The 54,101-nt window shown below is 64.2% G+C and carries 57 protein-coding genes (1 of these 57 only partly in view); 40 read left to right on the top strand and 17 right to left on the bottom strand.

Features of this window, described 5'->3' with window-relative positions; all coding sequences use genetic code 11:
• From BRA1253DRAFT_RS19780 to BRA1253DRAFT_RS19750, 7 genes are all read left to right on the top strand, one after another.
• Nucleotides 1–736, top strand: the 3' portion of a protein-coding gene (locus BRA1253DRAFT_RS19780) for an SDR family NAD(P)-dependent oxidoreductase (RefSeq protein WP_007597254.1). 23 nt of this gene lie to the left of the window's left edge; the window shows 736 of its 759 coding nt (coding positions 24–759); the start codon falls outside the window, past its left edge; its stop codon occupies nt 734–736.
• A gap of 187 nt (nt 737–923) precedes the next feature.
• Nucleotides 924–1,730: an enoyl-CoA hydratase/isomerase family protein gene (locus BRA1253DRAFT_RS19775; RefSeq protein WP_007597253.1), complete on the top strand. Its 807-nt coding sequence runs from the start codon at nt 924–926 to the stop codon at nt 1,728–1,730.
• Nucleotides 1,731–1,773: 43 nt separating this feature from the next.
• Nucleotides 1,774–3,645 carry an AMP-binding protein gene (locus BRA1253DRAFT_RS19770; RefSeq protein WP_007597252.1) on the top strand — a complete coding sequence of 624 codons (1,872 nt, stop codon included), beginning with the start codon at nt 1,774–1,776 and terminating at the stop codon, nt 3,643–3,645.
• A gap of 27 nt (nt 3,646–3,672) precedes the next feature.
• Nucleotides 3,673–4,800 carry an acyl-CoA dehydrogenase family protein gene (locus BRA1253DRAFT_RS19765; RefSeq protein ID WP_007597244.1) on the top strand — a complete coding sequence of 376 codons (1,128 nt, stop codon included), beginning with the start codon at nt 3,673–3,675 and terminating at the stop codon, nt 4,798–4,800.
• Nucleotides 4,801–4,940: 140 nt separating this feature from the next.
• Complete coding sequence (locus tag BRA1253DRAFT_RS19760) at nt 4,941–6,188, top strand: acyl-CoA dehydrogenase (protein WP_007597243.1); 1,248 nt, start codon at nt 4,941–4,943, stop codon at nt 6,186–6,188.
• Nucleotides 6,189–6,305: 117 nt separating this feature from the next.
• On the top strand, nt 6,306–7,550 hold the full coding sequence (locus BRA1253DRAFT_RS19755; RefSeq protein ID WP_007597242.1) for an acyl-CoA dehydrogenase: 1,245 nt from the start codon (nt 6,306–6,308) through the stop codon (nt 7,548–7,550).
• A 139-nt stretch (nt 7,551–7,689) separates the two neighbouring features.
• Nucleotides 7,690–8,388, top strand: a complete 699-nt coding sequence (locus tag BRA1253DRAFT_RS19750) for a nitroreductase (RefSeq protein ID WP_007597241.1) — start codon at nt 7,690–7,692, stop codon at nt 8,386–8,388.
• A 131-nt stretch (nt 8,389–8,519) separates the two neighbouring features.
• Here the strand turns inward: BRA1253DRAFT_RS19750 and BRA1253DRAFT_RS19745 are convergent, their stop codons facing one another.
• Both BRA1253DRAFT_RS19745 and BRA1253DRAFT_RS19740 read right to left on the bottom strand, forming a co-directional pair.
• Entirely contained in the window at nt 8,520–9,068 is a 549-nt protein-coding gene (locus BRA1253DRAFT_RS19745; RefSeq protein ID WP_007597240.1) for a sigma-70 family RNA polymerase sigma factor, read from the bottom strand.
• The gene (locus tag BRA1253DRAFT_RS19740; protein WP_007597239.1) at nt 9,068–9,301 is read right to left on the bottom strand and encodes a NepR family anti-sigma factor; all 234 of its coding nucleotides are present in this window, start codon (nt 9,299–9,301) and stop codon (nt 9,068–9,070) included. Before BRA1253DRAFT_RS19740 ends, BRA1253DRAFT_RS19745 begins: the two co-directional genes overlap by 1 nt.
• A 221-nt stretch (nt 9,302–9,522) precedes the next feature.
• On the opposite strand from BRA1253DRAFT_RS19740, the gene BRA1253DRAFT_RS19735 reads away from it, so the two are divergent.
• From BRA1253DRAFT_RS19735 to htpG, 4 genes are all read left to right on the top strand, one after another.
• The gene (locus BRA1253DRAFT_RS19735) at nt 9,523–10,329 is read left to right on the top strand and encodes a response regulator (protein ID WP_007597237.1); all 807 of its coding nucleotides are present in this window, start codon (nt 9,523–9,525) and stop codon (nt 10,327–10,329) included.
• 163 nt (nt 10,330–10,492) lie between these two features.
• On the top strand, nt 10,493–11,092 hold the full coding sequence (locus BRA1253DRAFT_RS19730) for a nuclear transport factor 2 family protein (RefSeq protein WP_007597236.1): 600 nt from the start codon (nt 10,493–10,495) through the stop codon (nt 11,090–11,092).
• Between the two features lie 250 nt (nt 11,093–11,342).
• Entirely contained in the window at nt 11,343–11,756 is a 414-nt protein-coding gene (locus tag BRA1253DRAFT_RS19725) for a hypothetical protein (protein WP_007597234.1), read from the top strand.
• Nucleotides 11,757–11,878: 122 nt separating this feature from the next.
• On the top strand, nt 11,879–13,756 hold the full coding sequence (gene htpG, locus BRA1253DRAFT_RS19720) for a molecular chaperone HtpG (protein ID WP_007597233.1): 1,878 nt from the start codon (nt 11,879–11,881) through the stop codon (nt 13,754–13,756).
• Between the two features lie 28 nt (nt 13,757–13,784).
• Here htpG and BRA1253DRAFT_RS19715 read toward each other — a convergent pair whose 3' ends face one another.
• Entirely contained in the window at nt 13,785–16,922 is a 3,138-nt protein-coding gene (locus BRA1253DRAFT_RS19715) for an efflux RND transporter permease subunit (RefSeq protein ID WP_051058438.1), read from the bottom strand.
• Between the two features lie 405 nt (nt 16,923–17,327).
• On the opposite strand from BRA1253DRAFT_RS19715, the gene BRA1253DRAFT_RS19710 reads away from it, so the two are divergent.
• Nucleotides 17,328–17,609, top strand: coding sequence for a DUF3551 domain-containing protein (locus BRA1253DRAFT_RS19710; RefSeq protein ID WP_007597231.1), 282 nt, complete (start codon nt 17,328–17,330; stop codon nt 17,607–17,609).
• Nucleotides 17,610–17,642: 33 nt separating this feature from the next.
• Nucleotides 17,643–17,912, top strand: a complete 270-nt coding sequence (locus BRA1253DRAFT_RS19705; protein ID WP_007597230.1) for a DUF3551 domain-containing protein — start codon at nt 17,643–17,645, stop codon at nt 17,910–17,912.
• A gap of 60 nt (nt 17,913–17,972) precedes the next feature.
• Here BRA1253DRAFT_RS19705 and BRA1253DRAFT_RS19700 read toward each other — a convergent pair whose 3' ends face one another.
• Both BRA1253DRAFT_RS19700 and BRA1253DRAFT_RS19695 read right to left on the bottom strand, forming a co-directional pair.
• The gene (locus tag BRA1253DRAFT_RS19700) at nt 17,973–18,674 is read right to left on the bottom strand and encodes an SGNH/GDSL hydrolase family protein (protein WP_007597229.1); all 702 of its coding nucleotides are present in this window, start codon (nt 18,672–18,674) and stop codon (nt 17,973–17,975) included.
• Between the two features lie 88 nt (nt 18,675–18,762).
• Nucleotides 18,763–19,743 (bottom strand): tripartite tricarboxylate transporter substrate binding protein, encoded by a 981-nt coding sequence (locus tag BRA1253DRAFT_RS19695; protein WP_035995287.1) that lies wholly within the window; start codon nt 19,741–19,743, stop codon nt 18,763–18,765.
• Nucleotides 19,744–20,076: 333 nt separating this feature from the next.
• Here BRA1253DRAFT_RS19695 and BRA1253DRAFT_RS19690 point away from each other — a divergent pair, with 333 nt between their 5' ends.
• The 5 genes from BRA1253DRAFT_RS19690 to BRA1253DRAFT_RS19670 all read left to right on the top strand — a co-directional run bounded on the left by BRA1253DRAFT_RS19690 (nt 20,077) and on the right by BRA1253DRAFT_RS19670 (nt 24,703).
• Entirely contained in the window at nt 20,077–21,891 is a 1,815-nt protein-coding gene (locus BRA1253DRAFT_RS19690; protein ID WP_007597227.1) for a long-chain-acyl-CoA synthetase, read from the top strand.
• A 141-nt stretch (nt 21,892–22,032) separates the two neighbouring features.
• Nucleotides 22,033–22,278 (top strand): acyl carrier protein, encoded by a 246-nt coding sequence (locus tag BRA1253DRAFT_RS19685; protein WP_007597226.1) that lies wholly within the window; start codon nt 22,033–22,035, stop codon nt 22,276–22,278.
• Nucleotides 22,265–23,647 (top strand): class I adenylate-forming enzyme family protein, encoded by a 1,383-nt coding sequence (locus tag BRA1253DRAFT_RS19680; protein WP_007597225.1) that lies wholly within the window; start codon nt 22,265–22,267, stop codon nt 23,645–23,647. Before BRA1253DRAFT_RS19685 ends, BRA1253DRAFT_RS19680 begins: the two co-directional genes overlap by 14 nt.
• On the top strand, nt 23,640–24,362 hold the full coding sequence (locus tag BRA1253DRAFT_RS19675; RefSeq protein ID WP_007597224.1) for an SDR family NAD(P)-dependent oxidoreductase: 723 nt from the start codon (nt 23,640–23,642) through the stop codon (nt 24,360–24,362). The genes BRA1253DRAFT_RS19680 and BRA1253DRAFT_RS19675 overlap by 8 nt, the downstream gene beginning before the upstream one ends.
• A gap of 125 nt (nt 24,363–24,487) precedes the next feature.
• A complete protein-coding gene (locus tag BRA1253DRAFT_RS19670; protein ID WP_007597217.1) occupies nt 24,488–24,703 on the top strand; it encodes a hypothetical protein in 216 nt (71 codons plus the stop codon).
• Between the two features lie 4 nt (nt 24,704–24,707).
• Here the strand turns inward: BRA1253DRAFT_RS19670 and BRA1253DRAFT_RS19665 are convergent, their stop codons facing one another.
• Nucleotides 24,708–25,133, bottom strand: coding sequence for a ribbon-helix-helix domain-containing protein (locus BRA1253DRAFT_RS19665; RefSeq protein WP_007597215.1), 426 nt, complete (start codon nt 25,131–25,133; stop codon nt 24,708–24,710).
• A 181-nt stretch (nt 25,134–25,314) separates the two neighbouring features.
• Between BRA1253DRAFT_RS19665 and BRA1253DRAFT_RS19660 the strand changes: the two genes are divergently transcribed.
• Nucleotides 25,315–26,454, top strand: a complete 1,140-nt coding sequence (locus tag BRA1253DRAFT_RS19660) for a DUF3095 domain-containing protein (RefSeq protein ID WP_007597213.1) — start codon at nt 25,315–25,317, stop codon at nt 26,452–26,454.
• 4 nt (nt 26,455–26,458) lie between these two features.
• Here the strand turns inward: BRA1253DRAFT_RS19660 and BRA1253DRAFT_RS19655 are convergent, their stop codons facing one another.
• The 3 genes from BRA1253DRAFT_RS19655 to BRA1253DRAFT_RS19645 form a co-directional block, all read right to left on the bottom strand.
• Nucleotides 26,459–26,893 carry a DUF2147 domain-containing protein gene (locus BRA1253DRAFT_RS19655; protein ID WP_088941344.1) on the bottom strand — a complete coding sequence of 145 codons (435 nt, stop codon included), beginning with the start codon at nt 26,891–26,893 and terminating at the stop codon, nt 26,459–26,461.
• A 107-nt stretch (nt 26,894–27,000) separates the two neighbouring features.
• Nucleotides 27,001–28,386: an MATE family efflux transporter gene (locus BRA1253DRAFT_RS19650; RefSeq protein WP_007597208.1), complete on the bottom strand. Its 1,386-nt coding sequence runs from the start codon at nt 28,384–28,386 to the stop codon at nt 27,001–27,003.
• An 82-nt stretch (nt 28,387–28,468) separates the two neighbouring features.
• Complete coding sequence (locus tag BRA1253DRAFT_RS19645) at nt 28,469–28,996, bottom strand: GNAT family N-acetyltransferase (RefSeq protein WP_007597206.1); 528 nt, start codon at nt 28,994–28,996, stop codon at nt 28,469–28,471.
• A gap of 238 nt (nt 28,997–29,234) precedes the next feature.
• On the opposite strand from BRA1253DRAFT_RS19645, the gene BRA1253DRAFT_RS19640 reads away from it, so the two are divergent.
• The 11 genes from BRA1253DRAFT_RS19640 to BRA1253DRAFT_RS44545 all read left to right on the top strand — a co-directional run bounded on the left by BRA1253DRAFT_RS19640 (nt 29,235) and on the right by BRA1253DRAFT_RS44545 (nt 37,285).
• Nucleotides 29,235–29,831: a superoxide dismutase gene (locus BRA1253DRAFT_RS19640; protein ID WP_007597204.1), complete on the top strand. Its 597-nt coding sequence runs from the start codon at nt 29,235–29,237 to the stop codon at nt 29,829–29,831.
• Nucleotides 29,832–30,086: 255 nt separating this feature from the next.
• Nucleotides 30,087–30,698 (top strand): permease, encoded by a 612-nt coding sequence (locus BRA1253DRAFT_RS19635; RefSeq protein WP_007597202.1) that lies wholly within the window; start codon nt 30,087–30,089, stop codon nt 30,696–30,698.
• Complete coding sequence (locus BRA1253DRAFT_RS19630; RefSeq protein ID WP_007597199.1) at nt 30,695–31,195, top strand: hypothetical protein; 501 nt, start codon at nt 30,695–30,697, stop codon at nt 31,193–31,195. The genes BRA1253DRAFT_RS19635 and BRA1253DRAFT_RS19630 overlap by 4 nt, the downstream gene beginning before the upstream one ends.
• Before the next feature lie 44 nt (nt 31,196–31,239).
• The gene (locus BRA1253DRAFT_RS45305; RefSeq protein WP_035993672.1) at nt 31,240–31,488 is read left to right on the top strand and encodes a hypothetical protein; all 249 of its coding nucleotides are present in this window, start codon (nt 31,240–31,242) and stop codon (nt 31,486–31,488) included.
• Between the two features lie 2 nt (nt 31,489–31,490).
• On the top strand, nt 31,491–32,246 hold the full coding sequence (locus BRA1253DRAFT_RS19620) for a metal ABC transporter ATP-binding protein (protein WP_007597191.1): 756 nt from the start codon (nt 31,491–31,493) through the stop codon (nt 32,244–32,246).
• Nucleotides 32,247–32,252: 6 nt separating this feature from the next.
• Entirely contained in the window at nt 32,253–33,122 is an 870-nt protein-coding gene (locus BRA1253DRAFT_RS19615; protein ID WP_007597190.1) for a metal ABC transporter permease, read from the top strand.
• A gap of 5 nt (nt 33,123–33,127) precedes the next feature.
• A complete protein-coding gene (locus tag BRA1253DRAFT_RS19610; protein ID WP_007597189.1) occupies nt 33,128–33,991 on the top strand; it encodes a metal ABC transporter solute-binding protein, Zn/Mn family in 864 nt (287 codons plus the stop codon).
• A gap of 54 nt (nt 33,992–34,045) precedes the next feature.
• Entirely contained in the window at nt 34,046–35,095 is a 1,050-nt protein-coding gene (locus BRA1253DRAFT_RS19605) for a GTP-binding protein (protein WP_007597188.1), read from the top strand.
• Nucleotides 35,095–36,114 (top strand): WD40 repeat domain-containing protein, encoded by a 1,020-nt coding sequence (locus tag BRA1253DRAFT_RS19600; RefSeq protein ID WP_007597177.1) that lies wholly within the window; start codon nt 35,095–35,097, stop codon nt 36,112–36,114. The genes BRA1253DRAFT_RS19605 and BRA1253DRAFT_RS19600 overlap by 1 nt, the downstream gene beginning before the upstream one ends.
• Before the next feature lie 30 nt (nt 36,115–36,144).
• Nucleotides 36,145–36,861, top strand: a complete 717-nt coding sequence (locus BRA1253DRAFT_RS19595) for an MgtC/SapB family protein (RefSeq protein WP_007597176.1) — start codon at nt 36,145–36,147, stop codon at nt 36,859–36,861.
• Between the two features lie 88 nt (nt 36,862–36,949).
• Nucleotides 36,950–37,285, top strand: a complete 336-nt coding sequence (locus tag BRA1253DRAFT_RS44545) for a hypothetical protein (RefSeq protein WP_007597175.1) — start codon at nt 36,950–36,952, stop codon at nt 37,283–37,285.
• A gap of 73 nt (nt 37,286–37,358) precedes the next feature.
• On the opposite strand, the gene BRA1253DRAFT_RS19585 is transcribed toward BRA1253DRAFT_RS44545, so the two are convergent.
• The 5 genes from BRA1253DRAFT_RS19585 to BRA1253DRAFT_RS19565 form a co-directional block, all read right to left on the bottom strand.
• Nucleotides 37,359–38,801: a homospermidine synthase gene (locus BRA1253DRAFT_RS19585; protein WP_007597173.1), complete on the bottom strand. Its 1,443-nt coding sequence runs from the start codon at nt 38,799–38,801 to the stop codon at nt 37,359–37,361.
• Between the two features lie 45 nt (nt 38,802–38,846).
• Nucleotides 38,847–39,236 (bottom strand): RidA family protein, encoded by a 390-nt coding sequence (locus tag BRA1253DRAFT_RS19580; RefSeq protein WP_007597171.1) that lies wholly within the window; start codon nt 39,234–39,236, stop codon nt 38,847–38,849.
• Between the two features lie 134 nt (nt 39,237–39,370).
• A complete protein-coding gene (locus BRA1253DRAFT_RS19575; protein ID WP_007597169.1) occupies nt 39,371–39,958 on the bottom strand; it encodes a GNAT family N-acetyltransferase in 588 nt (195 codons plus the stop codon).
• A gap of 132 nt (nt 39,959–40,090) precedes the next feature.
• Entirely contained in the window at nt 40,091–41,233 is a 1,143-nt protein-coding gene (locus tag BRA1253DRAFT_RS19570) for a type III PLP-dependent enzyme (protein ID WP_007597167.1), read from the bottom strand.
• 672 nt (nt 41,234–41,905) lie between these two features.
• Nucleotides 41,906–42,160: a hypothetical protein gene (locus tag BRA1253DRAFT_RS19565; RefSeq protein ID WP_007597166.1), complete on the bottom strand. Its 255-nt coding sequence runs from the start codon at nt 42,158–42,160 to the stop codon at nt 41,906–41,908.
• A gap of 136 nt (nt 42,161–42,296) precedes the next feature.
• Between BRA1253DRAFT_RS19565 and BRA1253DRAFT_RS19560 the strand changes: the two genes are divergently transcribed.
• The 3 genes from BRA1253DRAFT_RS19560 to BRA1253DRAFT_RS19550 are packed head-to-tail and all read left to right on the top strand — an operon-like array spanning nt 42,297 to nt 46,077.
• A complete protein-coding gene (locus BRA1253DRAFT_RS19560; RefSeq protein WP_007597164.1) occupies nt 42,297–44,378 on the top strand; it encodes a M3 family metallopeptidase in 2,082 nt (693 codons plus the stop codon).
• Nucleotides 44,378–45,016 carry a DUF1007 family protein gene (locus BRA1253DRAFT_RS19555; protein WP_007597162.1) on the top strand — a complete coding sequence of 213 codons (639 nt, stop codon included), beginning with the start codon at nt 44,378–44,380 and terminating at the stop codon, nt 45,014–45,016. Before BRA1253DRAFT_RS19560 ends, BRA1253DRAFT_RS19555 begins: the two co-directional genes overlap by 1 nt.
• Nucleotides 45,013–46,077 (top strand): nickel/cobalt transporter, encoded by a 1,065-nt coding sequence (locus BRA1253DRAFT_RS19550; protein WP_007597160.1) that lies wholly within the window; start codon nt 45,013–45,015, stop codon nt 46,075–46,077. Before BRA1253DRAFT_RS19555 ends, BRA1253DRAFT_RS19550 begins: the two co-directional genes overlap by 4 nt.
• Nucleotides 46,078–46,185: 108 nt before the next feature.
• On the opposite strand, the gene BRA1253DRAFT_RS19545 is transcribed toward BRA1253DRAFT_RS19550, so the two are convergent.
• Nucleotides 46,186–46,584: an MAPEG family protein gene (locus BRA1253DRAFT_RS19545; protein ID WP_007597158.1), complete on the bottom strand. Its 399-nt coding sequence runs from the start codon at nt 46,582–46,584 to the stop codon at nt 46,186–46,188.
• 82 nt (nt 46,585–46,666) lie between these two features.
• Between BRA1253DRAFT_RS19545 and hemH the strand changes: the two genes are divergently transcribed.
• From hemH to BRA1253DRAFT_RS19525, 4 genes are all read left to right on the top strand, one after another.
• Entirely contained in the window at nt 46,667–47,707 is a 1,041-nt protein-coding gene (gene hemH / locus BRA1253DRAFT_RS19540) for a ferrochelatase (RefSeq protein WP_007597157.1), read from the top strand.
• Between the two features lie 22 nt (nt 47,708–47,729).
• Nucleotides 47,730–48,701, top strand: coding sequence for an ABC transporter substrate-binding protein (locus BRA1253DRAFT_RS19535; RefSeq protein ID WP_007597155.1), 972 nt, complete (start codon nt 47,730–47,732; stop codon nt 48,699–48,701).
• A 273-nt stretch (nt 48,702–48,974) separates the two neighbouring features.
• Nucleotides 48,975–49,976 carry an SPFH domain-containing protein gene (locus tag BRA1253DRAFT_RS19530; protein ID WP_007597153.1) on the top strand — a complete coding sequence of 334 codons (1,002 nt, stop codon included), beginning with the start codon at nt 48,975–48,977 and terminating at the stop codon, nt 49,974–49,976.
• A 70-nt stretch (nt 49,977–50,046) separates the two neighbouring features.
• Entirely contained in the window at nt 50,047–50,493 is a 447-nt protein-coding gene (locus BRA1253DRAFT_RS19525) for an NfeD family protein (RefSeq protein ID WP_007597152.1), read from the top strand.
• Nucleotides 50,494–50,611: 118 nt separating this feature from the next.
• On the opposite strand, the gene BRA1253DRAFT_RS19520 is transcribed toward BRA1253DRAFT_RS19525, so the two are convergent.
• Nucleotides 50,612–50,950 (bottom strand): helix-turn-helix domain-containing protein, encoded by a 339-nt coding sequence (locus tag BRA1253DRAFT_RS19520; RefSeq protein WP_007597149.1) that lies wholly within the window; start codon nt 50,948–50,950, stop codon nt 50,612–50,614.
• A 72-nt stretch (nt 50,951–51,022) separates the two neighbouring features.
• Between BRA1253DRAFT_RS19520 and BRA1253DRAFT_RS19515 the strand changes: the two genes are divergently transcribed.
• From BRA1253DRAFT_RS19515 to BRA1253DRAFT_RS41650, 3 genes are all read left to right on the top strand, one after another.
• Entirely contained in the window at nt 51,023–51,574 is a 552-nt protein-coding gene (locus BRA1253DRAFT_RS19515) for a carboxymuconolactone decarboxylase family protein (protein WP_007597148.1), read from the top strand.
• Nucleotides 51,575–51,671: 97 nt separating this feature from the next.
• Nucleotides 51,672–51,989 (top strand): transposase, encoded by a 318-nt coding sequence (locus BRA1253DRAFT_RS41655; RefSeq protein WP_007593706.1) that lies wholly within the window; start codon nt 51,672–51,674, stop codon nt 51,987–51,989.
• Nucleotides 51,986–52,690, top strand: coding sequence for an IS3 family transposase (locus tag BRA1253DRAFT_RS41650; protein WP_157158736.1), 705 nt, complete (start codon nt 51,986–51,988; stop codon nt 52,688–52,690). Before BRA1253DRAFT_RS41655 ends, BRA1253DRAFT_RS41650 begins: the two co-directional genes overlap by 4 nt.
• Here the strand turns inward: BRA1253DRAFT_RS41650 and BRA1253DRAFT_RS19505 are convergent.
• The gene (locus BRA1253DRAFT_RS19505) at nt 52,620–53,993 is read right to left on the bottom strand and encodes an IS30 family transposase (protein ID WP_007597145.1); all 1,374 of its coding nucleotides are present in this window, start codon (nt 53,991–53,993) and stop codon (nt 52,620–52,622) included. The two genes, BRA1253DRAFT_RS41650 and BRA1253DRAFT_RS19505, sit on opposite strands and share 71 nt — an antisense overlap.
• Between the last annotated feature and the right edge of the window lie 108 nt (nt 53,994–54,101).

The following is a 54,101-nucleotide window of genomic DNA, read 5'->3' as shown; positions in this document are numbered from 1 at the left end:
TCTCATCACCGGCGGTGGGTCGGGCCTCGGTGCCGCGACCGCCCGCGCCATGGCCGCCAAGGGCGCCAGGATCGGCGTGATCGATCAGAGCAAGGAAAACGCTGAGAAGGTTGCCGCCGAAGTGAAGGGCATCGCGCTTCACGCCGATGTCACCAGCGAGGAGCAGATCAAGGCGGCGATCGCCAAGGCGGAAGCCGCGCACGGCGTCGCGCGCGTGCTGATGAACTGCGCCGGCATCGGCGGATCGCAGCGCATCGTCGGCCGCGACGGCGTCTACCCGCTGGAAAAATTCGCGCGCATCATCAACGTCAATTTGATCGGCACCTTCAACTGCCTGCGTCTGTTCGCCGAGCGCCTCGTCACGATCGAGCCGGTCGGTGAAGAGCGCGGCGTCATCGTCAACACGGCGTCGGTCGCGGCTTACGAAGGCCAGATCGGCCAGATCGCTTATGCGGCGTCGAAAGGCGGTGTCGTTGGCCTTACCCTGCCGGCGGCGCGCGATCTAGCGAGCCAGAAGATCCGCGTCAACACCATCGCGCCCGGCCTGTTCCTGACGCCGCTGCTGATGGGCTTGAACGAAGAGGCCCGCAAGAGCCTCGGTGCCCAGGTGCCGCATCCCGCGCGACTCGGCGACGCCAATGAATACGGCTCGCTCGCCGTGCACATCGTCGAGAACCCGATGCTCAATGGCGAGACAATTCGCCTCGACGGCGCGATCCGCATGGCGCCGCGTTAGGGCTCTTTTTCCCTCTCCCCTTGTGGGAGAAGGTGGCGCGCGTAGCGCGCCGGATGAGGGGTCTCTATCCACGGAGACAGACCCCTCACCCAGGCGAATTCCGAGCTCACAGCGTACATGCCCTCTCCCACAAGGGGAGAGGGCGCAGCAATCGGCACCGCGAATGGCGGCAAGCACGAGGCGCCTCATGTCCCAACCGCTGCTGATCGAGCACAACGACGGCGTCGACACCGTGACGCTCAATCGTCCCGAACACCTCAACGCGCTCGATCCTGCGCTGATCGACGCGCTCAATGTCTACTTCCAGGGCCTTCAGCGCAACCGCGACACGCGCGTCGTGGTGCTGAAGGGCGCCGGCAAGAATTTTTGCGCAGGGCTCGATCTCAAGGCGGCGATGGCGCGTCGTGCCGGCCAGCAGGAGCCGCCCGGTGTCACGGAGTCGCTGGACTCGCAGCGGCGCATCGCCGACATCGTGATGCTGATGCGGCGCTGTCCGCAGCCGATCCTCGCGCTGGTACAGGGCGCGGCGGCCGGCGGCGGCTTTGCGCTGGCGCTCGCCTCCGACATTCGCATCGCGACGAGATCGGCGCGGATGAACTGCGCTTTCATCAAGCTCGGCCTTGGCGGCTGCGATATCGGGACCAGCTATTTCCTGCCACGCCTTGTCGGTGTCTCCGTTGCCTCGGAGCTGATCCTCACGGGACGCTTCATCGGCGCCGAGCGCGCACTCGCGGTCGGGCTGGTCTCCGAGGTCGTCGACGAGGACCAGCTCGATGAGGCCGCCGAACCCTATGTCGACGCGATGATCACGGCCTCGCCCGTGGGTCTGCGCCTGTCCAAGGAATGTCTCAACATGAGCGTCGATGCCGGATCGCTGGAAGCCGTCATCGCGATGGAGGATCGCAACCAGGTCCTGTGCAGCCGCTCCGAGGAGTTTTCGGAAGGCATCAGGGCCTTCCTTGAGAAGCGAAAGCCTGTCTATATCAGGCGCTGAACGATGAAGATCCGCCAAGGACAGTAATTCCGGGAGACGCAAAATGAGTGGAAGCGCGGCGACGGTGATGACGAAGCCCGCCTTTCGCAAGGTCAAGTGGCTTGCGCGCGACATCGATGTCGAGCGCCGCGACGACGGCACGGTGGTGCTGAAGTCGCGCATCCCGCTGCAGACCTACGAGAAGCATATCCCGGCTTCGCTGGCAAAATGGGCGAAGGAAGCGCCCGAGCGGATCTGGCTTGCCCAGCGCGGCGGCCCGAACCGCGAATGGCGTAAGGTGTCCTATGGGGAGGCCAAGCGCACCGTCGATGCGCTGACGCAAGGCCTGCTCAATCTCGCGCTCGACGGCCGCCCGGTCACGATCCTCTCCGGCAATTCGATCGAGCACGCGCTGATGACGCAGGCCGCGATGCAGGCTCGCGTACCCGCCGCGCCGGTCTCGCCGGCCTACTCCTTGATGAGCCATGATCACGTCAAGCTGAAATATTTGTTCGACCTGATCAAGCCCGGCGTGCTGATGGTGCAGGACGGCCAGACCTTCGAGAAGGCGCTGAAAGCGCTCGATCTCACCGGCGTCACCGTCGTTCACGTCTTGCGGCCCTGCGAGGGTATCGCGAGCGTCAGCTTTGCCGCGCTCGCGGCGACGGCCGTGACTGCCGATGTCGAAACGTCGATTGCAAAGATCACGCCTGAGACCGTCGGCAAACTGCTGTTCACGTCAGGCTCGACCGGCATGCCCAAGGCCGTCATCAACACGCAAGCGATGATGTGCGCCAATGCGGCGATGATGATACAGGTGCGGCCGCGCGATCCCGGCGGTCCGATCTCGACCATGCTGGACTGGATGCCCTGGAACCACACGATGGGCGGCAATGCGGCGTTCCACCCGATCCTGGTCGACGGCGGCACACTCTATATCGACGACGGCCGGCCGATGCCGGGCCAGTTCGATGAGACGCTGCGCAATCTGCGCGAGATCTCGCCGACTTATTACGCCAACGTGCCCGCCGGCTATGCCGCGCTCGCCGCGGCCATGGAGAAGGACGAGGCGCTGTGCCGGTCCTTCTTCAAGAACCTCTCGATCATGGCCTATGGCGGCGCACGACTGCCGGATGATCTCTACGACCGCATGCAGGCTTTGGCCGTGAAGACCACTGGCGAGCGCATCGTGTTCTACACCGGCTGGGGCTCGACCGAGACCGCGCCGACCTCGACCGGCACCTATTGGGACACCGAGCGCGTCGGCCTGATCGGCCTGCCGTTCCCCGGCGTCGAGTTGAAGATGGTGCCTTGCGGCTCGAAATACGAGCTGCGTCTGCGCGGCGTCAACGTGACGCCGGGATATTTCGGCCAGCCTGACCTGACGAAGAAAATGTTCGACGAGGAAGGTTTTTATTGCATCGGTGACGCCGGCGTCTTCGTCGACGAAACCGATCCGGTGAAAGGCATCATCTTTGCTGGGCGCGTGGTCGAGGATTTCAAGCTGACCACCGGCACCTTCGTCCATGTCGGCTCGCTGCGTACAGATGCGATCGCCGCCGCGACGCCGGTCGTGCATGATGCGCTGGTCGCGGGGCAGGATCGCGCCTTCATCGGCCTGCTGGCCTGGCCGAACCTGCATGCCTGCCGCCAACTCGTCGGCAAGCCCGACCTCAGCTTCGAGGATGCCGTGAAGCATCCCGAGGTGATCGCTTGCTTCAGGCGCGGGCTGGAGGCTCACAACAACGAGTGCGAAGGCGCCAGCAGCCGCATCATCGCCCGCGCCATGCTGATGGCGGAGCCGCCCTCGATCGATGGCAACGAGCTCACCGACAAGGGCTACATCAACCAGCGCGCCGGCCTGGAGCGCCGCGCGGGGCTGGTGGAGCGGCTTTATGCCGAGAAGCCTGACCAGGACGTCATCATTCTCAAGTAATCGACATCATCAACACGGATACGCGCCATGAACTTCGATTTCTCCGACGACCAAAAGCAGCTCCGCGATCAGGCGCGCAAATTCCTCACCGAGAAGTGCCCACCCAAAGCTGTGCGCATGGTTCTCGACGGCAAGGCGCCATACGACAAGGAGCTGTGGAAGAGCCTCGCCGAGATGGGTTTTCTCGGTGTCGCCATTCCCGAGGATTTTGGCGGCGCGGGCGCCGGTCATCTCGAACTTTGCGTGATCGCTGAAGAGATGGGCCGGGCGAACGCACCGGTGCCGTTTTCCTCCACCGTCTATCTCGCAGCCGAAGCGCTGCTGATCGCCGGCAGCGACGCGCAGAAGAAGAAATGGTTGCCGGCAATTGCCTCGGGCGAGGCGATCGGAACGCTGGCGCTGTTCGAGGGCAAGGGCAATCCGTCGCCGAAGAACGTCAAGCTGACGGCTGCGAACGGCGTGCTCAACGGTGTCAAGAAGCCGGTCCCCGATGGCGCGATCGCCGACTTCGCGGTGGTCGCGGCACGCACGGGATCGAGCGGGCGCGACGGCGACATCTCCTTATTCATCGTCGATCTCAAGGACGGCGGCGTCGAGGTGAAAAGCCTGACCAACCTCGATCCGACCCGCGGACAGGCCGAGATCACTTTCAGGGATTGCAAGGCAGAGCCGCTAGGCGCGGCCGGCGAAGGCTGGAGCATCTTGACTCAAGTGCTCGATCGCGCCGCGGTGCTCTGCGCGTTCGAGCAGGTGGGCGGCTCCGACCGCGCGCTGGAGATGGGCCGCGACTACGCGCTCGACCGCATCGCCTTCGGCCGACAGATCGGCTCGTTCCAGGCCGTCAAGCACATGCTGGCAGACATGTACGTGTCGGCGACGCTGGCACGTTCCAACAGCTATTACGGCGCTTGGGCGCTCTCGACCAATGCATCCGAATTGCCGGAAGCGGCTGCAGCCGCGCGCATCAGCGCGACGCAGGCGTTCCAGCACTGCGCCAAGAACAACATCCAGGTTCACGGCGGCATGGGTTTCACCTGGGAGTTCGACTGCCACATGTACTACCGCCGTGCCAACGCCATGGCGCTCGGGCTCGGCAGCCTGTCCTATTGGGAAGACCAGTTGATCGACCGTATGCGCAAGAAGAACGCGGCGTGACGTTATCGTCATTCAGGGGCGCCGCAGAGCGGCGAACTATGATGTGCAATTGCACATCCGAGAATCCAGAGATGAGTGAATAACGTCGAGATTCCGGGTTCGCGCTTCGCGCGCCCCGGAATGACAGAGAGAATAGAACCATGAACTTCGACGATACCCCGCAGGAAGCTGAATTTCGCGCCACTGCTCGCGCCTGGATCGCGGCCAATGCACCGAAGCAGTATGAGGAAGAGCTTCGCAAGTCCTCGCTCGGCCGCACGCAATTGAAGAACGCCAACATCCTCGACGTCGCAAAGGCCTGGCAGAAGAAGAAGGCCGATGCCGGCTGGGCCTGTCTGCACTGGCCGAAGGAGTATGGTGGCCGCGGCTCGTCGCCGATCGAGCGTGTGATCTGGCAGCAGGAAGAGGGGCCGTTCGGCCAGCTATCCCGCATGTTCATCATCGGCCACGGCATGTGCGGGCCGACCATGATGGCGTTCGCGCGCGAGGAGCACAAGCGCGCCTATCTGCCGCCGCTCGCCTCCGGCGAAAAGGTCTGGTGCCAGCTGTTCTCCGAGCCCGCGGGCGGCTCCGACGTTGCGGGCCTGCGCACGCGCGCGGAGAAAGACGGCGACGAGTGGGTCATCAACGGCCAGAAGATCTGGACGTCGGGCGCGCACTATTCCGATTACGGCATTTTGCTCACCCGCACCGATCCGACCGTGCCCAAGCACAAGGGCCTGACCATGTTCTTCCTGGACATGAAGAGCCCCGGCGTCGAGGTGCGGCCGATCAAGCAGGCGAGCGGCGCGTCCGACTTCAACGAGGTCTATTTCACCAATGTGCGCATTCCGGATCATCAACGCCTCGGCGAGGTCGGTGACGGCTGGAACGTCTCGCTGACCACGCTGATGAACGAGCGCAGCGCGATCGGCGCGGCCGTCTCGACCGGCTTCCCCGAGCTGTTCGAATATTGCACGAGCCTGATGCTCGATGACGGCCCGGCGATCGAGGATCGCGCGGTGCGCGCGAAGCTGGCGAACTGGGCTGTGAAGGCGAGCGGGCTGAAATATACCAGCATGCGCGCGATCTCGGCGCTGTCGAAGGGCGAGCGCCCGGGACCGGAAAACTCCATCGGCAAGCTGGTCGCGGGCTCGATGATCCAGGATGTCGCGACCTGCGCGCTGGATTTGCAAGGCGCCGCCGGTGTGCTTAGCGGTGCTGAAGATTCCGAACTCGCCGGCCGCTTCCAGGCGATGCTGCTGCGTGCGCCTGGTACCCGCGTCGAAGGCGGCACCGACGAGATCATGCGCAACATCATCGCCGAGCGGGTGCTGGGCCTGCCCGGCGACATCCGGGTCGACAAGGACGTGCCGTTCAACAAGATCCCGACGAAGGGAAGGAATTAGCCGTCATTCCGGGGCGGCTCGAAGAACCGAACCCGGAATCTCGAGATGTGTAGGTAAAGCTCTGGATTCCGGGTTCGCGCGTTGCGCGCCCCGGAATGACAATAAAAAGGAAGCGCCATGAATTTCGACGACACCCCGCAGGAAGCCGCATTCCGCGAGACCGCGCGCAAATGGGTCGAGGCCAACGCGCCGAAGGAGTTTTTGGCCGAGCTGTCAAAATCCTCGCTCGGCCGTATCCGGCTCGCCAACCACGACATCGTCGATGTCGGCAAGGCCTGGCAGAAGAAGAAGGCCGAAGGCAATTGGGCCTGCCTGCATTGGCCCAAGGAATATGGCGGCCGGGGTGCAACGCCGATCGAGCGGGTGATCTGGCAGCAGGAGGAAGGCGTCTATGGCAAGCTGACGCAGCCGTTCCAGATCGGCGAGGGCATGTGCGGCCCAACCGTGATGGCTTTTGGCAGCGAGGACGCCAAGCGGCGCCATTTGCCGAAGCTGGCCGCAGGCGAGGAGATCTGGTGCCAGCTGTTCTCCGAGCCGTCGGCGGGCTCTGACGTCGCGGGCTTGCGCACGCGCGCGGAGAAGAAGGGCGACAATTGGGTCGTCAACGGCCAGAAGATATGGACCTCCGGCGCGCACTATTCCGACTACGGCCTTTTGATCGCGCGCACGGATCCGAATATCCCCAAGCACAAGGGGCTCACCATGTTCTTCCTGGACATGAAGAGCCCCGGCGTCGAGGTGCGTCCGATCAAGCAGGCCAACGGCATGCAGGAGTTCAACGAGGTCTATTTCACCGACGTCGTCATTCCCGACAGCCAGCGCCTCGGTGCCGTCGGCGAGGGCTGGAGCGTGTCGCTGACCACGTTGATGAACGAGCGGATGTCGATCGGCTCGCGGCTTGCGACCGGCGTGCCCGAGATGTTCGAGTTCTGCTCCAATCTGATGATGGAGGATGGCCTCGCCATCGACGATCCCGCCGTGCGCTCAAAACTTGCGAGCTGGGCCGTGAAGTCGAGCGGGTTGAAATACACCAGCTACCGAGCGATCTCGGCGCTGTCCAAGGGTGAACGGCCGGGGCCGGAGAATTCGATCGGCAAGCTCGTGTCCGGCATGATGCTGCAGGACATCGCGACCTATGCCATGGACCTCCAGGGCGCGGCCGGCGTTCTTACAGGCAGCGACGAGGAAACCGTGCAGAGCCAGTTTCAGCAGATGCTGCTGTCCTCGCCCTCGATGCGTATCGCGGGCGGCACAGACGAGATCTTGCGCAACATCATCGCCGAGCGCGTGCTGGGATTGCCGGGCGACATCCGCGTCGACAAGGACGTGCCGTATAACAAGATTCCGACCAAGGGACGGTGATCTAGCCTCTCGCTGTATCTTGTAGGGTGGGCAAAGCGAAGCGTGCCCACCATATGCAGATGCGCCGAGGTAAGTCTGTCGGTGGGCACGGCGCTATGCGCCTTTGCCCACCTTACGTAGAGAAGGCGCGAGTTGATCCATGGACGCACAAGTAAAGCAAGACGACCGCATCGGCGTGCTCGAAGAGCTGCTCAACGAGCGCTACTCGGTCCGTGCCTTCCTGGCCAAGGAGGTCGATCGCGCGACGATCGAACATTTGCTGACCACCGCGCAGCGCACGGCGTCCTGGTGCAACAGCCAGCCCTGGCAGATCGTCATCGCCAGCGGCGAGGCCAAGGAGCGTTTCCGCAATCTGATTTATAAGGAGGCTTCGGGCGGTCTCGGGGACGACTATGATTTCCCGCCGCCACGCGAATATCTCGGCGCGTACCTCGAACGCCGCCGCGAGAGCGGTTTTCAGCTCTACAACACCCTCGGCATCGCGCGCGGAGACAAGACGGCGTACGCGAAGCAGGCGCTAGAGAACTACAATTTCTTCGGCGCGCCGCATGTGGCCATCATCCACACCGACGAGCCGCTCGGCATCTACGGTGCGATCGATTGCGGCGCCTATGTGTCGAACTTCATGCTGGCCGCGCAGGCGCTCGGGCTCGGTACGATTCCGCAGGCGGCGCTCGCGCGCCACTCCGGCCTGATCCGCCGCCATTTCAATCTGCCTGATGATCGCCGCATCGTTTGCGGCATTTCGTTCGGCTATGCCGACAACGCCCATAAGGTCAACAGCTACCGCACGTCGCGTGCGAGTGTGGCCGAGACCGTGACCTTCGTGGACAAGTAATCAGGCGTGGATCGGTGATCGAGGCGGCGCACGCCCCGCATCACGTTTCAGACGCGATCACGTCAGACATACGAAGACGGCCGCGGAAGCGGCCGCCTTCATCGCGGTCTCAATCCGAATAACGCCCGCCGTCAGCCGCCGCTGCCGCCGATCACGGCGCGAATGGTCTCGTCGGGCCCGAAATCCTCCGCGCCGTCGACATAGAGCAGCGCCGCGAGCTTGGAGCGCGCGCGGTTGACGCGGCTCTTGATCGTGCCCACCGCGCAGCCGCAGATCGAGGCCGCATCCTCATAGGAGAAGCCGGAGGCGCCGACGAGGATCAGCGCTTCACGCTGGTCCTGCGGCAGCTTGTCGAGCGCCGTGCGGAATTCCTCGAACTCGAGATGGGCGTTCTGCGAGGGCTGCGTCTTCAGCGTCTTGGCATAGTTGCCTTCGGCATCCTCGACTTCCCGCCGCCGCTTGCGATAGTCGGAGCGGAACAGGTTGCGCAGGATCGTGAACAGCCACGCCGGCAGATTGGAGCCGGGCTGGAACGAGTCGATGTTGGCGAGCGCGCGCAACAGCGTCTCCTGGACAAGATCGTCGGCGCGATCGGCATTGCCGCTGAGCGAGATGGCGAACGCGCGCAGACTGGGCACGGCCGCCAGGATGTCGTTACGCAGGGAGTCCGTGAGAGGCATCAATCCCTCCCATTGTTGTTGTCGTTGGAGCCGCCACCATTTTCCACTTGGGGTGTCGCTCCCGGCGCATCAAGTTTCTTGATCAGTTCCGCGAACCGGTCCGGAACCCCCTGCCGCACCACGTCGTCGTACATGGCGCGCAGCTGGTGCCCGATCCGGGACTGAATCTCCGGAGTGAGCCCTCCCTTGCCGGGGGTCGTGCTTTTGCTGGCTTGAGACTTGAGATCTTTCATGACCTGTTCCACGTTTCCCCGAGTTAAGTAGCTGTAAAATCGAGAAGTTCTCTCAACCGGGAGCCGTTCCCTGGATAGGCTCAATGCGAGTTGCGAGAAAAAGTTCCACCCCCATGCGGAACTTTTCTCAGTCTGAGGCGTAATCAGCCCAGCAGGGGAACCCGGGCCCCCCGCCTAACGCCTGCACGTCAAGGTCGGCCCGAAGATGATATGGAGTGGGGATGTCCCGTTCACAGCTCGTTGCTGAACACTTGCCGTTGTTGCGCCGGTACGCACGCGCCCTGACGGGCAGCCAATCCTCCGGTGACGCCTATGTCGCAGCCATGTTGGAAGCCATGCTGGGAGATCCGTCGGTGCTCGACGAGAGCCACGGGCCGCGCGCCGGCCTGTTCCGGCTGTTCACCCAAATCTGGAATTCCGTTTCCGTCAACGACGATTCCGAGGTGACGAACCTGCCGATGCCGCCCGAGCGGCGGCTGTCGAACATCACGCCGTTGCCGCGGCAAGCCTTCCTGCTGCTCTCGCTCGAGGGATTTTCAGAAGAAGAGGTCGGCTACATTCTCGGCACCGACGTCGGCGAGACGCGCCGGCTTGCGGACGCCGCAGGCCGTGAGATGGCCGCCGAGATCGCCACCGACGTGCTGATCATCGAGGATGAGACCTTCATCGCCATGGACCTCGAAAGCCTGGTGAAGAACCTCGGCCACAATGTCGTCGGCGTCGCCCGCACCCACGCCGATGCGGTCGCGCTGGCAAAGAACAAGCGACCCGGCCTGATCCTCGCCGACATCCAGCTCGCCGATGGTTCGTCGGGCCTCGACGCCGTCAACGAGCTGCTCCGCACCTTCGAGGTGCCGGTAGTGTTCATCACGGCATACCCTGAGCGCTTCCTCACCGGCGAGCGTCCCGAGCCGGCGTTCCTGATCTCAAAGCCATTCCAGCCGGCTATGGTGTCGGCGGTGGCGAGCCAGGCCCTGTTCTTCCAGCGCAACTCGCGCAACCGCGCGCCGAAAGTGCCGGCGGCGTAAGGAAGCGCCTGCGCCAGGCATTTGACGAAATCCCGATCCGGCGTGCCGCAAGGTGCGCCGGATTTTCGTTGATCCGGTTGCCGCGCTTGACGGCCATCGAATTCGCCGCTCATACCTCGTGTAGCGGCCGCGTTGCAGCCGCGGTGCCATCGGAGACGTGTTCATGGACCAGCAACTCCTCGATCGCCTCGCCATCCGCGACCTCGTCGAGAACTGGGCGGTGTGGCGCGATGCCGGCGACTGGGAGCGCTTTGCCACGGTCTGGCACGAGGAAGGCTGGATGTCCGCCACCTGGTTTCAGGGGCCGGCGCGGGATTTCATGCGGGTCAGCCAGGAGGGGTTCGCCAAGGGCGTGCGCATCCTGCATTTCCTCGGCGGCACCAGTATCGACCTCGAGGGGGCGCGCGCCATCGCGCAGACCAAGATGACCATCTCGCAGCGCGCGCCGGTGCACGACGTGCCCTGCGACGTGGTCTGCACCGGGCGCTTCTACGATTTCCTGGAGAAGCGGCAGGGAAAATGGGGCATCGTCCGCCGCCAGCCGATCTACGAGAAGGACCGGATCGACCCGGTCGATCCCGCCGCGACACTTCAGCTCGACCAGAAAGCCCTTGCCGCGCTCCCGGAAGGCTACCGCCACCTCGCCTACATGCAGGAGCTGATCGGCTACAAGGTCAAGCGCGACATGCCGGGCCTGACCGGGCCTGAGGTCGAGAAGCTCTATGCCCAGGGTCGGGATTGGCTGGCGGGGAAGGCGAACTGAACTCCAGACAAAAGTAAGGCGCGACTGGCATCACCACAGTCGCGCCCTACGTCACCGGCTTATGGGGCAGGGGGGAATAGCCGGCTGTTGAGACGACTCCCGTCCGCGAAAGTCGTTCCAGGCGGTTGCGAAATTTTTTCGCGGGGACCGTGCCTTTTCGCACACGGTTAAGTGATCTTAACGACTGAGAACTCTGGGTCCTCTCCTTGCGTTGTTCCCGCGATCGCCATGGGGCGAGGGACCGACAGCCATGTCACAGATTCAAAAGGTATTTTTAGGCGCGGTCGCGATCGCCGCGACGCTTGGCGCTGTCCAGGTGGGCGCCGTGCAGCTGGCCTCCGGCCATGATCTGGCCGACCGCTGGCAGGCGGTCGCTGACAAGCCGGGCCATAACGTCAATCGCGCCAGCAAAGCCGACCGGCTGGCCGACATCAAGCAGGCTGAGGTTCCGACCCGCACCGTGTCGATGCGGCTGAACGATCTGGCCGACACGTCGGTGCTGTTGCGGGTCCCCGCAGTGATCGAGGCCGGTAACGCCAAGCCGCCGGTGTTGCTCCCGGACCAGAAGCAGAGCCGCAAAAAGCCGACGATCGCCTGCGAGCCGATGGTCAGCTCCCTGACCGAGGTCGCAAAACTGCTCCAGCCCGGCCGCTGTGTGACTTGATCGGCATTTGCCACGGACAAGTCGCCCTCCGTCCGGAGGGCGATTGCTGACGTCTACTTGATCCCGTGCCCCCTCGCGTTATATCCCGGGTTTCTTCCCCTTTCGATTGACCGGGTAAACGCATGACGACGTCAGACACGGCTGTGCATACGCAGCCCTTCCAGGCCGAGGTTTCCGAGCTTCTGCACCTGATGGTGCACTCCGTCTATTCCGAGACCGACATCTTCCTGCGCGAGCTCGTCTCGAACGCATCGGACGCCTGCGACAAGCTGCGCTATGAGGCTATCGCTACTCCGGCGCTGCTGGGTGACGGCGACGCGCTCAAGATCCGGATCATTCCGAACAAGACGGCGGGAACGCTTGCGATCGCCGACAATGGCATCGGCATGGAGCGGCAGGAGCTGATCGACCACCTCGGCACCATCGCCCGCTCCGGCACCAAGGCCTTCGTGTCGAAGCTCAAGGAGGCCAAGGATGGTCTGGGCCTGATCGGCCAGTTCGGCGTCGGCTTCTATTCCGCCTTCATGGTCGCCGACAAGATCGTCGTGGTGAGCCGCCGCGCCGGCGAGAGCGACGTCTGGACCTGGACGTCCTCGGGCGGCTCGGGCTTCGAGATCGCGCGTGCCAGCGAGGAGGATGCGGCCCGCGTGCAGCGCGGCACCGAGATCGTCCTGCATCTCAAGGACGAAGCGAAGAAATATCTCGAAGCCTACGAGATCGAGCGTATCGTCGGCGCTTATTCCGACAACATTCTCTTCCCCATCGAGCTCGTGCCCGAAGAGGGTGAGCCGCGTCAGATCAATTCTGCGAGCGCGCTATGGCAGCGCTCGAAATCCGAGCTCACGCCGGAAGACTACAAGAAGGCCTATCAGCAGATCGCCTCCGCCTTCGACGATCCCGCGATGACGCTGCATTATCGTGCGGAGGGGCGTTACTCCTACGCCGTGCTGCTGTTCGCGCCCTCGACCAAGCCGTTCGACCTGTTCGAGCCGAACCGCAAGGGGCGCGTCAAGCTGTATGTCCGCCGCGTGTTCATCACTGACGATGCCGATCTGCTGCCGGGCTACCTCCGCTTCATCCGCGGCGTGGTCGACAGCGAGGATCTCCCGCTCAACATCTCCCGCGAGATGCTTCAGAACAATCCGCAACTCGCGCAGATCCGCAAGGCCGTAGCGACCCGCGTACTGTCCGAGCTCGAAAGCCTTGCGGAGAAGGATCCGGAGAACTTCGCGAAAATCTGGGAGGCCTTCGGCGCGGTGCTGAAAGAAGGCATCTACGAGGATTTCGAGCGCCGCGAAAAGCTGCTCGCGCTGTCGCGTTTCACCACGACCTCGGGCGAGAAGCGCTCGCTCAAGGACGTCATCGCCGATTTCAAGCCGAACCAGACCGAGATCTATTACCTCGTCGGCGACAGTATCGAGCGGCTGAAGTCGAACCCCCGGCTCGAGGCGGCGACTGCGCGCGGCATCGAAGTGCTGCTGCTGTCCGATCCCGTCGACGCCTTCTGGACCTCGATGCCCTCGGAGTTTGACGGCAAGCCGCTGAAGTCGCTGAGCCAGGGCGATCTCAATCTCGACCTGATCCCGCGCGTCGACGAGGCCGACGAGGCGAACAAGGACGAGCCGGCCGCCGACGAGGCCGCCACCATCGCGGTGATCAAGGCCGCGCTCGGCGAGCGCGTCAGCGACGTCAAGGCCTCGACGCGTCTGACCAGCTCCGCTTCCTGCCTCGTCGCCGACAGCCAGGGCCCGAGCCGCGAGCTCGAGCGCATCCTGGCCCAGCAGAACCGTGGCATGCGCACCAAGCCGATCCTCGAGATCAACCTGCGCCATCCGCTGGTCACGGCGATCACGAAGGCTCAGGCCGGCTCGAAGGCGGTCGACGATCTCAGCCTGCTCCTGCTCGAACAGGCGCAGATCCTGGACGGCGAGCTGCCGGAGGACCCTGCGGCGTTTGCGGCAAGGCTGAACCGGCTGGTGTTGCAGGGGCTCGGCGGGTAGCCGGCGCAGGCCATATGTGCCGCCGCGCTCATTCCGCCGCGTGATCCTTCCGCTCATCGCACGCGACGGTAGCTTGCGGCTTCTTCTCCATCCAGCGCGAGAGCAGGTCGGAGAAGCGGTCGAGGTAGAGGTAGACGACCGGGGTCGTGAACAGCGTCAGCGCCTGGCTCACGAGAAGGCCGCCAACCATCGCATAACCGAGCGGTTGGCGGATTTCGGAGCCGGTGCCGCTTCCGAGCATCAGCGGCACGCCGCCTAGCAGGGCGGCCATCGTTGTCATCATGATCGGGCGAAAGCGCAGCAGCGCCGCCTGGCGGATCGATTGCTCCGGGGTGAGATGCTGCTCGCGTTCGGCCGCGATGGCGAAATCCACCATCATGATGCCGTTCTTCTTGACGATGCCGATCAGGAGAATGACCCCGATCAGGGCAATGAGACTGAAGTCGAAGCCGAAGATCATCAGGATCGCGACGGCGCCGACGCCAGCCGAGGGCAACGTGGACAGGATGGTCAGAGGATGGATGTAGCTCTCGTAGAGCACGCCCAGAATCAAATAGACCACGACCAGTGCGGCGAGGATCAGCAACGGCACGGTGCCGAGCGATTGCTGGAATGCCTGCGCGGTACCCTGAAAACTTGTTGCCAGCGCCGGCGGCGCGCGCATCTCGCGGACCGCGTGCAGCACCGCGTCGGTCGCCTGTCCCAGCGCCACGCCCTCGGCAAGATTAAAGCTGATCGTCACCGACGGAAATTGGCCTTGATGCGAGATCGCAAGCGGTCGCACGGGCACATTGGTCCAGTTGCAGAACACCGAGAGCGGCACCTCGTCGCCGGTAAGCGGTGATTTGAGATAGATCTTGTCGAGCGTACCGAGCTGGCCTTGCAGGTCCGGTGTGATCTCCAGGACGATGTGATAGCTGTTGGTCTGGGTAAAATATTGCGCGACCTGACGCTGGCCGAACGCGTCATAGAGGGTGTCGTCGATCAGCTGCGGCTGAATGCCGTAGCGTGCGGCGGTGTCGCGATTGATCCTGAGTTGAACCGTCGTGCCTTCGGTTTGCTGGTCGGTCGCGACGTCGCGCAGTTGCGGCAGCGTCTTCATCGCATCGAGGATTTTCGGCGCCCATTCGTTCAGTTCGGCGAGGTTAGCGTCCTGGAGCGTGAATTCGAACTGAGTGCGGGTGGCGCGGCCGCCGAGACGAACGTCCTGCGAGGCCTGCATATAGAGCTTGGCGCCCTCCACCTTGGCGATCTTGGGCCGCAGCCGCGCGATGATCTGCTGTGCGCCGGCATCGCGCTCCTCCAGCGGTTTCAAGGTGATGTACATGCGCCCCGAGTTCAGTGCCGTACCGCCGCCGCCGATGAACATCGCGATCGAAGCGACGGCGGGGTCGGCCTGCACGATGGTGTTGAGCTCCACCTGGCGCCGTTTCATCTCGGCAAAGGAGATGTCCTGGGGCATCTCGGACACGGCTGTGAGGAAGCCGTTGTCCTGCTGCGGGAAGAAACCCTTCGGGATCAGGATGAAGAGGTAGATCGAGAGTGCTACGGTCGCGAAGAAGATGCAAAGGGTGACGAAACTGTGGCGCAGCGCGACGTCGAGCCCGCGTTCGTAGGCGCCGAGCACCCTTCCGAACATCCGCTCGCTCCACTGGTAAAAGCGGCCGTGCCGAGCCTCGTGGTTGGCGCGCAGGAAGCGCGAAGCCATCATCGGCGTCAGGGTCAGCGACACCACCAGAGAAACAAGGATCGCCATCGCCAGCGTGACCGCGAATTCGCGGAACAGCCGGCCGATGATGCCGCCCATCAGGAGCAACGGGATCAGCACCGCGATCAGAGAGATGCTGATCGAGACGATCGTAAAGCCGATTTCGGCCGCGCCCTTGTAGGCCGCAGCAAGCGGCCTCTCGCCCTGCTCGACGTAACGGGTGATGTTCTCCAGCATCACGATGGCGTCGTCCACCACGAAGCCGACCGCGATCGTCAGCGCCATCAAGGAGAGGTTATCCAGCGAATAGCCGCAGACCCACATCAGCGAGCAGGCTCCCAGTAGCGCTAGCGGCACAGTGATGCTCGGGATGATCGTCGCCCAGAAGCTGCGGAGGAAGATGAAGATCACCATCACAACGAGCGCGATAGTGGTCATGAGCGTGATCTGTACGTCCTCGACGGCGGCGCGGATGGTGATGGTGCGGTCGCTGATGATCTTGATCGAGATCGCGGGCGGGATGGCCGCGATCAGCCGCGGCAGCTGCGCCTTGATGCGATCGACGGTCTCGATGACGTTGGCGCCGGGTTGCTTGAAGATGACGAGGAACACGCCGCGCTTGCCGTCGGCCCAGGCCGCCGTCTTCATGTCCTCCGGCCCTGCCACGGCCTCACCGATGTCGCGGATCCGCAATGGAGCGCCGTTGCGATAGGCGACGATGACGTCCTGCCAATGCTGGGCCTGGGTGAGCTGGTCGTTGGCGTAGATCGTGTAGGCGCGCTTGGCCCCGTCGATGCTGCCCTTCGGGCTGTCGGTGGTCGCAGCCGCGATCTGGGCGCGCACGTCTTCCAGCGACAGGCCCTTGGCGACGAGCTTGGCCGGATCGATCTGTATGCGTACCGAGGGTTTCTGCTGTCCGCCGACGAACACTTGGGCGACGCCGGATAACTGGCTGATCTGTTGCGCGAGCTGCGCATCGGTGCGGTCGCTGACGACGGTCAGCGGCAGCGTGTCGGACGTCGCGGACAGGATCATCACCGGCGAATCCGCCGGGTTGACCTTGCGATAGGTGGGAGGCGAGGGCAGGTTCTTCGGCAATTGGCCGCTCGCTCCATTGATCGCTGCCTGCACATCGTTGGCGGCGGCGTCGATCTTCCGGTTGAGGTCGAACTGGATCGTGATCGACGCCGAACCCAGCGAGCTGGTCGACGTCATCTGCGTGATGCCGGGGATCTGTGCGAGCTGGCGTTCGAGCGGCTGCGCCACGGAAGAGGCCATGGTCTCGGGGCTGCCGCCGGGGAGCGAGGCCGAGAGCTGAATGGTCGGAAAGTCGACCTGGGGCAGCGGTGCAACCGGCAGCAGAGGATAGGCCACGAGGCCAACGAACAGGATACCCGCCATCAGCAGTGAGGTGCCGATCGGATAGCGGATGAACGGAGACGAGAAGCTCTCTTGCATGCCCTGACACCACAGCCCTGGCCAGCGCATCTTCTCCCCGCGCACAGCGGAGTCGCGCCCGAGAGCGCAAGCCCATTTGCTTGTTCATTGCCCTGGAACGTCGTCGGTCCGGGCCGGCGTTGTGATCGAAAGACTAGTACGTTCGCTTCGGCCAGCGAACGGATTCCTGCGCTGGATGCTTTGCGACCTTTGTCGAAGGGGAGCTGCAGCGAGTTATGCGTTCCGCGCAGGCCGGAAAACTGGGTGCTTTCCGCTTCCGCATCTTTGCGGCGCTGTGTCTCACTCATTTCGTCGCGTGTCACAAGCCGAAGAGGTATGAAATAGGAACAATCGCTTCTGCCGCTCAGTTGTGCCATATCGAAATGACATAACGCGTGCCGTTGCCACCGATTCGAGGAATGTCCGATGCGCCTGCCGATCCTGACCCTCACCGCAATTGTTACGCTGTTCGCGGCGGCAGATGCCAGCGCCCAGACCTACGATCCGCGTTACCCGGTGTGCATGCACGTCTATATGCCCGGCGGCTTCGGCGGTGGCGGCGGCGATTATTTCGACTGCTCCTTCACCTCGCTGCCGCAGTGCCGCGCCACGGCCTCGGGCCGGTCAGCAAGCTGCGACGTCAATCCCTACTATGCGTTCGACCAACCCCCGCCGGCGCCGCGCCGGCGCCACAAGAACGTGCACTAGCGATCTGCAATGCGGATTTCAGGGGGAATTTTCATGCATCGCTTATTCGGCCTGATCATGACCGTCGGTGCCCTGCTCACGGCGGCGCCGTCGCATGCGCAGACCTTCGATCCGCGCTATCCCGTCTGCATGCACGTCTATTCCGGTGCGAACGGGGGTGGCGGGGAGTGGTACGATTGCTCCTTCACCTCCGTGCCTCAGTGCCGAGCTACCGCTTCAGGCCGCTCCGCCAGCTGCGATCTCAATCCGTATTATCCGTTCAACGCACCACCGCAGCGCTTGCGCCATCAGCGCGGCGGCTAGCGCGGGGCAATTACGTCCCGGCGGTCCGTGGGGCATCGCGGATGAGCCGCCGCGTGCCTTTTAGGAGGGCGGCGCCATGTTGACAGCGTCGACGATTGCGTTGGTCAATTGCCACGTCATCTTGTCCGTGGTCCAGTCGCTTGCGTGCAGCCTGTCGTCGTCGCCTGGGTCGACCATGCGGTCGAACGAAATCCCGGCGACATCATGCCAGCCCTTCATCAGCGCGAAACGGCCGAAGACGTTGACGCGCTTCTCCTGCGCGATCTGGCTGATCGCCTTGACCATGGCGCTTGCCTTCCTGGCCTTGGCCGGTGTCAGCAGCGCCGGCACATATTGAAGGTCCATCAGGATCACATCGATCTGCTTGGCGTCGAGCAGCCGGTCAACACCCTCGCGGATCGCTTGCGTGGTGTCCTCGAACGAGGGACCGGCGGATTGCCACACTGAATTGGTACCGACCTGCCAGATCACCAGATCGGGCTTCAGATCGAAGACGTCATGCTCGAACCGATTCAACTCCAAACGAGCATCTTCGCCGCCGACGCCGCGGTTGATCACCTCGATTGCGACGTTTGGAAATTTTATCCGAAGGTCCGACAGCAGCCGCTGCGGATAGGGCGCAATACCCCCTTCGCCCGCCGTGGTCGACGAGCCGATCGCGACCAGCCTGGCCTGTCCGCCCTTCACTCGGTGAGCAAAATTTGTCAGCGGCTGCTCGAAAGGCGCGGCCCGGACGGGAAACTCTAAGGGATCGAGAGCCACGGGTCGCTTTCCTTTCGCAGCCAGAACAACGCCGGCAGAAAGAATAGCCCGTTTCCCCGAGGTCACCTAGCGTCGCGAGGCCCGCTTGCTATTGCTTCCGGATGCCTGACAGCTCCACCACCTTGCGCCAACGGTCGGTCTCCGCCGTCAGCATGCCGCCGAATTCGCTGGCATTGCCGTGCAGCGGGATCGCGCCGAGCCCGGCGATGCGGGACTTGATCTCCGCGTCGGACAGCGCGGCGTCGATTTCGCGATTGAGCAGGTCGATGATCTCGCGCGGCGTGTCGTGTGGAGCGCCGACACCGTAGAATGAACTCGTCTCGTAGCCGCTGAGCGTGTCCGCGATCGGCGGCGCGTCCGGCAAAATCTCCGAACGCTCGCGCGTGGTGACGCCGAGTGCGCGCAATTTGCCGGCGCGCACGAGCTCGAAGGATGAAGTGACGTTGTCGAACATTCCCTGGATCTGGCCGCTCATCACGTCGGTCAATCCGGGTGCCGAGCCGCGATAGGGCACGTGGGTGAACTGCACACCGGCCAGCGACTTGAACAGCTCGCCAGAGAGATGCAGCGAGGTGCCGATGCCGGAAGAGGCAATCGACATCTTGCCGGGATTGGTCTTGGCGTAGGCGATGAAGTCGGCGACGCTGTTCACCGGCAGGTCGTTGTTGACGACCAGCACCAGCGGAATTCGCGCGACGCCGGCGACCGGCGCGATGCCCTTGGCGAAATCATACGGCAGCGCCGGGTCGAACGAGGCGTTGATGGCGTTGGCGGTCGAGGTCAACAGCAGGGTGTGACCATCGGGGGCGGACGTGATCACCGCCTGTGTCCCGATATTGCTGCCGGCGCCGGGCTTGTTCTCGACGACGAAGGTCTGGCCGAGCCAGTCGGAGAGGCGCTGGCAGAGCAGCCGCGACAGCACGTCGGTGGCCCCACCCGGCGCATAGGGTACCACCCATTTCACGCTGCGCGAGGGATAGGAGGGATTGCCGATCGCAAAGGCGCGTGGCGTGGCGAGCACGGTTGCGGCAGAGGCTGCAGCCTGAAGGAAATGTCGCTTGGTGATCAATGCATGCATCCCGCTCTTCTTCCTTCTCCCTTGTGGGAGAAGGTGGCGCGAAGCGCCGGATGAGGGGTCACTCTCCGCACGTGAACTCGCGGAGAGTGCCCCCTCACCCGTCTCGCCGCTATGCGGCGAGCCACCCTCTCCAACAAGGCGAGAGGGGAAGCTTCCACGCACGATGAGATACTGCAAAGGCTGTGGCTGCGCACGCCCATCCCACCGGTTTGGTAAAGGATGACTAGAGTTAATCGCGCACTAACCCGGTTTTACCTTGTCTCTTAACACCTGGGCAGGGCGTGCGAGCTAAGCTCTCGGAACCAGCAGACACGTTCCGAAAGAATGAACGGCATGACAACCGGCGTCATCGAGCAACCGAAAGCCGCGCGCGCACCTTCGGCTTCGAAAATCTGGCTGAAGGCGATCGAGCTCACCGCACGGATCGAGACGTTGCCGGGCCGGCTGTTCGCCGACGTCGTCGATGATTGGGCGCAGCGCCAGCCCGATCGCATTGCGCTGGCCACCGATGACGCGAGCCTCGACTATGAGGGGCTTTCGAAACGCATCAATCGCTATGCGCGGTGGGCGCGCTCGGCCGGTGTGGCCAAGGGCGACAGTGTCGCGCTGATCATGCCGAACGGCATCGACTATGTCGCGGCCTGGCTCGGCATCAGCCGGGTCGGTGGCGTGGTCGCGCTGATCAACACCAAGCTCGTCGGCCGGTCGCTCGCGCATTGCATCGGTGTCGCAAGGCCCGCTCACATCATTGTCGCGCACGAGCTCAAGGATGCGCTGGACGGCGCGTCGCCACCCCTGAACACGGAAGCAAAGGTCTGGACTCATGGCGATGCCCGCAGCGAACGTGCGATCGATGTCGCGCTTGCCGCCCTCGACGACGGGCCGCTTTCGCCGGACGAGCGTGGCGACGTCACCATCGACGACCGGGCCCTGCTGATCTACACGTCCGGGACGACCGGCCTGCCGAAAGCCGCCAGCATCAGCCACCGCCGCATCCTCAATTGGGGCTTTTGGTTCGCCGGCCTCACCGGCGCGACGCCGCAGGATCGGCTCTACGATTGCCTGCCGCTGTTCCACTCGGTCGGCGGCATCGTCGCGCCATGCAGCATGCTCGCTGCCGGCGGTGCGGTGGTGATCGCGGAAAAATTCTCGGCCTCGAATTTCTGGCCCGACATTGTGCGCCACGACTGTACGCTGTTTCAGTATATCGGCGAGCTCTGTCGCTACCTGCTCAAGGCGCCGCCGTCGGAATACGAGAACCGGCATCGCCTGCGGCTCGTCTGCGGCAACGGCCTGCGCGGTGATATCTGGGACGATTTTCAGGCGCGTTTCGCCATTCCGCGCATCCTCGAATTCTACGCGGCGACGGAAGGCAATTTCTCGCTGTTCAACGTCGAGGGCCAGCCCGGCGCGATCGGCCGCGTTCCGCCGCTGCTCGCGCATCGTTTCCCTGCCGGTCTCGTCAAGCTCGATCCCGATAACGGCGCGCCGCTGCGCAATGCAGAGGGGTTTTGTATTCCCTGCGCGCGCGGCGAGCCCGGCGAAGCCATAGGCCGCATCGGCACGGCGGATGAGGGCGGCGGCCGCTTCGAGGGCTACACCGAGGCGAGCGAGACCGAGAAGAAGATCCTGCGCGATGTCTTTGCCAAGGGCGATTCCTGGTTCCGCACCGGCGACCTGATGCGGCTCGACGAGAAGGGATTCTTCCACTTCGTCGACCGCATCGGCGACACCTTTCGCTGGAAGGGCGAGAACGTCGCGACTTCGGAGGTCAACGACGCAGTGCGCGATTTCAGCGGCGTGATCGACGCCACCACCTACGGCGTCAGCATCCCCGGCACTGATGGCCGCGCCGGCATGAGCGCGATCGTGGTGAACGAGGGCTTCGTGCTCGAGGCGCTGCCCGCCCATCTCGCACAGCGCCTGCCGGCCTATGCTCATCCCGTCTTCATACGCATCTCGCGCGAGCTCGATGCGACCGAGACGTTCAAGCAAAAAAAGGGCGAGCTCGCGCGCGAGGGGTTTGATCCGGGCGCGGTCTCCGATCCGCTGTTCATGCTGGACCCGAAAACCGGCGCCTATGTCGCGCTGGACGCAGAGACATATGCGCAAATCAACGAGGGTACGATCCGGCTCTAGCCGCGCGAAAATCCGCCAGATAGGTCCAATTTTATCCGAATTGTCCAAGAAGCCATTTACTTATGTCGGGTAAACAAGCGGCCAAGGGAGGCGGTCATCAAGAGCCGCCGGAACACGAACGACAACAGAAGCGAGCCAGCCATGTCGGTACGGTCTAAGGTCATCGAAGCGATCCAGCAGATCGCCAAGGAGCAGCACGTCGCGCTTCCCGCACTCTCTGACGATCTGTCCCTGCACGAGACGGGATTCGACTCGCTCGCCTTCGCCATCCTGGTGGCACGCCTCGAGGACGAGACCGGCGTCGACCCTTTCACCATTTCCGAGGACGCAGCGTTCCCTGCCACCGTGGGCGATTTCGTGCGGGCCTACGAAAATGTCCCCGCGTGAGATCTTTGCGCTCCGCGACCATCTTGGCGCGGAGCTGACCGGACGCACGCTGTCGGACGCGCAGGATGTCGTGTCGCTGACGGATATCCTGTCGCAGACGGTCCTGGCTGGCCGCCTGGGCGAGCTGTCCGGCCGCGCCGTGCTGCTGAAATTGTCCGACCAGCTCCGATCGGGTCTTGCCATGATCGAGCTCGACGGTATTGCCCGCCGCATGCTGCTATGCCCGCCCGATCTCAACCCCGCGCATCTCGATGCGCTGATGGCGGATGCCGGGATCGATGCCGTCGTCACCGACGAGCCCGATCGCTGGGCCGAGACCGGCGTGCCGCTGGTCGTCACCGCACAACTGCCGCTTCAAGCCACTGCGCCGGCCAGGACCGAATGTGCCACGGAGTGGCTGATGCTCACTTCGGGCACGTCGGGCGTGCCGAAAATCGTCGGCCATACGCTGGAAGCACTCACCGGCGCCATCGTCGCCGAAGGCCCGGCGCGCGGACCCGCGCCAATATGGGCGACGTTCTACGACATCCGCCGCTATGGCGGCCTGCAGATATTCCTCCGCGCCGTCCTCTCGGGCGGCTCGATGGTGCTGTCCGATCCGCATGAGGCGCTCGGCGATCACGTCACGCGGCTGAACGCGCGCGGCGTCTCCCATATCTCCGGCACGCCCTCGCACTGGCGCAAATTGTTGATGAGCGGCTCGGCCGCGCAGTTCGCGCCGCGCTATGTCCGCCTCTCCGGCGAGATCGCCGACCAGGCGGTGCTGGACGGCCTGAAGGCGGCGTTCCCGAATTCCTCCGTCGGCCATGCCTATGCATCAACCGAGGCCGGCGTCGGCTTTGCCGTCAATGACGGGCTGGAAGGCTTTCCGGCGGACTATCTCGGCAACCGCAACGGCATCGAAATGAAGGTCGTCGACGGCTCGCTACGCATCCGTTCGACCCGCACAGCGCACGCCTATATCGGCCGCGACGCGGCCGCGCTCACCGATGCGGACGGGTATGTCGATAGCGGCGATATCGTCGAATTGCGCGGCGACCGCTACTATTTCGTCGGCCGCCGCGGCGGCATCATCAATATCGGTGGGCTGAAGGTTCACCCCGAAGAGATCGAGGCGGTGATCAACCGTCATCCCGACGTACGGATGTCGCGGGCGAAGTCACGCAAGAGCCCGATCACCGGCGGCATCGTCGTCGCCGACGCGATCCTCGCCGACGGTACCGATACGGCGCGCGCGAAAGAGATCCGCGACCAGATCCTGGATCAGTGCCGCGCGCAGCTCGCGTCCCACAAGGTGCCGGCGGTGATCCGCTTCGTCGAGGCGCTCGACGTCACCCCGGCCGGCAAACTGGCGCGCACCGATGCATAATGTTCTCGTCACGGGTGGTAGCCGCGGCATCGGCCTTGCAATCGGCCAGCGGCTTGTTGATGCCGGCTACAACGTGATCGCGGCGGCGCGGCGCGAGAGCGACGCGCTCAAGGCGGCGATTGCCGGGTCGGAGGGGCGCCTGCATTTCCGCGCCTGCGACCTCGCCGTGATCGACGCGATTCCCGCTTTCGCAAAACTCGTGCGCGATGAATTCGGCCCGATCTACGGCCTCGTCAACAATGCCGGCCTCGGCACCGAAGGCCTGCTCGCGACCATGCACAATTCCGAGATCGAGGCGCTGGTGCAGCTCAACGTGCTGTCACCGATCATTCTCACCAAATATGTCGCACGGCAGATGATGGCCGACGGTGCCGGCCGCATCATCAACATCTCGTCGATCATCGCGACCACCGGCTATAACGGCCTCTCCGTTTACGGTGCGACCAAGGCCGCCGCTACCGGCTTCACCCGTTCGCTTGCGCGCGAGGTCGGCAAGCTCGGCATCACCGTGAACGCGATCGCGCCTGGTTTCATCGACACCGAGCTGACGCACAATCTCTCCGACGACAGCCGAAAGCGCATCGCCGGCCGCAGCGCGCTGCGGCGCCTGCCGGAGACCGACGACGTCGCGCGCATGGTGGAATATCTGCTGGGAGAGGGCGGGCGCAACGTGACGGGTAGCGTGTTCACGGTCGACGCGGGCAACACGGCGTAGGCGGAACTCTACTGCCACAATTGCATTGATCCGGCGCAATGACATCATCCGGATTTGGTCGTAAGCTGCCGCGCGATCGATTGGCTTACGTCAATCGATCTGCCCTAATCGATAGGGAGCAGTCAATGACCGCTGCGAGCCCGGACAAGGCGTCGGTAAAGCCATCTTCCGCACAGCAAAGCGACGTCCACTGCCAGACCGTTCACTGCCAACCGATGTCTCATCAAAATTCAGGTGATCACGGTTACGAAATGTATCCGCAGAAATTCGTGCGTCTGGTCGGTTGCCATGACGTACCCTCATCCGCGCTGCGCAAGCGCGAGGGCGAGAAGCTGCACTAGACGTTCAGGTCCGGTGCTTCGGCAGGTCAATCCGTTCGTGTGAGAACTCCGGCGGGCCGTCGGTCAGGCGGCGAATCCGGCGCTCGCGTTCGTCTTCAGACAGGGCGGGATCGAGCAGCCCCTCGAGTTCATGCACCGCAAGCTCTTCGATCCTGGTGGCATCCGAAGCGAGCGAGTGCCCTGGCGGGAGTGTCGGGGGCGCGACCTTTAGGCCCAGCTCGACCAGCGTACGAATGGCATCGGAGCGCGACAGGTGATGGGTTTCCGCCCAGCTATCGACGGCCGCGGTCAGGCTTTCCGGCATCTTCACCGCGCTGATCGGATCACGGCCAGTGCGCCGGCTTACCGGAGCGATGGAGTCCTTCCTGTCGAAGTCGGACACGTCGATGTTCCCGCGCAACCATGTGAGATCATCGAGACTAGACGCCATTTACGGCCAACTGTTTGATGCCGATCAATGACCTTCTGTGGCATTGCAGCGCGCCCTCATCTTGTTGTCCGGGTCCATTTCGTCCAATGGTTGCAAGGGCGCGCCCCCCCCCCGGCGAACCCGAATCGATCCTGCTACGTATGTCTTTTGGACACGCGTCCCAACCATCCGGCATCATTCGATGACATCAGCGTTCTATAGCGGCATTCCGGTCTTTCGCGGCTTCACCAGCCTGATGGACCCCGCTTTGTATTCGCCGCTGCCGGACGACTGGAGCGTCGGCGTTGCCGACATCGTGGATTCCACCAAGGCCATCGCCGCGCAGCGCTACAAGGCGGTGAACATGGCCGGTGCCGCCGTGATCGCGGCGGTGACGAACGCATTGGAGGGACGCGAATTTCCCTTCGTGTTCGGCGGAGACGGCGCGAGTTTTGCGGTCGCGCCTAATGATCTCGAACTGGCCCGCGAGGCTTTGGCTGCGACCGCGACCTGGGTCCGGGAAGATCTCGACTTGCGGATGCGCGTCGCGCTGGTGCCAGTCAGGGCCATCCGCGGTCACGGCCTAGACGTACGCGTCGCGCGCTTCGGTCCGTCGGCCAATTTGTCGTATGCGATGTTTTCTGGCGGCGGGCTCGCCTGGGCGGACGCTGCGATGAAGCGCGGCGAGTTTGCGATCGCCGAAGCGCCCGCGGGCACGCAGCCCGATCTCTCCGGCCTGTCCTGCCGCTTCGAGGTGATTCCGGCCGCGCGCGGCCTGATCCTGTCGGTGCTGGTGATGCCGGCCCCGAGCGCCGACCCGCGGGCCTTCCGCAACGTGATCGAGGATGTCATCCATCTCGTCGAGCGCAGTCCGGATGCCGGTCGGCCCGTGCCGCCGCAGGGGCCGCCGCTGACATGGCCGCCGCAGGGGCTGGACTATGAGGCGCGCACCAAGCGCGGAGGTCCGCTGCTCGCACGCCGCGCCAGCGTGCTGGCCTACACGCTGTTCGTCTATCTGATCATGCGCTTCGACCTCAAGCTCGGCGGCTTCGTGCCGAAGCTTTATAAGCGGCAGGTCGTGGAGAACTCCGACTTCCGCAAATACGACGACGGCCTGCGCATGATCCTCGACTGTACGCCGGAGCTCGAACGCGCGCTCAGCGATCGCCTCGCGACTGCCGCGCGCGACGGCATCGTGCGTTACGGGCTCCACCAGCAGGACGCCGCGATGATGACCTGCTTCACCCCGTCGGCGCTCCGCAGCGACCACGTCCATTTCATCGACGGTGCGCGGGGCGGCTACGCCTCGGCGGCGACGGCGCTGAAGGCAATGATGGCGTGAAGCGCTAGCGCCCGGCGCGGGTCCAGGTTTCGCCGCCGCAGAGCGCGCCGACGCAGCCTTCGACCCGCAGTGAATCCGCAGATGTCACGGTCACGCTGCTCGCATAGGTGCTGCCGTCGTCGGCATTGTAGATCTGGCCCGACCATTTGTTCGGTCCTGAAGGCTGCATGCCGCTGAACAATGGCAAGCCGATCATCGGGCGCCTGGCGAGGGCGGGATTGGGATTCTTGCTATCGGTAGCGGGCTGGCCGGTCGCGGTGTCGTGGGGTTCACGCAGCCAGACGACGTTGCCGCAGATGCCGCCGCCGCATTTGCTGATCTTGACGCGGGCATCCCCGGCCTGGGTGAGCCAGGTCCCGTCGGCGCTCTGCGCATGGGCGGCAGTCGCGCCAAGGAACGCAGCCAGAAGGACGATGAGAGCAGCGAATCTGGAAGTCATGAAGAGAGCCCCGAGGTGGAGCGCCTCCATAGCAGCCCAGCAGGATAGTGCAACGCTGGATGGAATCACATTCCTGCGTTTATCTGCCTGCGTGCATTGACCTGCGCTCATTTGCCCCAGCGCACCAAGGCGACCGAGCCTGCGGTCGACAGCCCGAACACCACCATGGCGCCGCCGACCAGTGCGAACAGGGTCCAGGCTGGAGCCTGCGCCATCATGAGGATGCCGCCGCCGATCGCGACGATCAGAAGCCGCGCGCTGGAGGCGAGCACGGGACCGCCGACCCGCGCCGCGCCCTGCGAGGAGAAATACAGCGATACGCCCATGCCGAAGAACACGAAGGTCGGGCCGGCCCAGTGGAAATAGCTGTGCGCGGCGGCGGCAACACCGGGATCCCTGGTGAAGAGCGAAACCCACAGTGACGGATCGAGCGCGATGACGAGGCCGATCAGGCCGACCGTGAGTCCCGAGGCCCCGGCCGCGGTCCAGGCCACGCGCCGCGCGCGCCTCACCTGTCCCGCGCCCATCGCCATGCCCACCATCGGCACCGATGCGATGCCAAAGGCGAAGGTGATCGGGATCAGCAAGAATTCCAGTCGCGAGCCGATGCCATAACCGGCCAGCATCTCGGTGCCGAAGGTCGCCAGGATCTTGGTGAAGATTAAAATGGTGAGCACGGTCTGGAGCGGCGACAGGCAGGCGACCGCGCCGACCTTGAGGATGTCGAAGAACAACGCGCGATCGAAATCGAAGGCGCGGAGATCCAGCGGTAGCCGGCTGCGGCCGGACCAGAGATACCACAGGAAAAAGATCGCGGCGCAGGTGAACGCGATCAACTGACCGGCGGCGACACCGGGCATGCCGAATTGCGGCACGCCGAACAGGCCGAGCCCCAGCGTGCCGCCGAGCGCGATCTGGAGCACGCTCGTCCCGATCAGCGCCATCGAGGGCAGACGCATGTCGCCGGTGCCGCGGATCACCGAGGCCAGCGTGTTGACGAGCCAGATCGCGACCGCGCCGGAGAACAGCATTTGCGAATAGCCGCTGGCTTCCTCGAGTACACGCTCGCGCCCGCCCAGCAGCATGAAGAACGAGCGGCCGAAGACGAGCATCGTCACCGTGAAGAAAAGCCCGCCGCAGAGGCCGATGATGGCGGCGTGCAGCGCCAGCGTCGCCGCACGGGTCCGATCGCCGGCGCCGAGCGCGCGGCTGATCGCAGACGAGACGCCGCCGCCCATCGCGCCCGCGCTCATCATCTGCGTCAGCATGGCGAACGGAAACACCAGCGCGATCGCTGCGAGCGGGATGGTGCCGAGCCGGCCGATATAGGAGGTCTCGGCGACCGCAACGAGCGTGCTGCCGACCATCGCGATCATGTTGGGGATCGCAAGCCGCAGCAGTGTGGGCAGGATCGGTGCCGTCAGCAAGCCGGCGATGGGGGAGGCGACCGGGGCAGGCGGCGGCACGGCGTCTATCGAGGCGTCGATCGTCATGTGTCACCGCGCGGAATATTGGATGATGACCGACATATTATATGGCGTGCGGCGCCGGCGCCAGCCTCGCTTCACGCAGGGCTCACCAGGGCAGGCCGCAGAGGTCGATGGTGCCCAGCGTCGGCGCGCTGACGATGTTGCAGACATAGGGCGCCATGTGGGTGAAGCGGATCCGCCCCTCCGGCTGCTCGCAATAGACCTCGCCCTTGAAGGGGAGCCAGCTGCGGTTCTGGTAGAACGCGACATTGTGCGGCTCGCAGAACAGCAGCGCGAAGCGGACCGCCTCGTTGGCACGCATGGTATGCAGCGCGGCGTCGATCGCCATGGTGGCATAGCCGCGGCCGCGCCGGTCCTCCCGCGTGCAGACGCCGCCGATGCCGCCGATGTGAACCTTCTGCCCGTTCCAGGTGACGGTGCGGAAATAGATGCCGACATGGCAGACGAGACCATCCTCGGGCGTCTCGATCAGCACGCGCAAATCGGCATTGGCCCATTTGACGTGAGCCCAGGAGGGCTTCTCGACGGCGTCGCGTCCCCAGACGGCGCTGAGCAGGGGCTGTGCGATCGGCCATGAGGCGTCGCCGTTCAAAATGTCGATCTCGATGCTCATCGCTCTCTCTTTCGCATCTCCGTGCCGCCGGTGCGTTTCGTTCTGCCATAAGCACCTCAAAGGCAATGATATTTTACGGCCCGGTTGAAACGACCGACATCCTTGCGACGATTTTATGCAATCCGGCCAAGCCGCCGCACCATGCCTTCTGGAAAATTCGCGGTATTTAACGGCCACGGAACCTTCTATAAGGGGTGACCGTTAAGTCTCGTTCCCCCATCAGTCGCGGACAACACCCATGACCTTTACGCTGCCCCCACTCCCCTACGCCTATGACGCCCTCGGGCAATTCATGTCGAAGGAAACGCTCGAATTCCACCACGACAAGCATCATCAGGCCTATGTCACCAACGGCAACAACGCGCTCAAGGGCACCGAATGGGAAGGCAAGTCCCTTGAGGAGATCGTCAAGGGCTCGTTCGGCAAGAACCCCGCGGTGTTCAACAATGCCGGCCAGCACTACAACCACATCCATTTCTGGAGCTGGATGAAGCCCAATGGCGGCGGCACCAAGCTGCCGGGCAAGATCGAGAAGAAGATCAACGAGGATCTCGGCGGCTTCGAGAAGTTCAAGACCGACTTCCAGGCGGCCGGCGTCGGCCAGTTCGGCTCCGGCTGGTGCTGGCTCCAAGTCAAGAACGGCAAGCTCGAGATATCCAAGACCCCGAACGGCGAGAATCCGCTGGTGCACGGCGCCACCCCGATCCTCGGCTGCGACGTCTGGGAGCACTCCTACTACATCGACTATCGCAACCGCCGTCCGGACTATCTCAAGGCGTTCGTCGAGAACCTCGTGAACTGGGAATACGTCGAGTCCCTGTTCGACAAGGCGTAAGATTTTACGCCACCATTCCGGGATGGTGCGCTAGCACCAGACCCGGAATCTCGAGATTCCGGGTTCGGCTTCGCCGCCCCGGAATGACGGAAACAACGGAAGGCGGTCGCACGTGCGGCCGCCTTTTTGCTGTGCGGAATTCGGCCCCGCATGGCCCTGCGCGAGGTGCGCATCGCTCCCGTCATCGTACTGTTTGCATCGCATCTGCGGCGCCCTTAATCAGGACGGGCATCACCCTCGAGCCGAACGCGCCCGTTGTCAGAACCCTCCCCGAAAGACCCGGCGCCCGCCGAGGACGCGGACTCCGAGCCACGGCCGGGGCGCGTGCGCAAGCCGATCGGCTGGTCGACCATCATCATCGCAGCGCTGGTGGCGGTGAGCGCGGGTCTGGTCTGGCGGCGTGACGGCACCGACGGTGTTCTCGAGATCCTGACCCACGATCTCTCGCTGTTCGGCGGCATCCTGCCGCGCGTGCTGGCCGGCTGCCTGCTCGGTGCGTTCATCTCCGAGATCCTGCCGCACGAAAAAGTCTCGCGCGCGCTCGGGCCGAAATCGGGCCTGAAAGGCCTTCTGATCGGCACTGCCTTCGGCGCGATCCTGCCCGGCGGTCCCTTCACCGCCTATCCCGTGGCGAGTGCGTTGCTCGCGGTCGGCGCCGATTTCGGTGCCACCATCGCCATGGTCGTGAGCTGGACCTTGATCGGCTATGGCCGGGCGGTGGCTTGGGAAATCCCGATCATGGGTACCGACTTCACGCTGTGGCGCATCGTCATCTCGCTGCCGTTGCCGGTGCTCGCAGGCGCGCTCGGCCGCTTCGTCTATGTCCGGCTCTATCCGAAGCCAGCCCTGAAGGACGACGAGAATTGAGCGCCGCGCTTCTAATCGACATCCTGTTGTGGGGCTCGGTGTTCGGCGTCGGCCTGATCGCCTTTCGCCGCGGCCCACCGGTGTTCAAGGCCTCGCTGCGCGAAGGCTCCATGGACTTCATCAAGATCGTGCCCCGGATCGCGCTGGGGGTGATCGGCTCCGGCTACATCGCCGCCATCATCCCGCAGGAGGTGATCAGCGGCTGGCTCGGCCCGGACAGCGGTTGGCTCGGGGTCGCGACTGCCGTGGTCGCCGGGGCCGCGATCCCCGGCGGCCCGGTGATCGGGTTCTCGATCGGTACGGTGGCGCTGAAATCGGGCGGTGGGGTACCGCAGGTGGTCGCCTATGTCGTCGCTTGGGCGCTGTTTGCCTTCCAGCGGGTGATTTTGTGGGAAATTCCGTTCATGCCGGCCCGTTTCGTCTGGTTCCGCTGTGCGGTTTCGGTGCCGTTCCCGTTCGTCGCCGCCGCCATCGCCATGGTGATCGGGAAGCCCTAGAGCCCGGCGTGGACAGAGGTAATGTTATAATATAACGTTTCGCCATGGTTCCCGCCGCGTCCCAAGCCCATCATCACGATCATGCTCATGGCCATTCCCATGATCATTCCCGTGACCACGGGCATTCGCATGGACACGATCATACCCACGCACACATCCATGGTGCGGCCTCTCCGCATCCGGCTCAGGCGGCGCATTGGTCGATCCTGCGCATGACGATGGCCGCCCGCCTCGCGGCCGCGCTCTCGGTCTGTGCCGTGCTCTGGGGCGTGGTCTTCCTGGCGATGAGGTGACCATGGCGGCGCTGCATTTCCACAACGTTACGCTCGGCTATGACCGTCACCCGGCCGTGCACCACCTCAATGGTGAGGTCGCCCCGGGCGCGTTGCTGGCCGTGATCGGCCCGAACGGGGCCGGCAAGTCGACACTGCTGCGCGGCATTGTCGGCATCCTCAGACCACTCGACGGCAGCATCCATCTCGGCGGGCTCGACAGCCGCGATATCGCCTATCTGCCGCAGAGTGCGGAGATCGACCGCAGCTTCCCGATTTCGGTGCTGGACTTCGTTGCCACCGGGCTATGGCGCGGGACCGGCCTGTTCGGCGGCATCGGCAAGGCGGCGCGCGAAAAGATCCTCCGCGCGATCGCTTCCGTCGGTCTCAACGGTTTCGAAAACCGCCCGATCGGCACACTCTCGGGCGGCCAGATGCAGCGCGTGCTGTTTGCGCGCGTGCTGCTCCAGGACGCGCGGCTGATCGTGCTGGACGAGCCCTTCAACGCCATCGACAGCAAGACCACGGCCGATCTGCTGGCGCTGGTGAAGCACTGGCATGGCGAGGGCCGCACCGTCCTCGCCGCGCTGCACGACATGGAGATGGTGCGCACCCATTTCAGCGAGACGCTGGTGCTGGCGCGCGGGCCCGTGGCGTGGGGCCCGACGGCAGAGGTGCTGACGCCGGAAAACCTTATGGTCGCGATGCGGATGTGCGAAGCCTTCGACGACAGCGCCGCCGCCTGCTCGGCCGATGATGCCCGCTCACGGGCGGCTTGATATCCGATGCTCTATGACGCGCTGATCGGCCCGTTCACCGAATTCGAGTTCATGCGACGTGCGCTCGCGGCCGTCATCGCGCTGTCGCTCGCGGGCGCGCCGATCGGCGTGTTCCTGATGTTGCGGCGAATGAGCCTGGTCGGCGACGCCATGGCGCATGCCATCCTCCCCGGCGCCGCTGTCGGTTTCCTGCTTTCCGGTCTCAACCTGTTCGCGATGACGGCCGGCGGCCTGATCGCGGGTTTTGCCGTCGCGATCCTCGCAGGCCTCGTCGCACGCTCGACCGGGTTGAAGGAGGATGCCTCGCTCGCGACCTTCTATCTGGCCTCGCTGGCACTGGGCGTGACCATCGTCTCGATCAAGGGCACCAATATCGACCTGCTGCACGTGCTGTTCGGCAATATCCTCGCGATGGACGATCAGACGCTGCTGGTCGTCGCCTTCAACGCCACGGTGACGCTGCTGGTGCTCGCCGTGATCTATCGCCCGCTGGTGATCGAGAGCGTCGATCCCTTGTTCTTGCGCACCGTGAGCCGGGCTGGCGGGCCTGCGCATCTCGCTTTCCTTGCGCTGGTCGTGATCAACCTCGTCAACGGCTTTCAGGCGCTCGGCACGCTGCTCGCGGTCGGCCTGATGATCCTGCCGGCCGGCATCGCGCGGTTCTGGTCGCGCGATCTCACCGTCATGATTTGCATCGCGGTCGTCGCTGCCGCCGTCTCCGGCTATGCAGGTCTTGTGCTGTCGTTCCAGACCCGTGTGCCCTCGGGCCCTGCGATCATTCTGGTGGCGAGCGCGCTCTACACCGTCTCCGTCCTGTTCGGCCGGGTCGGCGGCGTCGTCAGGCAGCTGTTTCCCGGCCGGCATCTGGAAGCGTGACAGCGATGCGGCGCATCCTGCTTTGTGTGCTCTTGCTGATCGCCTCGCCGCTGCACGCTGCGGAGCAGCTGAAGGTCGTCGCGAGCTTCTCGATCCTCGCCGATTTCGTCCGTAATGTCGGCGGCGACCGGATCAATCTGACGACGCTGGTCGGGGCCGACAGCGACGTCCACGTCTACACGCCCGCGCCCAGCGATGCGAAGCGGATCGCGGACGCAAAGCTGGTCATCGTCAACGGCCTTGGTCTCGAGGGCTGGCTGCCGCGCCTCGTGCAGTCCTCCGGATCCAAGGCGCAGGTGATCACCGCGAGCGCCGGCATCGCGCCGCTCAAGCTCGGTTCGGCCGCCGACCCGCATGGCTGGCAGTCCGTTCCCAACGCCAAAATCTACGTCACCGACATCGCCAATGCGCTGGCCGCGGCCGACCCTGATGACGCGGAGCTCTTCCGCGCCCAGGCCAAGGCCTATCTGGAAAAGCTCGAAACGCTTGACCGCGAGGTCCGCGATGCCGTGGCCAAAATCCCGCAGGAGCGGCGCAAGGTGATCTCGACCCATGACGCCTTCGGCTATTTCGCCGCCGAATACGGCGTCCAATTCATCGCGCCGCTCGGCGTCTCCACGGAAACCGAGCCCAGCGCGCGGGACATCGCCACCATCATCGGCCAGATCAAGGCCCAGAAAATCCCAGCCGTGTTCCTGGAAAATATCAGCGACGACCGGCTGATCCGGCGGATCGCGGCGGAGACCGGCTCAAAAGTCGGCGGGACCCTGATTTCGGACGGTTTGACCGGCGAAAAGGGGCCTGCACCCACTTACATTGATATGGTCAGGCACAATATAAAGGCCCTGACCAGCGCGCTTGACCACTAGGGCAGGGGCCACCCCGCCTCGCGTCGCGCGAAAAGCCCGAAGTCCGGAGTTGTTATGTCTGAAGCGACCGCCCCAAAAATTCCCGTGACCGTCCTGACCGGCTATCTCGGTGCCGGCAAGACCACGCTGTTGAACCGCATCCTGTCGGAAAACCACGGCAAGAAGTACGCCGTCATCGTCAACGAATTCGGCGAGATCGGCATCGACAACGACCTCATCATCGGCGCCGATGAGGAAGTGTTCGAGATGAACAACGGCTGCATCTGCTGCACCGTGCGTGGCGATCTCGTGCGCATCATGGAAGGCCTGATGAAGCGCAAGGGCAAGTTCGACGCCATCATCGTCGAGACCACCGGTCTTGCCGATCCGGCACCGGTGGCCCAGACCTTCTTCGTCGACGAGGACGTGCAGAAGAACGCGCGTCTCGATGCGGTGGTCACGGTTGCGGACGCAAAATGGCTGTCCGACCGTCTCAAGGACGCGCCCGAGGCCAAGAACCAGATCGCCTTTGCCGACGTCATCGTGCTGAACAAGACCGATCTCGTCACCAAGGGCGAGCTTGCCGAGGTCGAGGCCCGCATCCGTGCCATCAACCCCTATGCGAAGCTGCACCGCACCGAGCGCTGCTCGGTGGCTTTGGCCGACGTGCTCGACCGCGGCGCCTTCGACCTCGATCGCATCCTCGACATCGAGCCGGACTTCCTGAATGCCGATGATCATGACCACGACCATGATCATCATCACCACGGCCACGACCATCATCACGATCATGATCACGGCCACGGCCTGAAGCACTATCACGACGAGGATATGCAATCGCTGTCGCTCAAGACCGACAAGCCGCTCGATCCCAACGTGTTCATGCCCTGGCTCCAGAATCTGGTGCAGGTGGAGGGCGGCAAGATCCTGCGCTCCAAGGGCATCCTCGCCTTCCACGACGACGACGACCGTTACGTCTTCCAGGGCGTCCACATGATGCTGGAGGGCAACCACCAGCGGAAGTGGAAGGACGGCGAGCCGCGCGAGAGCCGCCTCGTCTTCATCGGCCGCGAATTGCCGCAAGATCTCATTCGCCAGGGTTTTGAGAGCTGCATCGTCTCGTGATGAAAGAGTTTACGCCGCCCGCCGATTCCGCCTCGATCGTCTCCGTCACCGAGCGCGTCAAGCCGCTCGCGCTCAGCATGGTCGTGACCTCCGTGCATTTCCTTGGGCCCCGCGCTGCCTTCGTCGGCGGCGAGGAGAATGTCGCGTTCGTGGATGGCCAGGGCGAGATCAGCAAGGTCGCCGTGCACAGCGGCGGCATTCTCTCGGCCGCCTCCGATGGCAAGCGCCTCGTGATGGGCGGCGACGATGGAAAAGTCGTGTCGCTCGACGCCAAGGGCGAGGTGACGCTGCTTGCGAGCGACCCGAAACGGCGCTGGATCGATGCGGTGGCGCTGCATCCGGACGGTGCCTACGCCTGGTCGGCCGGCAAGACCGCTTTCTTCAGGAGCGGCAAGAGCGAGGAGAAGTCGCTTGAGGTGCCCTCAACCGTTGGCGGCCTCGCGTTTGCGCCGAAGGGCCAGCGTCTCGCGATCGCCCATTACAACGGCGCGACGCTGTGGTTTCCCAACATGGCGGGATCGGCCGAATTCCTGCCCTGGGCTGGCTCGCATCTCGGCGTCACCTTCAGCCCGGACAACAAATTCCTGGTCACCACGATGCACGAATCCGCGCTGCACGGGTGGCGGCTTGCCGACAACAGGCACATGCGTATGACCGGCTATCCCGGCCGCGTCCGCTCGATGTCGTGGAGCGCGGGCGGCAAGGCGCTGGCGACCTCGGGCGCCGACACGGTGATCCTGTGGCCGTTTGCCAGCAAGGACGGCCCGATGGGCAAGGAGCCCGCGATGCTCGCGCCGCTCCAGGCGCGCGTGTCGGTCGTCGCATGCCATCCCAGGAACGACATCTTCGCCGCCGGCTATAGCGACGGCACCGTGCTGATGGTGCGTCTGGAGGACGGCGCCGAGATCCTTGTCCGCCGCAATGGCACGCCGCCGGTGGCCGCGCTCGCCTGGAACGCCAAGGGGACGCTGCTGGCGTTCGCCGACGAAAATGGGGATGGCGGGCTGCTGGAGCTTTGATCTGTCATCGTTCCGGCCGTAGATGGGGCCATGCGGTTTCTGACGACCTTCCAGATCGCTGACTTTGCGGACACGCTGGTCAGTCTGTTCACGGCCTTCGTGCTGGGCACGCTGATCGGTGCCGAGCGGCAGTACCGCCAGCGCACCGCGGGCCTGCGTACGAACGTGCTGGTCGCGGTCGGCGCCGCCGCCTTCGTCGATCTCGCCATGCACCTGACCGGCGCCGACGGCGCGGTGCGGGTGATCTCCTACGTCGTCTCGGGCATCGGCTTTCTCGGCGCCGGCGTCATCATGAAGCAGGGCATGGACGTGCGCGGGCTCAATACCGCGGCGACGCTATGGGCTTCGGCCGCGGTCGGCTCCTGCGCCGGCGCGGACATGATCGCCCAGGCGGCGGCGCTAACGGTGTTCGTGATTGCCGGCAACACCATGCTGCGGCCATTGGTCAACGCCATCAACCGCATCCCGCTGAACGAGAAGACTTCCGAGGCGACCTATTACTTCAAACTCGCGGTCGCACCGGACGCCTTGCCCGACATGCGCGACCGGCTCGTCGAGAAGCTCGAGGGCGCAAAATATCTGGTGGCCGATATCGAAATGGTCGAAACCGGGGATGATTTGATCGCGATCGTGGCAAAGCTGGTCGCGAGCGCCGTCGATCCGAACGAGCTGAATGCGGTGGCGACCGATCTCCAGCACCTGCCCGGCGTCCGCCACGCCACCTGGGAAGTCAGCACCACGGATTGAGCGCGCAGGCGTCGAGTTCCGGCCGTCACGGGCAGGGAACCGCAGACCGGCGATTTCGTTGATCCCCTGGACAAAGGCGGTGATCGACATGCCCGGCCAATATGACAAGCGCAGACTGAAGCTCGACCTGATGGTTGCCTGCTCGCTGTTCGCGGCAGGCGTCGTAGTGTCAGGCATGTCGCTGGCGCAAATCCGCGCCGAGACCCGGATGCAGACGGCCCAGGCGACGCAACCCCTTCAGGGCACGCCGTCCGACGATCAGAACAAGCCCGCGGAAGCCAAGCCCGGCGGCGACCGGCCGACCACGCCCGCCCCAGAGCCGGCGCGACCCGACCCACAGACGCAAGGGGCTGCCGGTGCGGCTAAACCAGCATTGCCGCCAGCGCCAGCCGAGAAGATCGCGCCGCCGATTGAGAGGAAGTAGGCTCCCCTGTCATTCCGGGCTCGCGCCAAGTGGCGCGCCTCGGAATGACGAGCGGAGAGTTGGGTGACGGCTCTCACCGCACCAGAACGTTCCGGAACTGCCACGGATCTGACGTATCGATATCCTCCGGAAACAGTCCCGGACGATCCGTCAGCGGCGTCCAGTCGGTATAAAACCCCTTCACCGGGCCGAGATACGGCAGCTGAATTTCCAGCAGGCGATCGAAATCCATCTCGTCGGCTTCGACGATGCCTTCCTTCGGGTTTTCGAGCGCCCACACCATGCCGCCGAGCACGGCGGAGGTCACTTGCAGGCCAGTGGCGTTCTGGTAGGGCGCGAGCTTGCGGGTCTCTTCGATGGAGAGCTGCGAGCCGTACCAATAGGCATTGTTGTCATGGCCGAACAGCAGCACGCCGAGTTCGTCGATACCGTCGACGATCTCGTTCTCGTCGAGGATGTGGTGCTTCTCCTGCATCTTCGCGGCGCGGCCGAACATTTCATGCAGTGACAGCACGGCGTCGTCAGCCGGATGATAGGCATAGTGGCAGGTCGGACGGTACACCGCCGTGCCCGATGCGTCGCGCACGGTGAAATAGTCGGCGATCGAGATCGACTCGTTGTGGGTGACGAGGAAGCCATACTGCGCGCCGCGGGTCGGGCACCAGGTGCGCACGCGCGTGTTGGCGCCGGGCTGCATCAGATAGATGGCAGCGCCACAGCCGGCTTCGTGAGTCCGCGCATTTTCGGGCATCCATTTTTCATGGGTGCCCCAGCCGAGTTCTGATGGCTGCACGCCTTCCGACAGAAAACCTTCCACCGACCAGGTGTTGACGAAGACATCCGGCTCTTTCGGCTTCTTGGAGCGCTGGGTGTCGCGTTCAGCGATGTGGATGCCCTTGATGCCGGCCTGTCGCATCAAGTCCGCCCATTCGGCTTTGGTTTTCGGCTTGGGGGCATTGAGCTTCAGATCGGCGGCGACATTGAGCAGCGCCTGCTTCACGAAAAACGAGACCATGCCGGGATTGGCGCCACAGCAGGAGACCGCCGTCGTCGAGCCTGCAGGGCGCGCCTTCTTGGCAGCCAGCGTCGCTTCGCGAAGGGCGTAATTGGAGCGCGCTTCCGGGCCTTTCGAGGAGTCGAAATAGAAGCCGAGCCAGGGCTCGTTGACGGTGTCGATATAGAGAGCGCCGAGCTCGTTGCAGAGCTCCATGATGTCGGTGGAACCGGTATCGACCGAGAGATTGACGCAAAAGCCCTGGCCGCCGCCCTCAGTGAGCAGCGGGGTCAGCAACTCGCGATAATTGTCCCTGGTCACGGCCTTCTGGATGAAACGCACATTGTGCTTCTCGCAATGCGCCTTGCGGCCCTCGTCCTTGGGATCGATCACGGTGACGCGCGACTTGTCGTAATCGAGATGCCGCTCGATCAGCGGCAACGTGCCTTTCCCGATGGAGCCGAAGCCGACCATGACGATGGGACCAGTGATCTTCGCGTAGATCTGCGAGGCGGGGCTCATGGGATGGTTTCTCCGGAACGTGCTGGCGGACAAAGGGTGGGTGGATCAAGCGCTACGGCGCTTGGCGGTGACTTCGATCTCGACCTTCATCTCGGGCTTGGCGAGGCCGCTGACGACCACCAAGGTCGCGGCCGGCCTGATGTCACCGAGAACCTCGCCGCAGACGGCGAAATGGGCATCGATATAGCTAGCGTCGGTGACGTAATAGGTCGCGCGGACGATATCGGCCATCTCGAATCCGCCCTCCTGCAGGGCGGCTTCGATGGTCTTGAAGCAGTTGCGTGACTGGCTCGTGACATCGGCCGGCATGGCCATCGTCGTGTAGTCATAGCCGGTGGTGCCCGCGACGAAGGCGAACTCGCCGTCGATCACGGCGCGGCTGTAGCCGACGGTCTTCTCAAGCGGAGAGCCGGTGGAGATCAGGCGACGGGACATGGTCTTGGGCCTCGACTGAAGGGGGCGTTTGGCGGGTTAAAGGGCGTTTCTCAGGCCCGCGCAACCCTAAAGCAAAGGGTCGCGCGAGCATCTCCGCTCGCCGCGGCTTTGGTCATCGCGATCATGGCAATCCCTTACGCCGCGCGCGCCTCGAGGCCGCGAACTAGCCTCCGTTTGGGTAGGGCCGCGCCAGTCGGGACGATCATCCCGGCGGCGCCATCCAGCGCACCCGCTTCGAATTCGATCGCCAGCAGGCGGTCGCGCTCGAACGGACCGGGCAGCGACAGCTCGCCGGTGTTGGCGGCTGAGAAGCCGAAGCGGGCGTAATAAGGGGCATCGCCAAGCAGGATCACGGCGGCATGCCCGCGCGCCCGGGCGGCAGCCAGCGCTTGTTGCATCAGCGCGGCGCCGATCCCGAGCTCGCGGCAAGCAGGGTCCACCGCCAGCGGTCCGAGGACCAGAGCGGGCCTGCCTCCGGCGCTGACGTGCCACAGCCGCACGGTTCCCACGAGCTTCCCCTCGCGCATCGCGGCCAGCGCAAGGCCGGCTGCGGGTGCGCGTCCGTCGCGCAGGCGCTGGCAGGTGCGGCCATGGCGGTTATCGCCAAAGGACGCATCGAGCAGCGCTTCACGCATCGCAACGTCGCCAGCACGCTCCGCACGGATCGCGAACGGAGCGGCTTTCGAGGTGGGGTCAACCTGTGTCTTCCGAAGAGCAGTCATGGCGCGTCAGTCCCCGCTTGAAGCCGACGTGCGCAAAGCACGCCGGTCCAAGGCGTCGTCAGAAATCGAAATGTCAGGGAGGGAGCCGGCAAGCCGGCTCCCGGGTTCGTCAGGCCTCAGACGAGAGGCGGATCAGATGTGGTAGGTCTTCAACGGCGGGATGCCGTTGAACGCCACCGCCGAGTAGGTCGACGTATAGGCCCCGGTGCCTTCGATCAGCAGCTTGTCGCCGATCTCGAGCGTCACCGGAAGCGGATACGGGTTCTTCTCGTACAGCACGTCGGCGCTGTCGCAGGTTGGCCCAGCGAGCACGCACGGTGTCATGTCCGCACTGTCATGCGGGGTGCGGATGGCGTAACGGATCGACTCGTCCATGGTCTCGGCGAGACCGCCGAACTTGCCGATGTCCAGATAGACCCAGCGCACCTCGTCCTCGTCGCTCTTCTTGGAGATGAGCACGACCTCGGACTCGATGATGCCGGCGTTGCCCACCATGCCGCGGCCCGGCTCGATGATGGTCTCCGGAATCTGGTTGCCGAAGTGCTTGCGCAGCGCGCGGAAGATCGAGCGCCCGTAGGTGACCACCGGCGGCACGTCCTTCAGGTACTTGGTCGGGAAACCGCCGCCCATGTTGACCATGGTCAGGTTGATACCGCGCTCCGCGCAGTCGCGGAACACCTGCGAGGCCATCGCCAGCGCACGGTCCCACGCCTTCACCTTGCGCTGCTGCGACCCGACATGGAAGGAGATGCCGCACGGCTCCAGGCCCAGACGCTTGGCAACGTCGAGCACGTCGACGGCCATCTCCGGGTCGCAGCCGAACTTGCGCGACAGCGGCCATTCGGCGCCGGCGCAGTCATAGAGGATGCGGCAGAACACCTTTGCGCCGGGAGCGGCACGGGCGACCTTCTCGACTTCGGCGGCGCAATCGACCGCGAACAGCCGAATGCCGAGCGCGAAGGCACGCGCGATGTCGCGCTCCTTCTTGATCGTGTTGCCGAAGGAGATGCGGTCGGGCGTCGCACCGGCGGCCAACGCCATCTCGATCTCGGCGACCGTGGCGGTGTCGAAGCAGGAGCCCATGGAGGCGAGCAAAGCCAGCACTTCCGGCGCCGGGTTCGCCTTGACCGCATAGAACACGCGGCTGTCGGGCAGCGCCTTGGCAAAGGTCTGGTAATTGTCGCGCACGACTTCGAGGTCGACGACGAGGCACGGTTCGGTGTCGAGGCCCTCGCTGCGGCGGTTGCGCAGGAATTCCTGGATACGGTCGGTCATAGCACTCTCCCAAACGGCCCAGCGACGGGGATCCGTTCAAAAAATGACGTCGGATAAGAGCGCTCCGGCCAGATCGCGCGATGGAGGCGCGACGAGCCAAAGACTCAGATCAGACTGTGCTGCCGTGGATTGGTTGGGAATGTTCCCGCCCGCACACCTGGCAATGAAGGACAAGCCTTTTCAGTAGCCCGCGCCGGCGTTGGACTGCCGGTAGAGACCAAAAAAGCCCGATCCGTCGTTGCTTTAAGTCGCGTCCCCCGTTGAGAGCGGGGTGCGCCGGTTCGCCTCCGGCTGCCAGTCACGGTTGCAAAGAGCAAAGTCACCTTCGACAAGGCATCTCTTTGAGAGAGATGCTGGACGCTCCGGGTTTGCTTTCGTCTTCCGGCTATGAGCCTTCCGACTTCCACACTTCCGAAGAGCCCCTCGGCTTCTTCACCCCTTGGCGGCTGTCCGGCCTCTTGTCCGGATACCTACCGACTGACACACGACCACAGGCACGTGCGAAATTGGGCAATCCGCACATAAGTGTTTTGACTCTGCTTCGCAAGAGATTTTTTAGCCTGCGAACAGAATTGCCTAACATCTGCTTGCGCAGTGTTGCGCGAGCGACGCGGAAGATGAACGCGCGTTAAGTTTTCTGTGCGGCGCGCGTCACTCGCGCGCGTGCGCGCTTCAGCCGCGCTTCGTGAACGGCTCGACGCGCTGAGCGGCGCGGATGAAGGCAGTCATGACGAGCACGCCGAGCGCGAACAGCGCGGCCTGAAGGATGTGCGTGCCCTGCTCGCCCAGCCCGAACAGGATCGCGAGCGCCCAGCCGCCGGCAAACGCCGCGCCGAACACCTCGGCGCCGATAAGGATGGCGGCGCTGATGACGGTGATGACGCTCGGCCAGACGATCCGACGGGAAGACGAGGAAGTCGCGTTCATGAGCTCAGGGGTCCTAGGCTTTGAAGGGCCGCAATCTCCCCGAAAAGGCAGCCGGGAGCAAGGGCAAATGGCCCAAAAAAGCCCCATCGCGTGCTATAGCTGGCCGCAACAATCGAGCCACAAATCGGGACTTGTAATGTCAGAAACCCGCCAAACTACGGACTCCGAGACCAACCCGCTGCTGAAGGCCTGGGTGACGCCATTTGCGACCCCGCCCTTCGATGAGATCAAGCCGGAGCACTTCCTGCCGGCCTTCGAGCAGGCCTTCGCGGACCACTCCGCCGAGATCGCTGCGATCACCAACGACCCGACCGCGGCCGACTTCGCCAACACCATCACGGCGCTGGAGCGCTCGGGCAAGCTGCTCAGCAAGGTCGCCTCGGTCTTCTACGACCTCGTCTCGGCGCATTCCAACCCGGCCATCCTGGAGATCGACAAGGAGGTTTCCTTGCGGATGGCGCGGCACTGGAATCCGATCATGATGAACGCCGTGCTGTTTGGCCGCATCGCCCAGCTGCACGAGAACCGCGCCAATCTCGGTCTGACACCGGAACAGCTCCGCCTGCTCGAGCGTACCTACACCCGCTTCCACCGCTCCGGCGCCGGCCTCTCCGAAGAGGCAAAGACGCGGATGGCAGAGATCAACGAGAGACTCGCCCAGCTCGGCACCAGCTTCAGTCATCATCTGCTCGGCGACGAGCAGGAATGGTTCATGGAGCTCGGCGAAGCCGACCGCCAGGGCCTGCCGGAGAGTTTTGTCGCCAGCGCCAAGGCTGCGGCAGAAGAACGCGGCATGGCCGGCAAGGCCATCGTCACGCTGTCGCGCTCCTCGGTGGAACAGTTCCTGAAGAGCTCGGCCCGGCGTGACCTGCGGGAGAAGGTCTACAAGGCTTTCACCGCGCGGGGCGACAACGGCAATGCCAACGACAACAACGCGACCATCGTCGAGGTCCTGAAGCTGCGCGAGGAAAGCGCCAATCTCCTGGGTTATCCGACCTTCGCGGCCTACCGGCTCGAGGATTCCATGGCCAAGACGCCGGAAGCGGTGCGCGGCCTTCTGGAGCGGGTCTGGAAGCCGGCGCGGGCGCGGGCGCTCGCCGACCGCGACGACATGCAGGCGCTGATCACCGAGGAGGGCGGCAATTTCAAGCTCGCCCCCTGGGACTGGCGCTTCTATGCCGAAAAGCTCCGCCTTCAGCGCGCCAATTTCGACGACGCCGCCATCAAGCCGTATCTCGCGCTCGATCACATGATCGCCGCCGCCTTCGACTGTGCCACGCGCCTGTTCGGCGTCACGTTCGAGGAGCGCAAGGACGTGCCTGTCTGGCATCCGGACGTCCGGGTCTGGGAGATGAAGGCGCGGGACGGGAAGCACAAGGCGCTGTTCTATGGCGACTGCTTCGCCCGGCCGTCGAAGCGCTCCGGCGCCTGGATGACCTCGCTGCGGGACCAGCAGAAGCTCGACGGCGAGGTCGCGCCGCTGATCCTCAACATCTGCAACTTCTCCAAGGGCGCGGATGGGGAACCCTCGCTGCTGTCGCCGGACGACGCCCGCACCCTGTTCCACGAGTTCGGCCACGGCCTGCACGGCATGCTCTCCAACGTGACCTATCCGTCGCTGTCGGGCACCTCCGTGTTCACCGATTTCGTCGAGTTGCCCTCGCAGCTCTACGAGCACTGGCAGGAGCGACCGGAGGTGCTGCAGCAGTTCGCCCGCCACTACCAGACCGGCGAGCCGCTGCCGGACGATCTGCTGCAACGGTTCCTGGCCGCGCGAAAATTCAACCAGGGTTTTGCCACCGTCGAGTTCGTCTCCTCGGCGCTGATCGATCTTGAATTCCACACCCAGCCGGCCTCCGCCGCGCAGGATGTCCGCGCCTTCGAGAGACGCGAGCTGGAAAAGATCGGCATGCCCGAGGAGATCTCGCTGCGTCACCGTCCCACGCAATTCGGTCACATCTTCACCGGCGATCACTATGCCGCCGGCTATTACAGCTACATGTGGTCGGAGGTGATGGATGCCGACGCCTTCGGCGCGTTCGAGGAAGCCGGCGACATCTTCGATCCCGCCGTCGCAAAACGCCTGCACGATGACATCTACTCGAGCGGCGGATCGGTCGATCCGGAAGCCGCCTATGAGGCCTTCCGCGGCCGCCCGCCGGAGCCCGACGCGCTCTTGCGTCGCCGCGGCCTGCTCGACGCTCCGAAGGCGGCCTGATGGGCATGCGGGCCCTGTTGGGGCTGCTGCTCGGTGTCGCCCTGTCGCTCGCGGCAGGCGCGGCGCGGGCGCATCCGCATGTCTGGATCACTGCGACCAGCGAGTTGCTCTATGCCGCGGACGGCAGCATCACCGGCGTGCGCCACGCCTGGACGTTTGACGACATGTTCTCGGCCTATGCGGTGCAGGGGCTCGAGAGCAAGACCAAGGGCGCCTACACCCGCGAGGAGCTGGGGCCGCTGGCGCAGACCAATGTCGAGTCGCTGAAGGAATATGCCTACTTCACCTTCGCGCGAGCCGACGGCAAGAAGGAGCGATTCCAGGAGCCGGTCGACTATTTCCTCGACTACAAGGATAGCGTGCTGACCCTGCACTTCACGCTGCCGCTGAAGAACCCGGTCAAGCCCAAGCAATTGATGCTCGAAGTGTTCGACCGCTCCTTCTTCATCGACTTCCAGATGGCCAAGGACAATCCGGTCAAGCTGGTCGGCGCGCCCGCCGGCTGCCAGATGAAACTTGAGCGGCCGAGCGACGGCACCGCGAGTGCGCAGAAGCTCAACGAGCAGACCTTCATGAACGGCGAGAATTCCAATTTCGGCATGATGTTCGCCAACAAGATCACGGTGGATTGCCCGTGAAGCGGCAACTCTCCCAGCTCGCACGTGGGCTGCTCACTTGCGCCGCCGCTGTGCTGGTCGTGGGCGTGGCCGATGCGGCGCTCCACGATCTCCTCGCGCAAAATCCGTTCGGCGCGCCGCGTTCGCCGCAAGCCGCCCAGCCCGAGGCCAGTGGCCTGATCGGCTGGTTGCTGGCCAAGCAGTCGGAATTCTATCGGCAGATGTCGGCGACCATCCGCGCCGCGAAGTCCGATGGCTCCGCGGTGTGGACGCTGCTGTTCATTTCCTTTGCCTATGGCATTTTCCACGCGGCCGGCCCGGGCCACGGCAAGGCGGTGATCGCCTCCTATCTCGTCGCCAATCGCGAGACCGCCCGGCGGGGCATCGCGCTGTCGTTTGCCTCGGCGTTGATGCAGTCGCTGGTGGCGATCCTGATCGTCGGCATCTCGGCCTGGGTGCTGAATGCGACCGCCAAGACTATGTGCAAGGCGGAGGGCGTGATCGAGATCGCGAGCTATGCGTTGATCGCGCTGTTCGGTCTGCGCCTGGTCTGGGTCAAGGGCCGCACCTTCATCCGCGCGCTCCAGGTGGTCCAGCCGGTGCCGGCGATCGCGGGCGTGCCGCATGACCATGATCACGACCATCACCATGCGCACGCCCATCATCACCACCAGCATGACCACGTCCATGACGAGCATTGCGGCCATTCCCACGGCCCCACCCCGAGCGAACTCGGCGGCCCGGGTGGCTGGGGACGCGGCTTTGCCGCGATCCTGACCGTCGGCATCCGTCCCTGTTCGGGCGCGATCCTGGTGCTGGTGTTCGCGCTGGCCCAAGGCCTGTTCTGGGCCGGCATCGCCGCGACCTTGCTGATGGGGTTCGGCACCGCGATCACCGTCGCGGCCATTGCGGTGGTCGCCGTCTCCGCCAAGGACATCGCCGCCCGCCTGAGCGCCGGACGCGACGGCAGCGGCGCACTGTTCATGCGCGGCATCGAATTCGCCGCCGCCGGCCTCGTGCTGCTGTTCGGCGCAGGCCTGTTGTTGGGTTACGTCGCGGCCGAACGGACGACGTGTTTTTGAGCGGCAGGTGTTGTAGCCCGGATGGAGCGAAGCGCAATCCGGGACAGTGCCGCCGTGGAGGGGACCCCGGATTACGCTTCGCTCCATCCGGGCTACGGTTTCACGAACTCACACCGGCAGAAACTGCTTCAACGCCGGCATGAAGAATATCCCGAGATTGATCGCAAAGCCGATGCTCCAGAGGATCGAGCGCAGCGTCGGGCGGTTGCCGAGATAGGTCAGCACGTAGGCGATCCGCACGATCAGGAACAGCACCGCGAGCTCGTCGATCAGGCGCTGCGGCGAGTCCCGGAATTCGGCCAGCAGCACCGCAAAGGCGAAGAACGGAAAGGTCTCGATACCGTTCTGGTGGGCGCCGAGCGCGCGCTGCGCGATGGCGTCTTCGTAGAAGGCGGGATCGCGCGGGCGTGAATTGTCGAACCCGCGAAACCTGATCCATTTGACCGAGACGATCGTCACCAAATAGAGCAGCAATGCTCCGAAGACGCACCATTCCGCGAGTGTCATCTTTCCTCCCCCGCCTCGGTGCGACCCTAGCGAAACCGGCCTGATCTTGACAAGCTCGGGGCAACGCGCGACCCAACGAGGCATGACAACCCTAGCCCCTCTCAAGACCGCGATGCCGGCCACGCAGCCCGCCCCCTCGCGCGTCGGCGTGCTCCTGGTCAATCTCGGCACGCCCGATACCGCCGACGCGCGCGGCGTGCGGGTCTATCTGAAGGAGTTCCTCTCGGACGCCCGTGTCATCGAGGATCAGGGCTTGATCTGGAAGCTGGTGCTGAACGGCATCATCCTGCGCACCCGCCCCCGCGCCAAGGCGCGCGACTATCTCAAGATCTGGAACACCGAGAAGAACGAGTCGCCGCTCAAGACCATCACGCGCTCGCAGAGCGACAAGCTCGGAGCCATGCTGTCGGACCGCGAGCAGGTGACGGTGGAATGGGCGATGCGCTACGGTAACCCCTCGATCAAGTCGAGCGTCGATGCGCTGATTGCGAAGGGCTGCGATCGCATTCTTGCCGTACCCCTCTATCCGCAATATTCGGCTGCGACGTCGGCCACCGTCTGCGACGAGGTGTTTCGCGTGCTTGCGCGGCTGCGCGCGCAGCCGACGCTGCGGGTGACGCCGCCTTATTACGAGGACGAAGCCTATATCGAGGCGCTCGCCACCTCGGTCGAGACGCATCTGGCGAGCCTGCCGTTCAAGCCGGAGCTGATCGTCGCCTCCTTCCACGGCATGCCGAAGGCCTATGTCGACAAGGGCGATCCCTATCAGGACCAATGCGTGGCCACGACGGAGGCGCTGCGCCGCCGGCTGGGGATGGACGAGACAAAGTTGCTGCTGACCTTCCAGTCGCGCTTCGGATTCGACGAGTGGCTGCAGCCCTACACCGACAAGACCATGGAGCGTCTGGCGAAAGAGGGCGTGCGCCGCATCGCGGTGATCACGCCGGGTTTTTCCGCCGACTGCCTCGAGACGCTGGAGGAGATCGCGCAGGAGAATGCCGAGATCTTCGAGCACAATGGTGGCGAGCAGTTTTCCGCGATCCCCTGCCTCAACGACAGCAACCCCGGCATGGATGTGATCCGAACGCTGGTGCTGCGCGAACTCCAGGGCTGGATAGAGTGAGCCTGGATCCGAGGAGCGCCCCATGAACCGCCGCGAGGTTCTGGCGCTTCTTGGGGTGGCCGCTGCGCTGCCGGCCTCAGTGCTGGCGCAGCAGCCGACGCGCCGGCTCGGCGTGCTCTCGGTCACGGCGGCCGACGATGCGATCGGGCAGACGCGTAGCGCGGTCCTGGTCCAGGCGCTTGCCGGCCATGGCTGGAAGGAGCGCGACAACCTCAAGATCGATTGGCGCAACGGCGGCGGCGACCGCGCACGGATCGCGCAATTCGCTGACGAACTCGTGGCGCTCAAGCCCGACATCCTGCTTGCGGTCGGCACGCCCTCGGTCGAGGAGCTGCGCCGGCGCACGACGACGATCCCGATCGTTTTCGCCGTCGTCACCGATCCGGTCAGCCAGGGCTTTGTCCAGAATCTCGCCCATCCCGGCGGCAATGTCACCGGCTTCACCGATTACGACGGCCCGCTGGCCGGAAAATGGCTCGAGATGCTGACGCAGGTCGTGCCAAGACCGTCCCGTGTCTTCGTGGTCTACAATCCCGCCACCGCGCCGTTCGCGCCGCTGTTGCTGGGTACGATCGAGGACGCTGGCCGCGCGCTCGATGTGACGGTGGAGCCGGCGCCGATCCATGACACGGCCTCGATCGTCGCCCTGGCTTCGCGGAAAGACGGCGGCCTGCTGGTGCTGCCGGACTTCTTCACCCTGTCCAACCGTGCGCTTCTGCTGGCGGCCATCAATGAAGCGCGCGTGCCGGCGGTGTTCTGGAGCCGTACCTTCGTCGACGAGGGTGGCTTGATGTCCTACAGCACCGACAGCGCCGAGCAGCTCCGCCGCGCCGCCTCCTATATCGATCGCATCCTGAAGGGGGCGCGGGCGGCCGACCTGCCGGTCCAAAATCCAACCACGTTCGAGCTGGCGATTAACTTGAAGACGGCCAGGGCGATCGGCGTCACGCTTTCGCCAAGCCTGCTCGCAACCGCGAACGAGGTCATCGAGTAGGATTTGGCTGCGACCGCCGGCACGGCCGGATTCGTTAACGTCGTCGCTAGGTCTGCTCCAGCACGCTTTCAAGAGCGCCTCGCAAATACATAATCGCGACCATTCCCTCTCCCGGCGTCTTGTGTAGAATCCTGCCGATGCCGAAATCATCTACGACCGCTGAACACTGGATCCTTTACCGAACGCTTTACTGAACCCTTGGGGTCGTGATCCCGACCAATGACAGCGCGGAAAAGGGCCTTTTCCAACAATCTTTTCCGCCTTGGAGGAAATATGAGCGGTTTCGACATTTTCGCGATTGTCCTGGTTTTGCTCGTCATCGTCACGCTGGTGGCCGGCGTAAAGACGGTGCCGCAGGGCTATGACTGGACCATCGAGCGGTTCGGCAAATACACCCAGACGCTGAGCCCCGGGCTCAATCTGATCGTGCCCTATTTCGATCGCGTCGGACGCAAGATCAACATGATGGAGCAGGTGATCGACATTCCCGAGCAAGAGGTGATCACCAAGGACAACGCCACCGTGACCGTCGACGGCGTCGCCTTCTTTCAGGTGTTCGACGCCGCCAAGGCGAGCTACGAGGTCTCAAACCTGACCCAAGCCGTCACCGTGCTGACCATGACCAACATCCGTTCGGTGATGGGGGCGATGGATCTCGACCAGGTGTTGTCGCATCGCGACGAAATCAACGAGCGCCTGCTGCGTGTGGTCGATGCCGCCGTCTCGCCCTGGGGCCTTAAGGTAAATCGTATCGAGATCAAGGACATCGTGCCGCCGGCGGACCTCGTCGAAGCCATGGGCCGACAGATGAAGGCCGAGCGCGTCAAACGCGCCGACATCCTTCAGGCTGAAGGTGCACGCCAGTCCGAGATCCTGCGCGCCGAGGGTGCCAAGCAGGGCCAAATTCTCCAGGCGGAAGGTCGACGCGAGGCCGCCTTCCGCGACGCCGAAGCACGCGAGCGGTCGGCGGAAGCTGAGGCCAAGGCGACGCAGATGGTCAGTGAAGCCATCGCCAAGGGCGACGTCGCGGCGCTGAACTATTTTATCGCCGACAAGTATATCAAGGCGTTCGGGCAACTGGCTGAATCGCCGAACCAGAAGGTCATCATGCTTCCGGTCGAAGCCATGAGCATGCTGGGCTCGCTCGCCGGCATCGGCGAGATTGCAAAGGCAACGTTCGGTGAAAGCGCGGCGTCCGCGGCCGCTGCCGCCCGCCGCGGCTCGGTGCCGACGACCGGCAGCACGCCACCCGCGGTGCCGCCGCGTCAGGGGTAAAGCGCATGCCCCGGAAAAGTGGACACCGGTTTTCCGACAAGGGCATGCGTCATTTCAAAGAGGTCGTGTCATGACCGACATGTTCGTATCGCTCGGCACCTGGAACTGGCTGATCTTCGGCTTCATCCTGATGGCGCTGGAGGTGCTGGCGCCCGGAGTCTTCCTGTTCTGGCTCGGGCTCGCCGCGTTGCTGGTCGGCCTGATCTCGTTCGGAGTGGCGATATCCTGGCAGATCCAGCTCGTGATGTTCGCGATCTTCGCCGCAGCGGCCGTGCCGGTGTGGCGCCGCCTCGCCCGGCCGAAGCCGGATGCAATTGCCGCCAGTCCCTTCCTCAACAAGCGCGCGGACGCGTTGCTCGGCCGCGAGTTCACGCTGGAGAAGCCGATCGTTGACGGCAACGGCACCATGCGTATCGGCGACACGGTCTGGCGCGTCGCAGGCCCCGATACGCCGGCGGGCACGCGTGTGAAGGTGGTGCAAGTGGATGGCGCGAATCTGACGGTGGCGGCGGCGTAGCTGTTGCCTCCCCGTCATTGCGAGCGAAGCGAAGCAATCCAGACTGCCTCTGCGGAAAAATTCTGGATTGCTTCGCTTCGCTCGCAATGACGAGCTTGTCGGGACGGCATCGCCAGACTTACGCGCCGCTCTTGCTGCGCCACCTCTCCGCCAACCTATGCAGCGGCATGAACGTCTCGCACAATTCCCGTCCGAGCGCCGTCAGCCCGTAACCGCTGGCTTCGCCGAGCGCCACGAACCCGGCCTCGCGTAAATCGTCCAGCCGCGCCTGCAGCACCGTCGGCGAGGCCTCGTCGCAGGCGGTGCGCAATGCGCGCGAGGTGAGGGGGGCATCGCGCAATTCCCACAGGATCCGCAGGCTCCAGCGTCGTCCCAGGAGGTCGAGCAGCACCATGATCGGCCGCCCGGTGCGCGAGCCACGGACGCCGCGCGATCTGGAAGTGGTCTGTTTCGCCATTGTCGGCCTCTTGCGTGTCGCTACAAATAGTGTAGCGTAATGCTACAGTAAATGTAGCAAGGAAGGCGGCCGATGTCCCAGGCCACGCCGCGCATTGCCCCGCTCACCCCGCCTTATCCCCCGGAGATCCAGGCGCAGTTCGACCGCATCATGCGCGGTGCGCCGCCGCTGCTGCTGTTCCGGGTGATGGCGGGCCAAACCCGCGCCTGGGACAAATTTCGCGCCGCCGGCCTGCTCGATCCCGGCCCGCTCTCGTTGCGCCAGCGCGAGATCGTCATTGACCGCACCTGCGCGCTGAACAAATGCGAATATGAATGGGGCGTGCACGTCGCGATCTTCGGCGCGCCGGCGGGGCTTACCAATGACGAGGTGCGTGCGACCGTGCAGGGCGATGCGGCGTCATCGTGCTGGTCCCCGGCCGAGCAGGCGCTGATCGCAGCCGTTGACGCGCTGCATCACCGTGCGTCGCTTGACGACGCCGAGTTCGCCGCGCTGTCGGCGCATTACGACGAGGCGCAGATCCTGGAGATCATGCTGCTGTGCGGCTTCTACCGCACGGTCTCGTATCTGGCGAACGGACTGCGGTTGCCGCTGGAGGAGACGGCGGCAAGATTTCCGGCGTAGCTTTAACCGTCGTCATTGCGAGCGTAGCGAAGCAATCCAGAGTTGAGCCTCCCCTAAATCGGTGGACACCTATAGCTTAGACAGCAAGAGGTGTCAGATGACGAAACGGCAGCGACGTTCTTATTCGGACGAGTACAAGCGGCAGGCAGTTGATCTGGTTTTGTCGAGCGGCCGCTCGGCGAAGTCGGTATCGAAGGAGCTCGGGCTTGACGGCTCCGTGCTGAGCCGATGGGTGGCGGAGCAGGGCACGGCGAGAGCCGGCGGCAGCGCCGTGGCGCCCACATCGCAAGCGGCGGTGCCGTCGGCGGACCAAGCTGACGTGATTGCGCGGTTGCAGCGGGAAAACGAACAGCTGCGCTTGGAGCGCGACATTTTAAAAAAGTCGATCGCGATCTTTGCTGGACCCCGGACATGAGGTTCCGTTTTATCGAGGATCGCCGCACGGACTATCCGGTCAAGGTCATGTGCCGTGTGCTCGGCGTCTCGCCCGCGGGCTACTATGCCTGGCGGTCGCGCCCGGAAAGCCTCCGGGCCTTGGCTAATCGAGCGCTGCTGGAAGGCATCCAGCGGGTTCATCGCGATAGCCATGGCCGCTATGGCAGCCCGCGCATTCATGTCGAACTCAAAGCCCAGGGACATCATGCAAGCCGTGGCCGGATCGAGCGGCAGATGCGCCATCATGGCATTCGAGCCATCTCGGCCGGGCCGCGACGATGCCGCACCACCGACAGCGGGCATGGCTTCCCGATCGCGCCGAACCTGCTCGGCCGGAACTTCTCGGCCGCCATGCGCAATCAGGTCTGGCTCGCTGACATCACCTTTGTCTGGACCGACCAGGGCTGGTTGTATCTGGCGGCCGTCATGGATCTGTACAGCCGCCGTATCGTGGGCTGGGCCATGGACGACCATCTGCGCGCAGAACTGCCGCTCGCCGCATTACGAATGGCGATCAAGGCGCAAAGACCAGGTCCCGGGCTGATCCATCATTCCGATCGCGGCACACAAGGCGGATTCAAACGGTCGTCGCAACACCAGTTACTTTCACTCATAACAGAAGATCGTCAAGCGCCTCCGCCGGCGTTTTCCAGCCTAGTGTCTTCCGCGGTCGGGCATTGAGGGCCGCTGCCACAGCGGATATCTCTTCGGCGCTGTGGATGCTCAGGTCCGTGCCTTTCGGGAAGTACTGCCGCAGCAGCCCGTTGGTGTTCTCGTTAGTGCCGCGCTGCCATGGGCTTTGCGGGTCGCAGAAGTAGACCTGGATACCCGCATCGATCTTGAGACGATCGTGCTGAGCCATTTCGGCTCCCTGATCCCAGGTTAGCGAACGGCGCAGCTCTTCGGGCAAAGTGATGATGGTGCGCGTGATCGCGTCGCGCACGGCTTCGGCCCCATGTCCCGCAAGGGCTGGCCCGTTCTTCGCGCGCGGAGCTTCGCCATGCCCCGCCAACCGTGGAAGGTGCAAGAGCATCGTAAAGCGCGTCGTGCGCTCGACCAGCGTGCCGATTGCCGAGCTGCCAAGACCGAGGATAAGGTCCCCCTCCCAATGTCCCGGCACTGCTCGATCGGCAGCTTCAGCAGGGCGCTCACTGATCATGATCTCCGGCGAGACAAAGCCCTTGCCTCGCCTGCGTACGCGCGCTCTGGGCATCCGTAACACACGCCCTGTTCGCAAGCAGGCCGTCAGCTCGCGGCGTAGCGCGCCACGGCCCTGAACGAAGAGGGCTTGATAGATAGCTTCGTGGCTGATGCGCATCGTCTTGTCGTCCGGGAAGTCGATCGGCAAGCGTCGAGCAATCTGCTCAGGGCTCCAGGCTTTGGCCCATCGCCGATCCTTGCGCTGGCCATGCCGCCGCCCCTTCCACGGAACGGCGGGACCAGGAACGGGAGCGCCGGTCGGGGCTACGACGCCGCCAGCAAGTCTTTCCTCCACATAAGTGCGCAAGGTTGCATTGAGCGCAAGCTTGGTCGGCTTAGGCCGGCGGGCGGATCGATCCGCATGCCATTGGGCAGTTATTGCCCGATACTCCAACCCGCCGCCGCGAGTGGCCGCGTTGCGCCGCAGTTCACGGGAGACTGTGGAAGCAGCCCGCCCCAGGCGACGTCCAATCTCCTGTATGGAATGGCCCTGCACCTTGAGAAGTGCGATCTCCTCGCGCTCATTCAACGAGAGATACCGCCCGGACAGTGCCTTTGCCGAAGATCTGAACATCGCTGGTGGCATGCCGCCCGCCTTTCGGAATAATCTGCTTCCGACAGGTTGTGACAATCCGGCTTCGAGTGCAGCATCTTCGCTGCTTAACCCAGCGGCAATCGCCCGCCAAAATTTATTCTGTTCATCGCGCCCGGCAACAGAGGGCCGTCCTGGCGACGGCAATGGGGCTCGTCCTGACCGCGCCGATCTGCGCCTTACAACGTTCATCGCAACCTCCAAACTCCTGGTGTTGCGACGACCGTTTGAATCCGCCCAATACGCTTCAACCGAGTACCGCCAAGCACTGCAAGCCGCCGGCTTCCGGCCTTCAATGAG

The organism is Bradyrhizobium sp. WSM1253 (genome assembly GCF_000244935.1).
GTDB lineage: Bacteria > Pseudomonadota > Alphaproteobacteria > Rhizobiales > Xanthobacteraceae > Bradyrhizobium > Bradyrhizobium canariense.
Note: the sequence above shows the minus strand (reverse complement) of the source record. Positions and strands in the feature narration are given on the sequence as shown.

Coding starts and splice junctions, on each gene's coding strand:
- BRA1253DRAFT_RS19775 (WP_007597253.1), top strand. CDS start 924: ATGTCCCAACCGCTGCTGATCGAGCACAACGACGGCGTCGACACCGTG.
- BRA1253DRAFT_RS19770 (WP_007597252.1), top strand. CDS start 1,774: ATGAGTGGAAGCGCGGCGACGGTGATGACGAAGCCCGCCTTTCGCAAG.
- BRA1253DRAFT_RS19765 (WP_007597244.1), top strand. CDS start 3,673: ATGAACTTCGATTTCTCCGACGACCAAAAGCAGCTCCGCGATCAGGCG.
- BRA1253DRAFT_RS19760 (WP_007597243.1), top strand. CDS start 4,941: ATGAACTTCGACGATACCCCGCAGGAAGCTGAATTTCGCGCCACTGCT.
- BRA1253DRAFT_RS19755 (WP_007597242.1), top strand. CDS start 6,306: ATGAATTTCGACGACACCCCGCAGGAAGCCGCATTCCGCGAGACCGCG.
- BRA1253DRAFT_RS19750 (WP_007597241.1), top strand. CDS start 7,690: ATGGACGCACAAGTAAAGCAAGACGACCGCATCGGCGTGCTCGAAGAG.
- BRA1253DRAFT_RS19745 (WP_007597240.1), bottom strand. CDS start 9,068: ATGCCTCTCACGGACTCCCTGCGTAACGACATCCTGGCGGCCGTGCCC.
- BRA1253DRAFT_RS19740 (WP_007597239.1), bottom strand. CDS start 9,301: ATGAAAGATCTCAAGTCTCAAGCCAGCAAAAGCACGACCCCCGGCAAG.
- BRA1253DRAFT_RS19735 (WP_007597237.1), top strand. CDS start 9,523: ATGTCCCGTTCACAGCTCGTTGCTGAACACTTGCCGTTGTTGCGCCGG.
- BRA1253DRAFT_RS19730 (WP_007597236.1), top strand. CDS start 10,493: ATGGACCAGCAACTCCTCGATCGCCTCGCCATCCGCGACCTCGTCGAG.
- BRA1253DRAFT_RS19725 (WP_007597234.1), top strand. CDS start 11,343: ATGTCACAGATTCAAAAGGTATTTTTAGGCGCGGTCGCGATCGCCGCG.
- htpG (WP_007597233.1), top strand. CDS start 11,879: ATGACGACGTCAGACACGGCTGTGCATACGCAGCCCTTCCAGGCCGAG.
- BRA1253DRAFT_RS19715 (WP_051058438.1), bottom strand. CDS start 16,922: ATGCAAGAGAGCTTCTCGTCTCCGTTCATCCGCTATCCGATCGGCACC.
- BRA1253DRAFT_RS19710 (WP_007597231.1), top strand. CDS start 17,328: ATGCGCCTGCCGATCCTGACCCTCACCGCAATTGTTACGCTGTTCGCG.
- BRA1253DRAFT_RS19705 (WP_007597230.1), top strand. CDS start 17,643: ATGCATCGCTTATTCGGCCTGATCATGACCGTCGGTGCCCTGCTCACG.
- BRA1253DRAFT_RS19690 (WP_007597227.1), top strand. CDS start 20,077: ATGAACGGCATGACAACCGGCGTCATCGAGCAACCGAAAGCCGCGCGC.
- BRA1253DRAFT_RS19685 (WP_007597226.1), top strand. CDS start 22,033: ATGTCGGTACGGTCTAAGGTCATCGAAGCGATCCAGCAGATCGCCAAG.
- BRA1253DRAFT_RS19680 (WP_007597225.1), top strand. CDS start 22,265: ATGTCCCCGCGTGAGATCTTTGCGCTCCGCGACCATCTTGGCGCGGAG.
- BRA1253DRAFT_RS19675 (WP_007597224.1), top strand. CDS start 23,640: ATGCATAATGTTCTCGTCACGGGTGGTAGCCGCGGCATCGGCCTTGCA.
- BRA1253DRAFT_RS19670 (WP_007597217.1), top strand. CDS start 24,488: ATGACCGCTGCGAGCCCGGACAAGGCGTCGGTAAAGCCATCTTCCGCA.
- BRA1253DRAFT_RS19665 (WP_007597215.1), bottom strand. CDS start 25,133: ATGGCGTCTAGTCTCGATGATCTCACATGGTTGCGCGGGAACATCGAC.
- BRA1253DRAFT_RS19660 (WP_007597213.1), top strand. CDS start 25,315: ATGACATCAGCGTTCTATAGCGGCATTCCGGTCTTTCGCGGCTTCACC.
- BRA1253DRAFT_RS19655 (WP_088941344.1), bottom strand. CDS start 26,893: ATGACTTCCAGATTCGCTGCTCTCATCGTCCTTCTGGCTGCGTTCCTT.
- BRA1253DRAFT_RS19650 (WP_007597208.1), bottom strand. CDS start 28,386: ATGACGATCGACGCCTCGATAGACGCCGTGCCGCCGCCTGCCCCGGTC.
- BRA1253DRAFT_RS19645 (WP_007597206.1), bottom strand. CDS start 28,996: ATGAGCATCGAGATCGACATTTTGAACGGCGACGCCTCATGGCCGATC.
- BRA1253DRAFT_RS19640 (WP_007597204.1), top strand. CDS start 29,235: ATGACCTTTACGCTGCCCCCACTCCCCTACGCCTATGACGCCCTCGGG.
- BRA1253DRAFT_RS45305 (WP_035993672.1), top strand. CDS start 31,240: ATGGTTCCCGCCGCGTCCCAAGCCCATCATCACGATCATGCTCATGGC.
- BRA1253DRAFT_RS19620 (WP_007597191.1), top strand. CDS start 31,491: ATGGCGGCGCTGCATTTCCACAACGTTACGCTCGGCTATGACCGTCAC.
- BRA1253DRAFT_RS19615 (WP_007597190.1), top strand. CDS start 32,253: ATGCTCTATGACGCGCTGATCGGCCCGTTCACCGAATTCGAGTTCATG.
- BRA1253DRAFT_RS19610 (WP_007597189.1), top strand. CDS start 33,128: ATGCGGCGCATCCTGCTTTGTGTGCTCTTGCTGATCGCCTCGCCGCTG.
- BRA1253DRAFT_RS19605 (WP_007597188.1), top strand. CDS start 34,046: ATGTCTGAAGCGACCGCCCCAAAAATTCCCGTGACCGTCCTGACCGGC.
- BRA1253DRAFT_RS19600 (WP_007597177.1), top strand. CDS start 35,095: ATGAAAGAGTTTACGCCGCCCGCCGATTCCGCCTCGATCGTCTCCGTC.
- BRA1253DRAFT_RS19595 (WP_007597176.1), top strand. CDS start 36,145: ATGCGGTTTCTGACGACCTTCCAGATCGCTGACTTTGCGGACACGCTG.
- BRA1253DRAFT_RS44545 (WP_007597175.1), top strand. CDS start 36,950: ATGCCCGGCCAATATGACAAGCGCAGACTGAAGCTCGACCTGATGGTT.
- BRA1253DRAFT_RS19585 (WP_007597173.1), bottom strand. CDS start 38,801: ATGAGCCCCGCCTCGCAGATCTACGCGAAGATCACTGGTCCCATCGTC.
- BRA1253DRAFT_RS19580 (WP_007597171.1), bottom strand. CDS start 39,236: ATGTCCCGTCGCCTGATCTCCACCGGCTCTCCGCTTGAGAAGACCGTC.
- BRA1253DRAFT_RS19575 (WP_007597169.1), bottom strand. CDS start 39,958: ATGACTGCTCTTCGGAAGACACAGGTTGACCCCACCTCGAAAGCCGCT.
- BRA1253DRAFT_RS19570 (WP_007597167.1), bottom strand. CDS start 41,233: ATGACCGACCGTATCCAGGAATTCCTGCGCAACCGCCGCAGCGAGGGC.
- BRA1253DRAFT_RS19565 (WP_007597166.1), bottom strand. CDS start 42,160: ATGAACGCGACTTCCTCGTCTTCCCGTCGGATCGTCTGGCCGAGCGTC.
- BRA1253DRAFT_RS19560 (WP_007597164.1), top strand. CDS start 42,297: ATGTCAGAAACCCGCCAAACTACGGACTCCGAGACCAACCCGCTGCTG.
- BRA1253DRAFT_RS19555 (WP_007597162.1), top strand. CDS start 44,378: ATGGGCATGCGGGCCCTGTTGGGGCTGCTGCTCGGTGTCGCCCTGTCG.
- BRA1253DRAFT_RS19545 (WP_007597158.1), bottom strand. CDS start 46,584: ATGACACTCGCGGAATGGTGCGTCTTCGGAGCATTGCTGCTCTATTTG.
- hemH (WP_007597157.1), top strand. CDS start 46,667: ATGACAACCCTAGCCCCTCTCAAGACCGCGATGCCGGCCACGCAGCCC.
- BRA1253DRAFT_RS19535 (WP_007597155.1), top strand. CDS start 47,730: ATGAACCGCCGCGAGGTTCTGGCGCTTCTTGGGGTGGCCGCTGCGCTG.
- BRA1253DRAFT_RS19530 (WP_007597153.1), top strand. CDS start 48,975: ATGAGCGGTTTCGACATTTTCGCGATTGTCCTGGTTTTGCTCGTCATC.
- BRA1253DRAFT_RS19525 (WP_007597152.1), top strand. CDS start 50,047: ATGACCGACATGTTCGTATCGCTCGGCACCTGGAACTGGCTGATCTTC.
- BRA1253DRAFT_RS19520 (WP_007597149.1), bottom strand. CDS start 50,950: ATGGCGAAACAGACCACTTCCAGATCGCGCGGCGTCCGTGGCTCGCGC.
- BRA1253DRAFT_RS19515 (WP_007597148.1), top strand. CDS start 51,023: ATGTCCCAGGCCACGCCGCGCATTGCCCCGCTCACCCCGCCTTATCCC.
- BRA1253DRAFT_RS41655 (WP_007593706.1), top strand. CDS start 51,672: ATGACGAAACGGCAGCGACGTTCTTATTCGGACGAGTACAAGCGGCAG.
- BRA1253DRAFT_RS41650 (WP_157158736.1), top strand. CDS start 51,986: ATGAGGTTCCGTTTTATCGAGGATCGCCGCACGGACTATCCGGTCAAG.
- BRA1253DRAFT_RS19505 (WP_007597145.1), bottom strand. CDS start 53,993: ATGAACGTTGTAAGGCGCAGATCGGCGCGGTCAGGACGAGCCCCATTG.